51 protein-coding genes and 1 pseudogene (2 of these 52 running past the window's edge) are annotated in these 57,671 nt (G+C 62.3%); 33 read left to right on the forward strand and 19 right to left on the reverse strand.

Features of this window, described 5'->3' with window-relative positions; translation table 11 throughout:
- Together L0U82_RS19650 and L0U82_RS19655 are read left to right on the forward strand one after the other, a co-directional pair.
- Positions 1-460, forward strand: the 3' portion of a protein-coding gene (locus L0U82_RS19650; RefSeq protein ID WP_233833682.1) for a TauD/TfdA dioxygenase family protein. It extends 428 nt beyond the left edge of the window; only the last 460 of its 888 coding nucleotides appear in the window; its start codon lies off the left edge, out of view; its stop codon occupies positions 458-460.
- A 4-nt stretch (positions 461-464) separates the two neighbouring features.
- Positions 465-1,586, forward strand: a complete 1,122-nt coding sequence (locus L0U82_RS19655; RefSeq protein WP_233833684.1) for a mandelate racemase/muconate lactonizing enzyme family protein — start codon at positions 465-467, stop codon at positions 1,584-1,586.
- A 73-nt stretch (positions 1,587-1,659) separates the two neighbouring features.
- Here L0U82_RS19655 and arsC read toward each other — a convergent pair whose 3' ends face one another.
- A complete protein-coding gene (arsC, locus tag L0U82_RS19660) occupies positions 1,660-2,031 on the reverse strand; it encodes an arsenate reductase (glutaredoxin) (protein ID WP_233833686.1) in 372 nt (123 codons plus the stop codon).
- Positions 2,032-2,202: 171 nt separating this feature from the next.
- Between arsC and L0U82_RS19665 the strand changes: the two genes are divergently transcribed.
- The 3 genes from L0U82_RS19665 to L0U82_RS19675 all read left to right on the forward strand — a co-directional run bounded on the left by L0U82_RS19665 (position 2,203) and on the right by L0U82_RS19675 (position 5,410).
- The gene (locus tag L0U82_RS19665; RefSeq protein ID WP_233833688.1) at positions 2,203-3,111 is read left to right on the forward strand and encodes a TauD/TfdA dioxygenase family protein; all 909 of its coding nucleotides are present in this window, start codon (positions 2,203-2,205) and stop codon (positions 3,109-3,111) included.
- 50 nt (positions 3,112-3,161) lie between these two features.
- Positions 3,162-3,836 (forward strand): Crp/Fnr family transcriptional regulator, encoded by a 675-nt coding sequence (locus L0U82_RS19670; RefSeq protein ID WP_233833690.1) that lies wholly within the window; start codon positions 3,162-3,164, stop codon positions 3,834-3,836.
- Positions 3,837-4,012: 176 nt separating this feature from the next.
- Positions 4,013-5,410, forward strand: coding sequence for an MFS transporter (locus L0U82_RS19675; RefSeq protein WP_233833692.1), 1,398 nt, complete (start codon positions 4,013-4,015; stop codon positions 5,408-5,410).
- A gap of 120 nt (positions 5,411-5,530) precedes the next feature.
- Here L0U82_RS19675 and L0U82_RS19680 read toward each other — a convergent pair.
- Positions 5,531-5,737, reverse strand: a pseudogene (locus L0U82_RS19680) (DDE-type integrase/transposase/recombinase); the annotation flags it as partial.
- Between the two features lie 644 nt (positions 5,738-6,381).
- On the opposite strand from L0U82_RS19680, the gene L0U82_RS19685 reads away from it, so the two are divergent.
- The 10 genes from L0U82_RS19685 to L0U82_RS19725 all read left to right on the forward strand — a co-directional run bounded on the left by L0U82_RS19685 (position 6,382) and on the right by L0U82_RS19725 (position 17,618).
- On the forward strand, positions 6,382-7,185 hold the full coding sequence (locus L0U82_RS19685) for a gamma-glutamylcyclotransferase family protein (RefSeq protein WP_233833694.1): 804 nt from the start codon (positions 6,382-6,384) through the stop codon (positions 7,183-7,185).
- A gap of 856 nt (positions 7,186-8,041) precedes the next feature.
- Positions 8,042-9,442 (forward strand): MFS transporter, encoded by a 1,401-nt coding sequence (locus tag L0U82_RS19690; RefSeq protein WP_233833696.1) that lies wholly within the window; start codon positions 8,042-8,044, stop codon positions 9,440-9,442.
- 51 nt (positions 9,443-9,493) lie between these two features.
- Positions 9,494-10,573: a porin gene (locus L0U82_RS19695; protein ID WP_233833698.1), complete on the forward strand. Its 1,080-nt coding sequence runs from the start codon at positions 9,494-9,496 to the stop codon at positions 10,571-10,573.
- 331 nt (positions 10,574-10,904) lie between these two features.
- The gene (locus tag L0U82_RS39735) at positions 10,905-11,027 is read left to right on the forward strand and encodes a hypothetical protein (protein ID WP_267929661.1); all 123 of its coding nucleotides are present in this window, start codon (positions 10,905-10,907) and stop codon (positions 11,025-11,027) included.
- A 208-nt stretch (positions 11,028-11,235) separates the two neighbouring features.
- Entirely contained in the window at positions 11,236-12,327 is a 1,092-nt protein-coding gene (locus L0U82_RS19700; protein ID WP_233833700.1) for a porin, read from the forward strand.
- 318 nt (positions 12,328-12,645) lie between these two features.
- Positions 12,646-13,482, forward strand: a complete 837-nt coding sequence (locus L0U82_RS19705) for an alpha/beta fold hydrolase (RefSeq protein ID WP_233833702.1) — start codon at positions 12,646-12,648, stop codon at positions 13,480-13,482.
- A 14-nt stretch (positions 13,483-13,496) separates the two neighbouring features.
- Positions 13,497-14,393, forward strand: a complete 897-nt coding sequence (locus L0U82_RS19710) for an FAD binding domain-containing protein (RefSeq protein ID WP_233833704.1) — start codon at positions 13,497-13,499, stop codon at positions 14,391-14,393.
- Positions 14,393-16,708: a xanthine dehydrogenase family protein molybdopterin-binding subunit gene (locus L0U82_RS19715; RefSeq protein WP_233833706.1), complete on the forward strand. Its 2,316-nt coding sequence runs from the start codon at positions 14,393-14,395 to the stop codon at positions 16,706-16,708. The genes L0U82_RS19710 and L0U82_RS19715 overlap by 1 nt, the downstream gene beginning before the upstream one ends.
- Positions 16,709-16,711: 3 nt before the next feature.
- The gene (locus tag L0U82_RS19720; protein ID WP_233833708.1) at positions 16,712-17,209 is read left to right on the forward strand and encodes a (2Fe-2S)-binding protein; all 498 of its coding nucleotides are present in this window, start codon (positions 16,712-16,714) and stop codon (positions 17,207-17,209) included.
- Positions 17,210-17,240: 31 nt separating this feature from the next.
- A complete protein-coding gene (locus L0U82_RS19725) occupies positions 17,241-17,618 on the forward strand; it encodes a RidA family protein (protein WP_233833710.1) in 378 nt (125 codons plus the stop codon).
- 178 nt (positions 17,619-17,796) lie between these two features.
- On the opposite strand, the gene L0U82_RS19730 is transcribed toward L0U82_RS19725, so the two are convergent.
- Positions 17,797-19,422, reverse strand: coding sequence for a class I adenylate-forming enzyme family protein (locus L0U82_RS19730; protein ID WP_233833712.1), 1,626 nt, complete (start codon positions 19,420-19,422; stop codon positions 17,797-17,799).
- A gap of 4 nt (positions 19,423-19,426) precedes the next feature.
- Positions 19,427-20,392, reverse strand: a complete 966-nt coding sequence (locus L0U82_RS19735; protein ID WP_233833714.1) for a LysR substrate-binding domain-containing protein — start codon at positions 20,390-20,392, stop codon at positions 19,427-19,429.
- A gap of 307 nt (positions 20,393-20,699) precedes the next feature.
- On the opposite strand from L0U82_RS19735, the gene L0U82_RS19740 reads away from it, so the two are divergent.
- From L0U82_RS19740 to L0U82_RS19760, 5 genes are all read left to right on the forward strand, one after another.
- Positions 20,700-21,914: an NADP-dependent isocitrate dehydrogenase gene (locus tag L0U82_RS19740; RefSeq protein ID WP_233833716.1), complete on the forward strand. Its 1,215-nt coding sequence runs from the start codon at positions 20,700-20,702 to the stop codon at positions 21,912-21,914.
- Positions 21,915-21,941: 27 nt separating this feature from the next.
- Complete coding sequence (locus L0U82_RS19745; protein ID WP_233833717.1) at positions 21,942-22,379, forward strand: PaaI family thioesterase; 438 nt, start codon at positions 21,942-21,944, stop codon at positions 22,377-22,379.
- A gap of 195 nt (positions 22,380-22,574) precedes the next feature.
- On the forward strand, positions 22,575-24,032 hold the full coding sequence (locus L0U82_RS19750; protein ID WP_233833719.1) for a UbiD family decarboxylase: 1,458 nt from the start codon (positions 22,575-22,577) through the stop codon (positions 24,030-24,032).
- Positions 24,033-24,086: 54 nt separating this feature from the next.
- Entirely contained in the window at positions 24,087-24,800 is a 714-nt protein-coding gene (locus L0U82_RS19755; protein ID WP_233833720.1) for a CoxG family protein, read from the forward strand.
- 27 nt (positions 24,801-24,827) lie between these two features.
- Positions 24,828-26,255: an MFS transporter gene (locus tag L0U82_RS19760; protein WP_233833722.1), complete on the forward strand. Its 1,428-nt coding sequence runs from the start codon at positions 24,828-24,830 to the stop codon at positions 26,253-26,255.
- A gap of 267 nt (positions 26,256-26,522) precedes the next feature.
- Here L0U82_RS19760 and L0U82_RS19765 read toward each other — a convergent pair whose 3' ends face one another.
- From L0U82_RS19765 to L0U82_RS19780, 4 genes are read right to left on the reverse strand one after another with little or no spacing between them, the layout of a single operon-like run.
- Complete coding sequence (locus L0U82_RS19765; protein WP_233833724.1) at positions 26,523-28,082, reverse strand: UbiD family decarboxylase; 1,560 nt, start codon at positions 28,080-28,082, stop codon at positions 26,523-26,525.
- On the reverse strand, positions 28,079-28,837 hold the full coding sequence (locus L0U82_RS19770; RefSeq protein ID WP_233833726.1) for an enoyl-CoA hydratase/isomerase family protein: 759 nt from the start codon (positions 28,835-28,837) through the stop codon (positions 28,079-28,081). Before L0U82_RS19770 ends, L0U82_RS19765 begins: the two co-directional genes overlap by 4 nt.
- A complete protein-coding gene (locus L0U82_RS19775) occupies positions 28,837-31,227 on the reverse strand; it encodes a xanthine dehydrogenase family protein molybdopterin-binding subunit (protein WP_233833728.1) in 2,391 nt (796 codons plus the stop codon). Before L0U82_RS19775 ends, L0U82_RS19770 begins: the two co-directional genes overlap by 1 nt.
- Entirely contained in the window at positions 31,224-32,600 is a 1,377-nt protein-coding gene (locus L0U82_RS19780) for an MFS transporter (RefSeq protein WP_233833730.1), read from the reverse strand. The genes L0U82_RS19775 and L0U82_RS19780 overlap by 4 nt, the downstream gene beginning before the upstream one ends.
- 315 nt (positions 32,601-32,915) lie before the next feature.
- Here L0U82_RS19780 and L0U82_RS19785 point away from each other — a divergent pair, with 315 nt between their 5' ends.
- Both L0U82_RS19785 and L0U82_RS19790 read left to right on the forward strand, forming a co-directional pair.
- Complete coding sequence (locus L0U82_RS19785) at positions 32,916-33,689, forward strand: class II aldolase/adducin family protein (RefSeq protein WP_233833732.1); 774 nt, start codon at positions 32,916-32,918, stop codon at positions 33,687-33,689.
- A 3-nt stretch (positions 33,690-33,692) separates the two neighbouring features.
- Positions 33,693-34,412 carry a dienelactone hydrolase family protein gene (locus L0U82_RS19790; RefSeq protein WP_233833734.1) on the forward strand — a complete coding sequence of 240 codons (720 nt, stop codon included), beginning with the start codon at positions 33,693-33,695 and terminating at the stop codon, positions 34,410-34,412.
- Positions 34,413-34,506: 94 nt separating this feature from the next.
- Here L0U82_RS19790 and L0U82_RS19795 read toward each other — a convergent pair whose 3' ends face one another.
- Positions 34,507-35,304 carry an FAD binding domain-containing protein gene (locus L0U82_RS19795; protein ID WP_233833736.1) on the reverse strand — a complete coding sequence of 266 codons (798 nt, stop codon included), beginning with the start codon at positions 35,302-35,304 and terminating at the stop codon, positions 34,507-34,509.
- Positions 35,305-35,316: 12 nt separating this feature from the next.
- On the reverse strand, positions 35,317-35,811 hold the full coding sequence (locus tag L0U82_RS19800) for a (2Fe-2S)-binding protein (RefSeq protein ID WP_233833738.1): 495 nt from the start codon (positions 35,809-35,811) through the stop codon (positions 35,317-35,319).
- 387 nt (positions 35,812-36,198) lie between these two features.
- Between L0U82_RS19800 and L0U82_RS19805 the strand changes: the two genes are divergently transcribed.
- The 3 genes from L0U82_RS19805 to L0U82_RS19815 are packed head-to-tail and all read left to right on the forward strand — an operon-like array spanning position 36,199 to position 39,152.
- Complete coding sequence (locus tag L0U82_RS19805) at positions 36,199-37,845, forward strand: FAD-dependent oxidoreductase (protein WP_233833740.1); 1,647 nt, start codon at positions 36,199-36,201, stop codon at positions 37,843-37,845.
- A 2-nt stretch (positions 37,846-37,847) separates the two neighbouring features.
- Complete coding sequence (locus L0U82_RS19810; protein WP_233833741.1) at positions 37,848-38,669, forward strand: fumarylacetoacetate hydrolase family protein; 822 nt, start codon at positions 37,848-37,850, stop codon at positions 38,667-38,669.
- Between the two features lie 27 nt (positions 38,670-38,696).
- Positions 38,697-39,152, forward strand: coding sequence for a CoxG family protein (locus tag L0U82_RS19815; protein WP_233833743.1), 456 nt, complete (start codon positions 38,697-38,699; stop codon positions 39,150-39,152).
- 80 nt (positions 39,153-39,232) lie between these two features.
- On the opposite strand, the gene L0U82_RS19820 is transcribed toward L0U82_RS19815, so the two are convergent.
- On the reverse strand, positions 39,233-39,979 hold the full coding sequence (locus tag L0U82_RS19820; protein ID WP_233833745.1) for an IclR family transcriptional regulator: 747 nt from the start codon (positions 39,977-39,979) through the stop codon (positions 39,233-39,235).
- Between the two features lie 570 nt (positions 39,980-40,549).
- Between L0U82_RS19820 and L0U82_RS19825 the strand changes: the two genes are divergently transcribed.
- The 4 genes from L0U82_RS19825 to L0U82_RS39740 all read left to right on the forward strand — a co-directional run bounded on the left by L0U82_RS19825 (position 40,550) and on the right by L0U82_RS39740 (position 43,796).
- Entirely contained in the window at positions 40,550-41,524 is a 975-nt protein-coding gene (locus tag L0U82_RS19825) for a cupin domain-containing protein (RefSeq protein WP_233833747.1), read from the forward strand.
- 146 nt (positions 41,525-41,670) lie between these two features.
- Positions 41,671-42,762 carry a porin gene (locus L0U82_RS19830; protein ID WP_233833749.1) on the forward strand — a complete coding sequence of 364 codons (1,092 nt, stop codon included), beginning with the start codon at positions 41,671-41,673 and terminating at the stop codon, positions 42,760-42,762.
- A 12-nt stretch (positions 42,763-42,774) separates the two neighbouring features.
- A complete protein-coding gene (locus tag L0U82_RS19835) occupies positions 42,775-43,350 on the forward strand; it encodes a UbiX family flavin prenyltransferase (protein WP_233833751.1) in 576 nt (191 codons plus the stop codon).
- A gap of 323 nt (positions 43,351-43,673) precedes the next feature.
- On the forward strand, positions 43,674-43,796 hold the full coding sequence (locus L0U82_RS39740) for a hypothetical protein (RefSeq protein WP_267929662.1): 123 nt from the start codon (positions 43,674-43,676) through the stop codon (positions 43,794-43,796).
- A 199-nt stretch (positions 43,797-43,995) separates the two neighbouring features.
- Here L0U82_RS39740 and L0U82_RS19840 read toward each other — a convergent pair whose 3' ends face one another.
- The 3 genes from L0U82_RS19840 to L0U82_RS19850 all read right to left on the reverse strand — a co-directional run bounded on the left by L0U82_RS19840 (position 43,996) and on the right by L0U82_RS19850 (position 48,607).
- A complete protein-coding gene (locus L0U82_RS19840) occupies positions 43,996-46,086 on the reverse strand; it encodes a hypothetical protein (RefSeq protein WP_326489750.1) in 2,091 nt (696 codons plus the stop codon).
- Positions 46,087-47,158: 1,072 nt separating this feature from the next.
- Positions 47,159-47,452, reverse strand: coding sequence for a hypothetical protein (locus L0U82_RS19845; protein ID WP_233833753.1), 294 nt, complete (start codon positions 47,450-47,452; stop codon positions 47,159-47,161).
- Positions 47,453-47,641: 189 nt separating this feature from the next.
- On the reverse strand, positions 47,642-48,607 hold the full coding sequence (locus L0U82_RS19850; RefSeq protein WP_233833755.1) for a GlxA family transcriptional regulator: 966 nt from the start codon (positions 48,605-48,607) through the stop codon (positions 47,642-47,644).
- A 137-nt stretch (positions 48,608-48,744) separates the two neighbouring features.
- Here L0U82_RS19850 and L0U82_RS19855 point away from each other — a divergent pair, with 137 nt between their 5' ends.
- The gene (locus L0U82_RS19855; RefSeq protein WP_233833757.1) at positions 48,745-49,953 is read left to right on the forward strand and encodes an MFS transporter; all 1,209 of its coding nucleotides are present in this window, start codon (positions 48,745-48,747) and stop codon (positions 49,951-49,953) included.
- 198 nt (positions 49,954-50,151) lie between these two features.
- Here L0U82_RS19855 and L0U82_RS19860 read toward each other — a convergent pair whose 3' ends face one another.
- The 3 genes from L0U82_RS19860 to L0U82_RS19870 form a co-directional block, all read right to left on the reverse strand.
- Positions 50,152-50,556, reverse strand: a complete 405-nt coding sequence (locus L0U82_RS19860; RefSeq protein WP_233833759.1) for a muconolactone Delta-isomerase family protein — start codon at positions 50,554-50,556, stop codon at positions 50,152-50,154.
- A 12-nt stretch (positions 50,557-50,568) separates the two neighbouring features.
- On the reverse strand, positions 50,569-51,219 hold the full coding sequence (locus L0U82_RS19865) for a glutathione S-transferase family protein (protein WP_233833761.1): 651 nt from the start codon (positions 51,217-51,219) through the stop codon (positions 50,569-50,571).
- Positions 51,220-51,335: 116 nt separating this feature from the next.
- Positions 51,336-52,163: a class I SAM-dependent methyltransferase gene (locus L0U82_RS19870; RefSeq protein WP_233833764.1), complete on the reverse strand. Its 828-nt coding sequence runs from the start codon at positions 52,161-52,163 to the stop codon at positions 51,336-51,338.
- Positions 52,164-52,457: 294 nt separating this feature from the next.
- Between L0U82_RS19870 and L0U82_RS19875 the strand changes: the two genes are divergently transcribed.
- On the forward strand, positions 52,458-52,748 hold the full coding sequence (locus tag L0U82_RS19875; protein ID WP_233833766.1) for a hypothetical protein: 291 nt from the start codon (positions 52,458-52,460) through the stop codon (positions 52,746-52,748).
- Positions 52,749-52,786: 38 nt separating this feature from the next.
- On the opposite strand, the gene L0U82_RS19880 is transcribed toward L0U82_RS19875, so the two are convergent.
- Positions 52,787-53,785, reverse strand: a complete 999-nt coding sequence (locus L0U82_RS19880; RefSeq protein WP_233833767.1) for an AraC family transcriptional regulator — start codon at positions 53,783-53,785, stop codon at positions 52,787-52,789.
- Between the two features lie 92 nt (positions 53,786-53,877).
- Positions 53,878-54,618, reverse strand: coding sequence for a hypothetical protein (locus L0U82_RS19885; protein ID WP_233833769.1), 741 nt, complete (start codon positions 54,616-54,618; stop codon positions 53,878-53,880).
- Positions 54,619-54,914: 296 nt separating this feature from the next.
- On the opposite strand from L0U82_RS19885, the gene L0U82_RS19890 reads away from it, so the two are divergent.
- Positions 54,915-55,403, forward strand: a complete 489-nt coding sequence (locus L0U82_RS19890; protein WP_233833771.1) for an SgcJ/EcaC family oxidoreductase — start codon at positions 54,915-54,917, stop codon at positions 55,401-55,403.
- A gap of 163 nt (positions 55,404-55,566) precedes the next feature.
- Positions 55,567-57,671, forward strand: the 5' portion of a protein-coding gene (locus L0U82_RS19895; protein ID WP_233833773.1) for an HAD-IC family P-type ATPase. It continues 685 nt past the right edge of the window; 2,105 of the gene's 2,790 nt are visible here — the first part of the coding sequence; the start codon lies at positions 55,567-55,569; its stop codon lies beyond the right edge, outside the window.

Below are 57,671 nucleotides of genomic sequence, written 5' to 3' on the forward strand. Positions count from 1 at the left end.
CGCGTGGGACACGCTGTCGGACGCGCTGAAAGCGCAGATCGACGGCAAACGCGCGATTCACGACGCGACGTACAACAGCGCGGGGATGATGCGCAAGGGCATGCAGGAAGTGACCGATCCGCGCAAGGCGCCGGGCGCGCACCATCCTCTCGTGATCCGTCATCCCGATACGCACCGTCCGGCACTGTTTCTTGGCCGGCGGCGCAACAGCTATATCGTCGGCATGGATCTCGACGCGAGCAACGCACTGCTCGACACGCTCTGGGCCCACGCGACGCAACCGCAGTTCACGTTCCGCCAGGTCTGGCAGAAGGCCGACCTGATCATGTGGGACAACCGCTGTACGCTGCATCGACGCGATTCGTTCGATCCTTCCGCATCGCGATTGATGCACCGCACGCAGATCAAGGGCGGCAAAGTCGCGCCCTATGAGTCGGCCCATCTCACCGTCGCATCCTGATCCCATGGCCGAACTTTCTCTCCCCATCAAAAGCGTCGACGTGTTCGGCGTCGCCGTGCCGCTCGTCGGTGCCGGATTCAAGAACGCCTATACGACCAAGACGACGCAAAAAAGCGCAATCGTGCGCCTGACGGCAGAGGACGGATCGATGGGCCTCGGCAACATCGATCCGTCGCCGGGATATTCGGTGGAAACCGTCGAGGCGTCGCTTGACGTCATACGGCGAACGCTGGCGCCCTGCGTCAAAGGCATGAACGCCGGCAACCCGCATCGCCTGATCAACGCGATGGATCGCATGACCGACGCGTATCTGGACGCCAAAGCGGCCATCGAAATGGCTGCCGTCGATCTTTTGTCGCGGCATCTCGGCATTCCCGTGCATCAATACCTCGGCGGCGCCGTGAGGGACACGGTCGGCTTCAACGCGTGGATCGGTATCGTGCCCCCGGACCAGGCCGCCGCGGAGGCGCGGAAATGGTTCGACGCGGGTTTCCGCTCGGCCAAGATCAAGGTAGGCGGCAACATCCACGCCGACCGCGACCGCCTGATGGCCGTGCGTGCGGCAGTGGGTCCCGGGATGGCGCTGCGAGCGGATGCCAATGCGGGATATAGCGTGGAAGACGCAATCGCTCTCGGGCGGCTGCTCGAACCGGTGGGTTTGCAACTGCTCGAACAGCCGGTGGCCGCGGAAGATCTGGCCGGCATGGCGAAGGTGCGGCAGGCGGTCGGCATGCCGGTGATGGCCGACGAGTCGATCACCGACTATCGCAGCCTGATCGACGTGATCCGCGCCGACTGCGCCGACATCGTCAAGCTCAAGGTGATGAAGCAAGGCGGCTTGCTGCGCTGCCGCCGGATGCTGGAAAGCGCGACGGCCGCCGGTATGCCCGTGGTGATCGGTCATGGCTTCGGACTCGGAATCAATACGGTAGCCGAAATAATGCTCGCCTGCACCAGCGACAACGTGCTCGACGGGCTGGAATGCGTGGGGCCGCTCAAAACAGCGGACGACATCGTGACCGCCAAGCTCGATCTGACGGGCGGCCGCCTCGCGGTGCCGCAAGGGCCGGGGCTCGGCGTGACGATGGATGACGAGAAGGTGCGGCGCTATCTGTTCGACGCGTGACCTGCGTGCTACCTGTGATACAGGCGCGGGCGTGGCGAGCATCGAGCATGATACGCACCGCGCACCGGTCGAATCAGACGGGCTGAAGCAGTGGCGTCACCTCGTCGGCCGGGCGGCACAATTTGATGCCGCGCGGCGTACGGACGATGGGCCGGTTCATCAGCACCGGATTGGCCACCATCAGCTCGACGATGCGCGCGTCCGATAGCGACGCATCGTCGAGGCCAAGATCGGTGTAAGCCGGCTCCTGGGTACGCAACAACTCGCGCGGCGAAAGCTGCATGTCGCGCAGCATGGTGGTGAGTTCATCGCGGCTCGGCGGATGCCGCAGGTATTCGACGATGCGGGGTTCCTCGCCGCTTGCCCGAATCATGTCGAGCACCTTGCGCGACGTGCCGCAAGCCGGATTGTGAAAGATGGTGATGGTCATGGTGTCCTCGTTCAATGGAGCGTTGCACGATGACCCGAGCTTAGCGCGATTGATCGCGATCCGCTGTCAGCGCGCTGACCTGCGGCAGCGTCATGCCGGCCTGCCGGCGACAACGAATAGAACGGGTGAGCACACCCGCATGAGCCGCATTCCGGCGCGTCGTCATAACAGTTCAGGAGACACATCATGTCCGCACCAACGCCAGCAGGCACCGCGCTCAAGATCACGCCGCTTGGTGACGCCATCGGCGCGGAGATCGAAGGCGTCGATCTGGCGCGACTCGACGACGCGGCATTCGCGCAGATCGAACGCGCGTGGGCCGACCATCTCGTGCTGCGCTTTCGCCGCCAGCAACTGAGCGACCTCGATCTGATGCGATTCAGCCGCCGCTTCGGCGCACTGGACCGGGTGCCGATCCGCGCGAGCGACGTGATGGATCACACCGATCCGCGCCTCGCCATCGATCCGGAAGCACGCGAATATGTCACCATCATCTCGAACGTGAAAGTGGACGGGATGGCGATCGGCGGCCTCGGCAATTACGAGGCGCACTGGCATACCGATATGTCGTACAACGACACGCCGCCCAGCGCCAGCCTCCTGTATGGCATCGACGTGCCGCCCGCCGGCGGCGACACGTCGTTCTGCAACATGTACCTCGCGTATGAGACGCTCGACGAGGCTTCACGCGAACGCGTGCGCGGGCTCACCTGCGTGCACGACGCATCGCGCAACAGTTCGGGCGAGCTGCGCCGTGGCTTCGCCGACAACGACGACCCCACCCACACCGTCGGCGCGCGGCACCCGCTGGTGCGCGTGCATCCCGTCACCGAACGCCCGTGTCTTTTCCTCGGACGCCGCCGCAACGCGTATGTCCCGGAGTTGCCGCTCGACGAGAGCGAACGTCTTCTCGATCATCTATGGGCTCATGCGACGCAACAGCGCTTCAACTGGACGCAGCAGTGGCGGCAGCACGACCTCGTGATCTGGGACAACCGCTGCGCGATGCATCGGCGTGACGGTTTCGACGATCGTCACGACCGCGTGATGCACCGCACGCAAATCCGCGGCACCGCGCCCATGCGGTACGTCTGAGCCTGGGCGCCTGCGCCGATATCGTCACGCCGTCCGAACCGGAGCATGCGATGCGTGAATACAGTCTGAATGCAAGCCAGTCGCTGGACGCAGTGCTATCGCCGCGCCACGCCCAGACGCTATGTGCGGCAGGACAGATGCGCGAGTTCGACGCGGGGGAGTTCATCTGCCACCAGGGCGACGACGCGCGCGACGTGTATCTGCTCGCGCGCGGCGGCGTGAAGACCGTCATGCTGAATTCGGCGGGGCAGGAATCGCTATTGCGGATTCATCTGCCCGGCAGCCTGCTGGGGCTCATCGCGCTGACGACATACGGCATGCGCGACGTCAGCCTGATCGCCCTCCAGCGCTCGCATGTCGTCGTGATCGCGCGTGATGCAATGCTGCAACTGCTGCGCACCGACGGCGATTGCGCCGTTCACGTGATCCGGCTCGTGCTCGACCGGACCCGCGACCTTCATATGCGGGTGGCGGAGTTGTCGGCCAATCGCGTCGATCAGCGCCTGGCGCGCGCGCTGCTGTCGCTCAGCCGCCCCGATCCGGAAGGCGAGGCCGACGGCACGGTCGCGCTCACGCACGAAGAACTCGCGCAGTGGATCAATTGCCGCCGTCCCACGGTGACGAGTTGCATGAGCCGCTTCGCGCTCGCCGGACTCATCGACCGGTCGAAACATCGCATCGTGATCGCCGATCGCACGCGACTCATGCAACTCGTCGCCGTCTGACGCGGCCGCTCACATGCGCCGCCGATGAGGCAATAACAGGCAATACCGCGCAGAACCGGGCAGAACCCGGCAACGCCACGCAACATCGCAAAGGAGAGTCAGGTCCTTTACACGCAGGCCCTACGACATTATCCCCGACCGGTCGCCGACCAGGTCGCATACAGGGAGGAGACACCATGGATAACCAGCCGCCGTCACCCGCACTTTTGCTGGCGCGTTTGCAGCGCATTCCGACCACCTGGCATAGCTGGGTGATCGTGCTGCTCGCCGCCGGTGCACTCGTCATCGAAGCGCTCAACATCGGCAGTCTGTCGATCACGTTGCCGATCATCAGGAAGATCATGATGCTGACGCCGCGCGACACCGGCATGCTCGCCGCCTCGTCGGCGCTCGGCATCGTCGCCGGGATGATTCCCACCGGCTATATGGCGGACCGCTTCGGCCGCAAACGGCTACTGATCTTCGGCGTCGTGTGGTTCGCGGGCGGCACCGCGGTATCCGCATTCAGCCCGAACTTCGCAACGCTCGTGATTCTGCGCGGACTGACCGGCTTCGGCATGGCGCCGGCGTTCATCATGCCCTACACGCTCACTTCCGAAATCGTCTCGGCCACGACGCGCACAGCGTTCGCCGGACTGCTCGAGACAGCGCTAGGCATCGGCTATCTGCTACCGCCGATCGTCGGCATGGCGGTGATTCCGCATTTCGCGCCTGAAGTGGGCTGGCGCGTGTTCACGTTCCTGTGCGGCGTGCCCGTCGTCTACGTCGTGCTGATCTGGAAATTCCTGCCGGAGTCGCCGCGCTGGCTGCATCGCGTCGGGCGCTATCACGAGGCCGACGGCATCATCTGCCGGTTCGAGGCCACCGCGGAGCGCAAGCTCGGCGCGCGTCTGCCGTTGGCGGTGGTCGACGAGGTGACCGAGAGCGCCAGCGTGAGCGATCATGCGGCGCCGAAATTCTGGTGGTCGCTCGGCGTCGTGTGGACACCGCCGTATCTGTTCCGCACCATCGTGATGACGATCGGCGCAACGAGCCTTTTCTCGATGTTCTACATTTCGGTTAACTACCTGCCGTCGATTTTCATCGAGAAGCACGTCGTGCTCGAAAGCGCACTCTTCCTCACGCTGATCACCACGGCGACGCAGATTCCGTGGAAGATCATGAATGGCATCGCCGCCGAGCATTTCGGGCGCAAGAGAGTGTTCTTCGTCTACACGGTGCTCGCGGCGATATCGACGTATGAATTCACGTTGGCTGAAAGCACGCTGGCCATGGTGCTGTGGGGCATGGTGATGTTCTCGTCGTCGGGCGCGTCGCCGTCGTTCAAGATGTGGTACGCCGAGCAATACCCCACGCGAATCCGTGCAACCGGACAGAGCGTGGTCGAAGGGCTCGGCGGACGCTTCTTCGGCGGCGTCGTGTGGACGGCCGTATTCCCAGTGTTGCTGGCGAACGTCGGCCTGCACGTGTCGATGATGATCGGCGTCGCGATCATGATCGCCGGCATGCTGATCGTGACGATCTTCGCGCCGGAAACCGCCAAACGAACCGTGGAATCATTGGAGGCTGCGTGAACGGCGCCGATTCGATCGGCGACACCCTTCGCGGGTGACCGCCTTTGCGAGAAGCGGTTCGCGTGAGGACTCTGTGCAAACAGGCGTTACGGTCGATTTTTTCCTGCAGGTCAGGATGCGTTATTGAATCGACAGGACCGCATTCCAGGCAGTGGGCGCAGCGGAATTCTTGAGGCGGAGCTTCGCAAGGTTCAGCTGGCCTTTGCGAATGTGTTGCATCAACTCGATGCCGGCCAACGTGGCCGCCGCACTCCTGAAACGTTTGAAACCGAGCATGACATGTGTCCGGGACTTGATGTTGCGATGGCCCTGCTCGATCAAATTATGGGTATCCGTGTTCCGCGGTTGAATTGTCATCGTGCGATGCAGCAGTAGGTGCAGGGTGCGGCTCGCTGCGGATGTGTCGCGGAACGGCCCGACTGTTGCCTGACGATGCGCCGGGGGCGGTGCTCCCACTGCCGGTTTTTAGGCATCTCAAATGCAAGACGGACTTTATTCCGCGGCAGGATCGTCGAACCGTGATTTCCAGATGTCGTGACGGACTTTGCGCCTGAGCACATTCCTATGCCAAGTGCGTTTCGATTCAATGGGTTATGAGTTGCCCCTTAGACGGACTTTATTATCACGGATCAACTTACCCACATTCAGGCGCGTTTGTGTTGATATATGAACGAGCAGGCTGCGTTTGCTTAGCCGGCACATCGCGGACCATGGCTGATCGCATGGCAGAGGTCGGCTTCGCTGGGCCCTCTGTCAGTGCCGAAATCGCGGCGAGTGACCACTGCTCCGCGGAACCCGGTGCTCCTGCCACGTTCGGTTGAGCGTCCGCCTTACCCGATGCACTTGATGAGGTCTCACACCTGGCTAAGGCCAGTCAGGAGTCGGATGATCCTGAGGCCTGGTGCGCGAGCTTACCGGGCTGTCCCGCCGAAGCGATCGTTGGCGGTAACGCACTGGACGGAGAGATGACGATGTCGCAGATGGCAAAGATTCGGAGCTTCGTCGTGGTGCTTGCGCTCTTTAGCTCGGCCGCGTACGCGCAGACCACCGACTTCTGGGGAACACGTCTTCCCGATCAGCCGACGCAGTTCATTTTCGGCTATGGCTCGCTCATCAACACGTCATCGCGCGCCACCACCGCAGGCAAGCCGATTGCGGCGATTCCCGTGCGCGTCGCGGCGGCGTTCGGCTATGTGCGCAGCTGGAGCGACCGCGCATCCTCAGGGTTCACGGCGCTCGGCCTGCGGCGTCCGTTCGAGGGCGAGGCGTCGATGACGATCAATGGCGTCATCTATCCCGTTGTTGGCAACGACATGTCCGCGTTCGACGAGCGCGAGAAGGGATACGTGCGCGTCGAGGTGCCGTGGGCGCTGATCGAGGCCGTATCGTGGCAGCCGCTGCCGGCGCAGGGAACGGTTTGGGTCTACGTGCCGAAGGCCCAGAACAAAGCGCCGGGAGAAGGGCTTGCGATGCCGGACGCGAGATACCCGCTCGTCGAGTCGTATATCGATGTCGTTGTCGAAGGCGCGCTCGAGTACGGGCCGGAATTCGCGCGCGAGGTCATCGAGACGACTCGTGACTGGAGCCCCTACTGGCTCAATGACCGCACGCTCGCACGTCGGCCATGGGTGTTCAACAATCAATATGCGCAGGTCGATGCACTGCTCGCAACCTCGGCGCCTTGCTTCGCGCAGCGGGCGTTCTCCGAGGACTATGCCGCCGCGATTGCCAAACGCAAAAGCCATGCATGCAGTCTGGTGAATCACGATCGCTAGGCCACTCGCTGTCAGCTTCGGTGCCCATGTCGTGCCTGGGCCGTCGGACCGCGAAGCCGACCAGCTAGAACGAGAAGAAGAGCCAAACGGCAATGCATGGCTGCAGCACGAGGGCGTCGCCGCGCCTCGTCGGGCTCACGCGGACGACGCCATCGCTGCAGTCGACATGAGCCTGTCGGCCGACGAAATCGGGGCGCTGGAAGCACCGCACAAACAGCATCCCGTGACCGGCCACGGCTGAGCGTGCCTGAAGCGGGCAGACGCTTCAAACGAAATCTGTTCATGCGTTGCATGAAGTCTTTTCATCGTCGCAAGGCGTGGGGAGCGCATGCGACTGCACTGTGTATCGGATGAAATCCGTTCATGGCGCACATGAGAAATCACCGTTTGCGACAGGGGGCGTTCTGCCTCAGTGTGCACCCACCGCCGCACGAACCGCATCCAGTGGTCATCCCTGCCGGTCGCAACGCGAACGGTTTCTGGAAGTTCTGCCTGGTATCGACTCCGGACATATTCGCGCGCGCTCGGTCTCATCGATGCGATCGAGCGGGTACGGCGAAACGGCGGCGAGGAACTGCCTGGAGCGCGGCGAGAGCCGGGCAGGGCGGGCTCGAGACGCTCGTCGATTTTCAGACGACACGCTGATTCAGCGACGCATTTCGCGCGGCGCAGTCCGTTGTCGTGCAGTGAGTGTTGCGTCCATCCGTTCGTGCGTAACGACGTCGAGGCTTTCGCGTTGGCTTGCCGGATGTTGGGGGCGTTCGATGGCCGCGCGTTGTTGTCGAATGTGCTTGCGCCATGCGTGATGAGCGTCGGCGAAGACCGTGCGGCACCGAAAAAAACAAGGAGACAATCGATGCAACATCCCGCAGGCCGTTCCAGCCAACCGCGCCCGGACATCACCTCGCCCACCGGGCAACTGACGAAGGGCGGCGCGACATCGCAGGTCTGGTATCGCTCGCTCAATCGTCACCAGTGGAGTGCGCTGTTCGCCTCCAATCTCGGCTGGTTGTTCGACGGCTATGAAACCTACACGCTGATCCTGACGGTCGGCATCGCGCTGCGCCAGTTGCTCGACCCGGCGCTCCACACACAGATTCCGTTTTACGCGGGCCTCGTGATCGCGTTGACGCTGCTCGGCTGGGGCATCGGCGGCCTCGCGGGCGGTGTGCTGACGGACTACATCGGCCGCAAGCGCATGATGATGGTCGCGATCCTCGCCTATTCATTGACGACCGGCTTGAGCGCATTCGCGTGGGACTGGGAGTCGTTTGCGGTGCTGCGCTTTATCGTCGGCCTCGCGATGGGCTCCGAATGGGCGACAGGCACCGCCATGACCGCGGAACTGTGGCCGGATCGTCATCGCGGCAAGGGTGCGGGCCTCATGCAATGCGGGCTCGGGATGGGCTTTTTCGTTGCATCGCTGGTCTGGCTTTTCATGAGCCAGACCGGAGAACATGCGTGGCGTTACATGTACGTGCTCGGCGTACTGCCTGGTCTCGCGACGCTATGGATGCGCTCGGGTATTCCAGAGTCGGAACAATGGGAACGCGTCAATGACGACCGGCGCAGGATTCGCGCGCACAAGCGTAAGGGCGGCGCAGTGTCGGAGCGCGAAGCGGCGCTGAGCCGCTTCACGCTCGTCGATCTGTTTTCGGCGCCGACGTTGCGGCGCCGCACGTTGATTGCGGTATTCATGTCGCTGACGACGACGCTCGGCTGGTGGGGCATCTCGACCTGGGTGCCGCCGTACATCGGCGCGGTTGCCGCGCATGCGGGGCTCACACCTGCGCGTTGGGCCAGCTACGCCGGCATGACCTATAACGTCGGTGCGATTGCAGGCTATATCGGCCTGGGTTTTCTCGCCGATGCGTATGGCCGCAAACGCGTGACGTTCATGTTCTTCGGCATGGCGCTCCTGATGACGCCAGTACTTTTCCTGTGGACGCATGACATCGCGATGCTGCTGGTCGTCTCCGCCGTCACGGGCTTCTTCAGTCTCGGCCAGTACACCTGGATGCCGACGTGGTTGCCGGAGCTCTACCCGACACGGATGCGTGGCACCGCGATCGCCTTCTGTTTCAACATTCCGCGGCTATTGGCATGGTCGGGGCCGCTCGTCGCGGGCACGTTGATTACGCGCTTCGGCGGCTACGGCCACGCGGCCGTGACGGTCGGCTTTATTTATCTGATCGGTGTGGTGCTCACGCCGTTTCTGCCGGAAACCAACGGCAAGCCTCTGCCGGAGGACGTATAGCGCGACCAGGATGCGACAGGCAGAACAACAAAACGGAGACGAACGTTCGCAATGAAAAAACTGACCCTGACGATGCTCGTGGCCGGCATGCTGACAACGGGCGCGTACGCGCAAAGCAGTGTCACGCTATACGGCAGCATCGACGAAGGCATCACATACAACACCAATAACATGGGACACGGCACGGTTACGCTTGGCCCGGTTGCCGTGCCCGATTTCTACGGCCTACGCGGCGCCGAAGATCTGGGCGGTGGGCTGAGCGCGCTGTTCGCGCTGCAGAACGGCTTCAAGTCGAACACCGGGCAGGGGACGATTGCCGGTGAAATGTTCAGCCATTTCGCGTGGGTCGGCCTGTCGGACAAACGCTTCGGCACGCTGACGCTCGGTCGTCAGCTCGATCTTGCCGCCGACGCGCTGCGCGTCAATTCGAACGGTGCGCTGCAGTACTCGTTCTATCTGTTCCACCCGGCGAATCTCGACAATCTCGGTATTACCGGCGACTCGATCAACAACTCGGTCAAATACACGACCCCGACGTTCAACGGCTTCACGGCGAGCGGACTATACGGTTTCGCCGACACGAGCACGCAGCCGGGCCGAGTAGTCAGCACCGATATCGTGTATTCGCAGGGACCGTTGCGCGCGTCGTTTGTTTACAGCAGCTGGCGCAATCACGCGATCGCACTCGTGTCGGGGCTCGGCGAGAGTCCTTTTCTCGGTCAATCGCTGACGGGCGGTCAAACGTTTATTGCGCGCACTCAGGACATCTTCGGCCTGTCGGCGTTTTATAAAGCGACTTCGCATGTCGACGTGCACGGTGTGCTCACGCAAGTAAATCTGTCGACGCAGACGCACTCGACGAAAATGCGCACTGCGGAACTCGGCACGGACTATCACCTGAGCGCGGCCAATACCGTCGCGCTGGGCGGTTATCTTTCGTGGCTCGCAAGCACACGCTACGCGGAGCTTGGCATAGGGGATCTTTACGCGCTGTCGAAGCGGACCACCGTGTATGCGCAGATCACTTACCAGCACGCGAATGGCGCCGGCAATGCGGCGATGCCGTTGCTCGCGCCGTCGGACAGTCCGAATCAGACGGCGTTTCGCATCGGCTTGCATCACTTCTTCTGACTTATCACCGACCCGCGGTATTGCGTTGAAGCGAACGCCGAGGATCGAGCACGCCTCGGCGTGCTGCAACGAATGAAATCCGTTCATGGCAAACATGAGAAATCACCGTTTGCGACGGCGGATGTTGTGCCTCAGTCTGCGCTTAGGGTAGTGCTTCCGCCGCGATCCGACAGACGGGGTCCGTGTGGCGGGTCATCGAAGAAATAGTTCTCGTCGTCCACGTTCGAACGTCTGCCGATACCGATTTCGGCGGCCAGTCTACGTCCCGAATCACCGTGATACGGCGTCTCGATTGGCAACTGGATAAACAAACCGATCTGCGCGACTCGAGGTGGAAAGCGAGTACTTCAAAACGGGCGAGGAACAGACGCGTCAACGCGTCGGCCTCGAATGGATCAACCAGAACTCTGACTGGTTCTTCGCGGAGAAGAAGGGCAGTCGGGAGGACGGCTGAACAAGCGTTGACAGCGGCCGCATGGCCGCTCCAGCGCGGCAGTAAGGGAGCGTGTCGCGTGAGTGTAGACGGATTGCCGCCTGGAAACCGGCAGAAGTCGCACGGCGGTTCAGGCGAGACGCCTCTCGACATCGAAGGTGGACGGCACGGGAGGCATCGCGTCCCGCACGTTCCGCCATATCAATAGAAAGGCATGGGTGGAGGAGATATGGACGAAAAAGGAGGCGCGGCTTCGGCTCCGCGTCTGAACACGCTGGCGCGCTCGCTCGCGGCATTAACGCTGGCGGGTCTTGCCGCGAGTCCCGCATACGCGCAGAGCAACGTCACGTTGTACGGTTCTCTCGACGGCGGGTTGCGCAATCTCGTCAACGGCACCAAGTCCGGCGGCGCAGCGTTGACGATGGCGTCGAACGGCGTCTACAACTCGAACCGCTGGGGCTTTGAAGGCAAGGAAGATCTCGGCGGCGGATACTACGTGCGCTTCAATCTCGAAGCGGGCTACGTATTGTCGACAGGCGCGCTGAACAATACGAACAACCAGCTCTTCCAACGCACATCGGTGGTCGGTATCGGCGGCCCGTTCGGTCAGCTCGACATGGGGCGGCAGTTCACGGTGCAGCACTATGTGATCAAGGATTTCGAGCCGTTCGACTTCCACTACCTGGGCATTACCGAATCGACGGCGATCTCGGGCGGCGACACGGGGCGCGACAGCAATGCGATCAACTATCGCGGCATTTTCGGGCCGTGGGTGGTGCGCGGCACGTACGCGCTCGGCGGCGTGCCGGGAAGCGTCTCGGATGGCTCGACGCTGGCAGCCGGCTTGAACTATCGCACCAGCACGTTCAAGCTCGGCGCGGCCTACACGCATCGGTCCAATCCGCTGACGGCCACCTCGAGCCAGTACTTCGGCAACGATCAATATACGGCGGGCGGCGCGGTGACCGTGGGCCCTGTCGACGTGATGGGAGGCTATTCGCTTTCTCTGCAGGACGTGCCCTCCACCGTTCACAGCCAGACGCGCAACCAGTACCTGTGGGGCGGCGCGCGTTATCAGGTCACGCCGTACTTCAGCGCGACGGCTGCGTACTACGACAACAAGAACAAGACGAACGGCCTCGATGGAAGAAAGGGCGTGGCGATTCTCGGCGTCGTCTATCTGTTGTCCAAGCGCACGGAGCTATACGCGGACGTCGACTACACGCACTTTACCGGTGTGTACGTGACGAATGCGACGCTCAATCCGTCAGGGCATTCGAAGCAGACCGGCGTTTCGTTCGGTATCAATCACTGGTTCTAGCCACTGTCCTGGAAACAAGGCCGATTGGAGCGCATCGAGCATTCCAGTCGGCTTTGCTGTTTCTGACTGATGCGGACGTTCGCATGGGGCCGCGCATCGCGTTGCATCGCCACGCACGAGACGACGGGCAAACGCCAATCGTTCATCCCGCATATCAGAACAACTTATCCGCCGCCGTGCGCCGCGTGCTGCCAATGAATACTTTTCATGCACTGCATGAAAGATCGTCGTTTGCCGCCCTTTCGGCTTGCCAGCAATATCCGACAGCGGGCTCAAAAAACCCGAATTCGAACCCATCCGACAGCTGCGGAGCACGCAATGAATCAACCGGTCAATGCTGATGTCGTTTCGTCCCACGTCACCGTGCGGGACGGCACGCGTATCGGCTACAACCTCTATGGCAGAAAAGAAAACGCGGTGCGCGTCGTCCTCGTGCATTCGCTTGCGATGGACCGTCGCTTCTGGACGCCCGTCGTCGAGCGGCTGATGCCGCGCGCGTCGGTGCTCGCGATCGATGCGCGCGGTCACGGCGCGTCGGACAAACCCGCCGGTCCGTACACGGTGTCGCTATTTGCACGCGATGTGTACGACGTGATGCACGCACTGGACTTCCGCCATGCGCTGATCGCCGGTGCGTCGATGGGCGGCTGCGTCGCACTCGAATTCGCGGCAACCTACGCCGAGGCGATCGCCGCGGGCCTGATCGATACGACTGCCTGGTACGGCGAAACCGCGCCGCAGGATTGGGACCTACGTGCCACCAAGGCGGAAGCGGGCGGCCTGCCGCCGCTGGTCGAATTTCAGACGACCCGCTGGTTCAGCGACGCGTTTCGCGCCGCGCGCCCGGACGTCGTGCAGCAGTGCGTCGATACGTTCCTGCGCAACGATATCGCCGCGTTCGCCGCGACGGGCCGCATGCTCGGCGCGTTCGATGGCCGCGCGCTGATGCGCGACGTCACGGTGCCGGCGTGCGTGATCGTCGGCGAAGAGGACTATGCGGCGACGCCCGCGATGGCGCGCGCGCTGCATGCGGGCATCGCCGGTTCGACCTTCACTGAAATTCCGGCGGCACGGCATCTGACGCCGCTCGAAACGCCGGACATCGTCGCGCGTGAACTGCATACGCTGCTCGACCGCGCCGGCTGCGCAAAATAAAAGGAGTGCCCTAGATGATTCCATTTGAGCTCGCGAGGCCCCGCTCGCTCAGTGAAGCGATCGCGCTGCTGGATCCGGAAGATCCGGACATCCGCCCGATGGGCGGCGGTACGGCAGTGATGTTGATGATGAAGGCGGGCGTGCTGCGCCCGACGCGCCTTGTGAGCCTCGGCGATATCGAGCCGCGCTACGCGCAGGTGCGCATCGGCCAGAACGGCGAGTTGCGTATCGGCGGACTGACCCGGCTCGCGACGCTCGAACACTCGCCGCTCGTGAAGGAAGGCTGGCCGCTGCTGTCGCGCACGTTGCGCACGCTGTCGAACGTGCGCGTGCGCAACGTCGCGACGATCGGCGGCAATCTCGCTCACGCCGATCCGCACATGGACATGCCGCCCGTGCTGAGTTCGCTCGGCGCGAGCGCGACGATTTCGGGGCCGGCCGGCGAGCGCAGCGTGCCGGTCGAGGCGTTGTGCACGGGTTATTACGAAACCGTGCTGGCGCGCGACGAACTGATTTCCGAAGTGATCGTGCCGCCGCAGGCGGGACGACCCGGTGCCTACATGAAGGTGACAACGCGCGCGGCGCACGACTGGCCCGCGCTCGGCGTCGCCGTCATGCTCGACATGGACGGACCGCGGATCGGCAATGCGAGCGTGATCGTCGGCGCGGCAACCGATCGTCCGACGCGGCTCACGCAAGCCGAAGCGCTGCTGCGCGGCGCGTCGCCCGACGATGCGGCGGTGTTGCGCGACGCGGGCGAAGCGGGTGCGGCGCAGCTCGACATCGTCGGCGATCCCCATGGTTCGGCCAGCTACAAAAAACAACTGCTGAGGGTCTATCTGGGCCGCGCGGTACGCACGGCGCTCGCCACGGCGAACGGCAGCACGATGCCATTCGAGGGGCACGCATAATGAAAATCGAAACGAAGCTGGAAGAACAGCCAGCACCGAAGCAGGTGGGCCGTGCGTTGAACCGGCTCGAAGCGCGCTCGAAAGTGACGGGGCGCGCGGAGTACATCCACAATCTCGTGCTGCCGCGGATGCTGTACGGCAAGATTTTTCGCAGCACCGTCGCACACGGCAGGATCGTCAGCATCGATACCAGCGCCGCGCGCGAGCTCGAAGGCGTATTCGCGGTCTATACCGGCGAAGACATCAGGAAGGTGATTCCCGAGCCGTACTACGGCCCCGCGTTTCACGACCAGCCGATTCTCGCGCTGGATAAGGTCCGCTATATCGGCGAGCCGGTCGCCGTCGTACTCGCTTCCGATCCGCACGTCGCCGAAGAGGCGACACATCTGATCATGGCCGAGTACGATGAAATGCCGGCCGTGTTCAACGAGGTCGAGGCCGCGAAATCCGACGTGCTCGTGCACGACGTTCTGCGGCCCGCTGGCACGTTTCCCGATCTCAAGCATCTGGCCGGACGCAAGGGTACCAACGTGGCGCTCGATTTCCAGTTGCGCCGCGGCGACGTCGACGCGGCCTTCGCGAGTGCCGCGCACGTTTTCGAGGATACCTTCACGACGCAGCAGGTCATGCATACACCGCTCGAACCGATGGTGTCGCTGGCGGAGCCCGACCTCGGCACGGGCATGCTGACCGTGCACACGGCGTCGCAAAGTCCGTCGTTCGTGCGGATCGAAATCGCGCGCCTGCTCGGCTGGGACGAAAACCGCGTGCGCGTGAAATCGGCGCTGCTCGGCGGCGGCTTCGGCGCGAAGCTGTACATCAAGCTCGAAGCGCTGGTCGTTGCGCTTGCGCTGCTGTCGCGGCGTCCGGTCAAGGTGTCGCTGACGATGGAGGAGCAGTTCTTCACGATCACCAAGCACGCGACGACGTTCCGCATGAAAACCGCCGTCGACGCGGCCGGCCGCATCACCGCGCGCAAGTGCGACGTGTGGTGGAACGGCGGCGCGTATGCGGATATCGGTCCGCGCGTTACGCAGAAGTCAGGCTTCACCGCATCGGGCCCGTACGACATCGACAACGTGTCGATCGATTCGTATCAGGTGTACACGAATCTGCCGCCCGCGGGCGCGTTTCGCGGCTTCGGCATTCCGCAGATGGTGTGGGCGTACGAAAGCCATGCGGACATGGTCTCGCGCGCGCTCGGCATCGATCCGCTCGAATTCCGCCGCCGCAACATTTTGCGCGAGGGCCGTCCGCACCCGACCGGCACGACGATGCACGACGCCGCGGTCGACCTCGTGCTCGAACGCGTCGCACAGCGCATGAACTGGGACGCACCGTTCGAGCGCGGCGCGGGCACGCTGCGGCGCGGGCGTGGCATCGGTATCGGCTTCAAGGCGGTGGTTGCGCCCACCACGTCGGTCGCGATGGTCAGTCTCGCGGGCGACGGCAGTTGCACCGTGTATTCGAGCACGGTCGATATGGGGCAGGCCTCGGAGACCGCGATCGCGCTGATGGCCGGCGACGTGCTGGGGATTCCCGCCGAACGTATCAAGGTCATGCGTCCCGATACGGACGTCACGCCCTACGACATGGCGACGCTCGGCTCGCGCTCGACGTTCCATATGGGCCACGCGGTGCGCCTCGCCGCCGAGGATGCGAACCGCAAGATCGCCGAACTCGCGAACGAATTGGGCGTGCCGCCGGTGCCCGCGATGCGCGCGGGCGAGCTGCTGCGCCGCAAGTACGGGATGCAGGCCGGCAATATCGTCGGCATCGGCAGCTTTATTCCGAGCTACCAGTCGCCGGCATATGAGACGGGCCATTCGGAGAACATCACGCCGAACTGGATGGTGGGCGGCTGCGGCGTCGAAGTCGAAGTGGATACGGAGACGGGCCAGTTCCGCGTGCTGCGCTTCGAGAACGTCGTCGATTGCGGCACGCCGATCAATCCGAAGGTCGTCGATACGCAGATTTCAGGCGCGGCCATCATGCAGCTCGGCATCTCGCTGTTCGAGCGCATGGAGTTCGACGAAGTCGGGCAGCTGCGCAACGCATCGTTCGCCGAGTACAAGATTCCCGGCATCCATGACATTCCGTCGACGATCGGCCGCGAAACCGTCGAGTCCGTGCAGAGCAACGGCCCGTTCGGTGCGAAGGGCGTCGGAGAGAGCGCAACGTTCGGCGTGGCGTCCGCGATTGCCGAAGCGATCGAAGATGCCGTCGGCGTGCGGCTCAAGTCTTTGCCGTTGACGCCCGAGAGCGTCTACCGCGCGCTGTGCGCCGCGCGCAATGAACCGCTATCCGAGGAGTAACCGATGAGTGCCACTTCCATCACGATTCATTTCACGCTCAATGGCGAACGCGTGAGCGCGCCGATCGAGCCGCATCAAACGATTCTCGAAGTGCTGCGTCAGCACTTTGCGCTTTACGGCGCGCGCGAAAGCTGCGGACAGGGACTGTGCGGATGCTGCACGGTGATCGTCAACGGCCAGAGCGTGTCGGGGTGCCTGTTTCTCGCGGCGATGGCCGACGGCGGCGAGGTCAGCACCGTCGAAGGTCTCGACGCGAACGGCGAACTCGACGTCGTGCAGCAGGCGTTTATCGAATGCGGCGCGTTTCAGTGCGGTTTTTGCACATCCGGTTTCATTCTGATGAGCCGCCAGTTGCTCGATCGCAATCCGGACCCGACCGAAGCGGAGATCAAACATTTCCTCGCGGGCAATCTGTGCCGTTGCGGCGCCTATCCCGAGATCATCGAAGCGGTGAAGCTCGCCGCGCAAATGCGCAAGTCCGCCGCGGCCGTTGTTGCCTAACGCCGTCTAACGTTTTGACAGGTCACGATCGATGAACTTCATTTTCACCGCCAACGCGCCCGCCCCGGGCGGTCACTATTCGCAAGCCGTGCAGGCCGGCGGCTTTACGTTCGTGTCGGGCATGCTGCCCGGGCCGGGCGTCGCCACTGACGGTCCCGACAACTTCGAGCGCCAGGTGCGAGCGACGCTGGCGCACTGCGAAAACGTTCTGAAGGAAGCGGGCTGCGCATTGACCGACGTCGTGCAGTGCACGGCCTATATCGTCGATGTAAAGAACTGGCCGGAATTCAACCGGCTCTATGCGGACCATTTCGGCGCTCACCAACCCGCGCGCGCGGTCGTACCGGTGCCGGAGTTGCATCACGGCTTTCTCGTCGAGTTGCAAATGGTGGCCCATCGGGACGTGTAAAAGCGGGATAGGTAATGCCTGGATGCGAGAGCCTGAGAGAAACTGGCGTTACGGGAGTCGGGTTGAAATGCGGGTGGAAACACCCCCTTGAACAGCAGGCCGAAAAACACACTGAAAAAAACGGTCTGAAATCGCAACTGCCGCGAAACCGGGGTGAACCGCGGCAAGCTGCGCCCGACTACTCGCACTCCGGCTCGGACAGATCGGGCCGCGAGTTGACGATCTTCCACCACTGCTGACGCAGCGCATCGCGCAGCACCTTGCCGCGCGCACTACGCGGCAGCGCCGCGACCACATAGACTTCCTTCGGAGTTTTCTCGCGCGGCAGATGCTCGCTGCAATGCGCGCGCAATGCCTGTCCATCGGGGATCGTGCCCGGTTGCGCGACCACGAAGCACACGGTTTCCTGCCCGTACAACGGGTCCGGTACGCCGAGCGCCGCGACGTCCTGCACCTGCGGATGCATGCGCAGTACGTCTTCGATTTCCTGCGGCATGATCTTCACACCGCCGCGAATCACGAGGTCGTCCATGCGTGCCGCCATGCGTACGAAGCCGTCCGTGTCGCGCGCGGCAATGTCGCGTGTGAATAGCGGCTTGCCGCGGATCGGCAGCAGCGTGCCGTCGCGTTGCAACACGCCCAGCGCGAGCTTCGCGCCGTCGACGACTACCTGGCCTTCGGCGTCGGGGCCGCAAGGCACGCCTTCGGAATCGACGATATCGAAGACGATGTGCCCGGCTGGATAGCCCACGGTGCCGGTCCTGCGCCGCTGCAGACGGTTGCCGCACATCCACCCGGCTTCCGACGATCCATACAGATTCAGGATGCGGATGCCGTACAGCTTTTCGAAGCGCTGCCACTGAACCGGAGATAGAGGTGCCGTGCTGCAGGTCATTGCGCGCAACGACGCGAACGTGCCGGCGCGCACATCGAGCGGCGCCTCGATCAGCATGTTGAGCACGGTCGGTACGCCGGCGCACACGCTGATGCGCTGGCCCTGAATCCAGTCGCCGAAGCGGCTGCGCGAGAACCGCCTGGCGACGCACAGGGTCGAGCCGAGCTGAAGGAACGGGATGAAGCTCAGTATCTGCGCCGAGTACCAGTCGAACGAGCGGTATTCGAGCATGCGGTCCTCGCGCGTGAGACCGAGCAGGTCGATGCTGTCGAGCCCGTTGAGCCAGTAGCACGCGTGATCGTAGACGATGATCTTTGGAATGCCGGTCGTGCCCGACGTGCAGCACATCGACGCGATATCGCCGATGTCGGAGATCGTCGCGCTGTCCGGCAGCGGCCACGTGTCGCGCAAAGCATCGCCGGTGTGCGCGTCGACGCTGATCAGGTCGGCGGCCGCGTCGGCACTCGCGTGCTGCGCCGGCGATGTCCACGAAACGAAGCGCACCACGGGCACGTCCGCATGCGCGGCGGCGGCCGATGCTTCGGCGGGCACCACGATCAGCTTCGGCCGGATCGTGTCGAGCAGTTTGCGTGTCGTCTCGCGCCCTACGAAGGGAACGTCGAGCGGACACACGATGGCGCCGATACGCCACGCGCCGAGCCATAGCAGCAGTTTGTCAGGCGTATCGCAGTCGGCGAGCACGACGCGCTCGCCCTTCGCGAGACCGTGTCGCAGCAGCTGACGCGCGATCGTATCGACCGCTTGCGCGAGCTCTTCGAACGTCATGCCGATCTCGCGATCGACGTCGACGATTGCGGGCTTGTCGGGTGTCTCCCGCCGGTGCTGTTCGAGCAGAGCCGAGGCGGTGCGCCAGGCCGGGTCGGCTACCGGGTGATGGGCGCTCGACATGAATTCAGCAAAGCGCCGGCACCGCCGGCGCCGCCGCGTGGCGCGCGAGGCCGCCGGTCTCGTGAGCGCCGTTTTCGCGGAGACGCGCAAGCGCCCATTCGCGGAACAGCTCGACTTTCTTCGTACGCGCCTTGTCGTGCGGCGACGAAATGAAATACGCGGAACTGGACGGCACGCGCATCTCGAACGGCGCAACGAGCGCGCCGCTCGCGAGATCGCCGTTGACGAGCGGTGTGCGGCCGATCGCGATGCCCACACCATTGACGGCCGCGGCGAGCGACGTCAATTGCAGATGAAATACCGATTCACTGGCGAATTCAACGGGCTCGCGCACTGCTGCTTCGAGCCATGCGGGCCAATCATCCTGGTACATCGAATAGAAATAGGTGCGAATCTGGCGCATGCGCGCGAGGCCTTCCGCGACCGAGTCGAACTTACCTGCCTGTTCGAGCACGGCCGGCGCGCACACGGGAAAAAACTCCTCGCCATGCAGCCGGTCGGAGCGCGCCGATGCCCATCGTCCCGAACCGTAGCGGATCGCTACGTCGTAGCTGTTGCGGTCGAACTCGTTGAACGTCGAACTGGTTGCGACGTGCACCGTGATTTCAGGGTGAGCGTTCTGGAATTCCGGCAGCGCGGGGATCAGGCACTTGACCGCGTATGTGGGCAGGCACGTGACCGTAAGCACCGTGCTCGGTTTCTTCTTGCGCGCATGCGCGGTTGCGATGGACAGCAGATTGATTGCCTCGTGCACGGAATCGAGATACTCGCGCGCGGCCGGTGTCAGCGTCAGCACATTGCGACGCCGCACGAACAGTTTGACTTCGAGCCGTTCTTCGAGCGTTTTGATCTGATGACTGATGGCGGTTTGAGTCAGTTCGAGTTCCTGTGCCGCGCGGGTGAAGCTCAGGTGCCGCGAAGCGGCCTCGAACGCAAGCAAGCTCTGCAGAGAGGGTATGTAAGGTCTCATCTAGATGTCAGCGCGATGCAAGGTCACCGGGTAACGGATTGTAGCGGGTTTCATCGAGGTATTTTCGATGCTCGCACGTTCATGCGAAGTCCGCGGCGGCCGACGCGGATAGCAGCACGGATGCCCGGATGATCGGCTGCTTGTGGGCTGCGCGGAAATGAAACTTTCTCATGTCCAGCATGAGAAAAGTTAGTTTGCGTGGGGCGAAAGCGCTCATGCACTCTTGGTCCGGTCAAGCTCGGTCCAATGAAGCGAAGCGTCCCTTATCGACGCCGATGAATCAATTATTACAAACCCGGAACTTCGAATGTCCAACAAGATAAAGGTCGGTATGCCACTCGTCGAAATGCAGGGCGACGAGATGGCGCGGATCATGTGGGAATGGGTGCGCGATCGGCTGATCCTGCCGTTCGTCGATGTCGAACTCGTGCAGTTCGATCTCGGCATCGAGAACCGCGAGCGCACCGACGACAAGGTCACCCATGAGGCCGCGCAAGCCGCGAAAACATATGGCGTAGCGCTCAAATGTTCGACCATTACGCCGGATCGCGCGCGCCAGCAGGAATTCGGTCTGACGCGTCTTTATCCGTCGCCGAACGGCACCATTCGCAATGCGCTCGACGGTACGCTGTTCCGCGAGCCGCTGATCTGCGCGAACGTGCCGCGCGGCGTCGCGCATTGGGACCGGCCGGTCGTGATCGCGCGTCATGCTTTCGGCGAGCAGTATCGCGCGAAGGAAATCGTCGTTGACCGGCCGGGCACGGTCAAGCTCGTTTTCGAGCCCGAGGACGGTGGCGAGCCGATCGTGCAGAACGTTCACGCGTTCTCCGGCAATGGCGTCGCGCTCGGCATTTTCAACACTGACGAATCGATCCGCGGCTTCGCGCGCGCCTGCCTGAACTTCGGCCTGCAGCGTGGCTATCCGGTCTACTTTTCACACAAGGCGACCGTGCTGAAGCAGTACGACGGGCGCTTCATGGAGATTTTCGCCGAGGAGTTCGAAGCGTTCGAAGATGCGTATCGCGCGGCGGGGCTTGTCTACGAAGCACGGCTCATCGACGACATGGTGGCCTTCAGCCTGAAGTCGACGGGCGGCTATCTATGGGCCTGCAAAAATTACGACGGCGACGTGCAGTCGGACTATCTCGCCCAGGGCTACGGCTCGCCCGGGCTCATGACCTCGGTGCTGATGTCGCCCGACGGCCGTTATGTTCTGACGGAAACGGCGCATGGCACGGCGGTGCGGCACTACCGGCAGTTTCGCGACGGCGAGCCCACGTCGAGCAATCCTCTTGCGACGATCGTCGCGTGGACCCGTGCCCTTGCGCAACGCGGCCGCTTCGACGGCACGCCCGAGGTCGAGCGGTTCGCGGCGCTGCTCGAGCGCACCTGCATCGAACTCGTCGAAGCCGGCACGATGACGCGCGATCTCGCGCGTCTGATCGGCCCTCGGCAAACGTATGTGAGCGCGGAAGAATTCGTCGCACAGGCGGCGCAAGCGATGCGCGTTCGCGTCGCCTGAATGCGATCGCGTGGGGAGAAAAAAACGATGAACATCGATGTGCTGGAAAATCCGTTTCTCGCGGGCCTCGGCATGACGCGCACAGGTTGGCGCGAGGGCTATGCGGAATTCCGGCTGGATCTGCAACCCGGATTACTGAATCGTCAGCGCGTACTGCAAGGCGGCGTGGTGGCCACGCTGCTCGATGCCGCATGTGGATACGCCGGTCTGTATAGCGCCGATCCGCAACGGCCGATTCACGGCGTGACCTTGTCACTGACGTTGAGCTTTCTCGACAAGGGGGTCGGCGAGACCCTGATCGGCAAAGGCTTTCTCGAACGCAAAGGGCGCTCCATTTTTTTTGCGCGCGGCGAAGCATGGATCGATTCGAAGACGCTGATCGCAACCGCACAGGGCACGTTCAAATACGCGGGCGGCTACGGCCGGCGCGAGCCGACGGGTGCGGCCGGCGGCGAACTCGATTGATGAGGACCGACATCGTAACGAAGCCGACGGAGCATCGCATGAATCCTCTTCATCCCTGATATGAACGATGGTCGTTTGCGCGGACTCGTATGTTGCCTCAATGTTTCGATCAAGCAGCGGTTGAGCGTTAACCTGTAAGCCCCCTATGGGTCCGGAACCGTTCGCGAATAGCAAAAGCTACAGGAGACATACCAAGTGACAAAGAGTTCGACCACTCATTCGCTGGATCTGCGCGCATGGCTCGACGAAGCACGCGCTCTCGGCGAACTCACCGATGTAGCGGGGGCCGACTGGAACCTCGAATTGGGCGCGATCAGTGAGCTGAACGTGAAGAAGGAGCGGTCCGCCGCGCTACTGTTCGACGAGATTCCCGGATATCCGGCCGGGCATCGCGTGTTGACGTGCAGCACGGCGAGCCCCGCGCGACTGTCCTCGATTTTGCGCGTCGGTCACCAGGCCACCCATCGCGCGCTCGTGGAAACGCTGCGCGGGAAACCGAAGCAATGGCAGGCACGCGCGCCCGAATACGCGCCGGTGACAGTCGCGAGCGGCCCGGTGTTCGACAACATCCAGTCCGGCGCCGACGTGGATCTGTTCGCGTTTCCCGCGCCGCTATGGCACGAGAAGGACGGCGGCCGCTACATCGGCACGGGCTGCATGGTCGTCACGAAGGACCTCGACTCCGACTGGATCAACGTCGGCACTTATCGCGTGATGATCCACGACCGCAATCATGTCGGCCTCGACATGATTCCCGGCAAGCACGGCGCAATCCAGTACGACAAGCATATGAAGGCGGGCAAGCCGTTTCCGGTTTCGATCGTGATCGGCTGCGATCCGCTCGGCTATCTGATCTCGGGTATCGAAGTGCCGTTCGGCATGTGCGAGTACAACTACATCGGCGCGATTCTGAACCAGCCCGTCTCGGTGGTGAAGGGGCAACTGACGGATCTGCCGTTTCCGGCCGCCGCCGAGATCGTCATCGAAGGCTATGCGCATCCGGGCGACGTCAAAATCGAAGGACCGTTCGGCGAATTTCACGGCTACTACCCGGGCAAGGCGGAGACCGCGCCGGTCGTCACGGTCGAGCGCATCTACTATCGCAACAACCCGATCATCATGGGCAGCCCGCCGGCGAAGCCGCCTAACGACTATTCGTATTCGAAGGCGGTGATGCGCTCGGCGTTGCTCGTCGATGCGCTGCAGGCCGCGGGCGTGCCGGACGTTGCCGGCGTGTGGGCGCATGAAATCGGCGGCGCGCGCATGTTCAACGTCGTGTCGATCCGCCAGCGCTACGCGGGCCATGCGCGGCAGGCGGCGCACATTCTGAGCCAGTGTGGCGTGGGCGCGTACATGTCGCGCTATTCGATCGTCGTCGACGAAGACATCGACCCCGCGAACCTGCAGGAAGTGATGTGGGCGGTCGCGACGCGCACCGATCCCGACATCGACATCGATATCGTCAAACGCGGCATGGGGTCGAAGAACGACCCGATGTCGATCGCGAATCCGTACAAGGCGCCGTTCAATTCGAAAGCGATTATCGACGCATGCCGGCCGTTCGATTTTCTTCAGGAGTTTCCACAAGTCGCGGAAGCCAGCAAGGAATTGCAGCAGAAGACCCGCGCGAAGTGGGAACACATCCTCGGCTGACACGTTAGCGCGCGAAGCCGCGTGAGTGCGCGCGGCCGACAAGGAGAATGACAGATGGAACTCACAGGCGAACAGATTTTGCCGTTGCCGCGCGAACGCGTATGGGCCGCGTTGAACGACCCCGACATCCTGAAGGCCTCGGTGCCGGGCTGCGAGTCGTTCGAACGCATCGACGACAATCAGTTTCAGATGGTGATGGCCGCGAGCGTCGGCCCGATCAAGGCGCGCTTCAAGGGCAAGATGGTGCTGACTGATTTGCAGCCGCCGCAGTCGTATTCGATGACCTTCGAGGGGTCGGGCGGCGCGGCCGGCTTCGGCAAGGGCGGTGCGCATGTCGATCTGCTGACCGACATCGGCGGCGGCACGCGGCTCGTTTATCGCTCGCACGCGCAGGTGGGCGGCCGTCTCGCGCAGGTCGGCGCGCGCCTGATCGACGGTGTCGCGCGGAAAATGGCCGAGGACTTTTTCGGCCGCTTCACGGCGGCCGTGGTCGGACCGCAGGAGGCTGCCGCGGGCGGTGCTGAACAGGCGGCTGCGGACACTTCGGGCGCCCCCCATGCCACCTATGCCGCCCGGCCGGCGAATACCTCGCATGCCGCCACCGGTGCGACCGCCGCGCAACCGGCCGCCAGCCTCGGGCACGCTGCTTCCGCTCAAACGGCGGCTGCGGCAACGAACGCGGGCCTTGGTGCAATCCGGGGATGGGCCATGGGCGCGGTCGTCCTCGTTGCATTGATCGCCGCATACGCATTGCACGCATCGCACTAACAACAACGATGGGCAGAGGAGACGACAATGCAGGAAGGCAATGCATTGCATGGAGCGGTAACCCAGGAGTCCGCGCAAGCCGCGGCAGTGCAGGCCGGCATGAGTGCGGTCGATGAGGCGAGCACGGCATTGATCCGGCGTATCGAGAGCGTTCCGTTCTCGCGATGGCATACGAAGGCGCGCCTCATTGTCGGCAGCGCGACGTTCTTCGATGCGTTCGACGCGCTATCGATCGCTTTCGTGCTGCCGGTACTGATCGGACTGTGGCATATCCAGCCGCTCGAGATCGGCGTGCTGATCGGCGCAAGCTATGTCGGGCAGTTTATCGGCGCGCTGATATTCGGCTGGTACGCCGAGCGGCGCGGCCGCATTCGCAGTGTCACGATCGCGATCGCGATCATGTCGGTGATGAGCATGGGTTGCGCACTGAGCGGCAGTTTCGCGATGCTGCTCGCGTGCCGGTTCATTCAGGGCATCGGTGTCGGCGGCGAGATGCCTGTTGCCGCAACCTATATCAGCGAGCTGTCGAGCGCGCGCGGCCGCGGCAAATACTTTCTGCTGTACGAGCTGATTTTCCCGGTCGGTCTGATGGCGACGGGACAACTCGGCGCATGGCTCGTGCCCGTCGTCGGGTGGAAGATCATGTTCTGGATCGGCATGGGACCGGGCCTGCTGATCGCGCTGCTCGTGGCCCGTTTGCCGGAGTCGCCGCGCTGGCTCATTTCGAAAGGCCGCCTCGCCGAAGCCGAAGCCGTGGTGCGGGACCTCGAGGCGAGCACCGACCGCCGCATCGCGCCGGGCACGCAAACGAAGCCGCCAACCCGTGTCGCCACGAATGCACGCGCGGGCTGGCGCGAGCTGCTGTCGCCGTTCTACCGTGGCCGCACGTTCGTGGTGTGGGCGCTGTGGGCGAGCGCGTTTTTCATCGCGAACAGTCTCAACAACTGGCTGCCGACGTTGTATCGCTCGGTCTATCACCTGCCGTTGCAGACGGCGCTGCGTGCCGCGTCGATGACCAATGTCGCGCAGGTCGCGTTGCTGCTGATCTGTGCGTATGTGATCGATCGGGTCGGGCGCCGGAGCTGGACGTTGTGCGCGTTCTGTGTCGCCGCGGTGCTGTTCGCGTGCCTCGGCCTGTTCGCCGCGCACGACGTATGGAGTGCCATCGTGCTCGGCACGCTGAGCTACGGTGTGGTCGGCTCGATTGCGGCGGTGCTGTATCTGTACACGCCCGAGGTTTATCCGACGCGAATGCGCGCGACCAGTACCGGGCTCGCGACGTCATGGCTGCGTTTGGCGTCCGCGGTGGGGCCATCGCTCGCGGGATTGCTGCTGCACAGGCACGGCATCAGTTCCGTGTTCGTGATGTTCGCCGTGGTGGCCGTGTTCGGCGCACTGTGCTCGATGAAGATGACGCAGACGCACGAGCGAAGCCTCGAGGAGATCGCACCGTGACGGCCGTAATGGCCGTTGGGCCTGGTCCCGATTTCAGTCCTTCTGTTGGCAAGCGAAGCCGGTTCAACTGGCACGACGGGATTGGGAACTGTTTGTAAGCGATCTTGGATTCGTCGATTGGGCAAAGGCTAGCGGACGAATAAATCTCAGTCCGGGACCGTAAGAGTCCATTTTTCGGATTTGACTGCCCGAATTGTTCAAACAAGAATATTGTTGCGACACGCGCGGCGGCCGGTTGCCGCGCGCGATCAACGCGTGCCCTTGCGCTTACTTCTCTTCGGGCGTGCCGGCGAGCGCCCATTCTCCGTCACGCAGACGGCATACGACGCCTTCCTCGCTCAGCGCGTTCAGTTCAAACGCGATTTCGCGGCCGTCCTGACTGCCGAGCGCGACCATGAGCTCCATGAAGAACAGCGGGCCGGCCGCCAGCGCTTCACGAACGCTTCCAAAGCGCTTCTCGCCTGGCTGCGTGGCGAAGCGCGGCGCGAGTGCACGCCGGGTTTCGATCGTCGCGGGGCGACCGTACGGGGCGGTCAGATCGAAACCGACCTTCGCGATATTGCCGTGATCGCCGGCGGTCGGATCCATGTAGAACGGTGCAAATCCTTCAAGCACGACGATGTCCTGGTCGCTGCGAAAACGCGTCGACATCGCCCATTCGATCTGTTCGTTCGAGAAGACATCGACATCGTCGTCAACGACGTAGATGTATTTGAGCCGAGGGATCGACGCCAGCGCGGATATCACGAGCCGCGCCTGACCGGGGGTGCCGCGCCTGAGCGCCACGCGCGCGCTTTGGCGGCCATTGGTACCCGGCACCGCGCAAACCGCGGCGGGTTCGATATTCGCAGCGCGCAACAGACGCCAAATCTGCAATTCCGAATTGAGGCCGCCAAGATTCGCCGACTCGGTCCAGCTCAGGTGGCGGCCGCTGTGGCGCACGGTCTGGTGCAGCATGTCCTTGCGCATCGTGATCGCGGTGACGTGGAATACCGGATCCATGTGCACCGGGCCGTAGTAGCCGTAGAACTCGCCGTAGGGGCCTTCTTTCTCGCGATACCCGAGTTCGTCGAAATAGCCTTCGACGATCATTTCGGCGTCGGCCGGCGCGAGCACGCCGTTCGTCAGGCCGCGGACCATCGGTACGGACTCGCCGCGCAACGTGCCGACAAGACCGAACTCATCGACTGGAATTCTCAAACCCGCAGCCAGATAGTCGAGCGGATGGGAGCCGATCACGAAGCTTGCCGGCAGCTTTTCGCCGCGCTCCACGCAGGCGAGGTAAGTGCGCTTCAGATCGGATGGTTGGGACAGGTTCGCGCGCATCGTAGTCTTGCTGCGGAACATCAGCCGCCGGCACCCGACGTTGGTGCGCCCGGTCGCCGGGTCCACGCTGTAATCGATGCCCGACGAAATGTAGGGCGCGCCGTCATACTCGTGCTGAAGATGGAAAGGCAGCTTCAGCAGGTCGATCTCGTCGCCGGTCTTGACGACCTGGTGCACGGGTGCGCTCGCCGAGTCGACCTCGACGACCTTCTGAGGATTCGCCATACGCCGTGTGTATTCGTCGATGAGCTCGCTCTCGTCGACGCCGAAGGCCATTGCGAGCCGCTTGCGGCTGCCGGAAACGGCCGCGATCATTTCGAACTTCTCGTCGCCGACCTGCCTGAACAGCGAGGCCTTCGACGTTTCATCGACTCGTGCACTAAGATCGGCGAGCGAAACCGGCGCGTCATGAATGGCGACTTCGCCAGCCTCGATCAGCTTTTCGACGAAGCGGCGCAGACGGAATTTATCGAAGTCGAATTGAGGTGTGTGGTTGCTCATTGCTGGTCCTTGGTTGCGTGATCTTGCTGCTTGAGCATTTCGTTCGAGGAGTTGATGGTCGCGTGCAGGTTCTGCGCGAAGTCCACTGCGCCACGCATCGGCATGTCCGGCGCGGAGCGCAGATATTCCTTGACTCCCATGAGGGCAGCGCGCGGCGTCTTCAGCATGGCCGTCGTCAGCGTTTCGCAGGCCGCTTCGAGCCCGGCGTCGGGCACGACTTCGCTGACGACGCCATAGGTCCGGGCCGTCGCCGCATCGATCTCGCGGTTCGAATAGACGAGATAAGCGAGTTCCTTGGCCGACATGCGATCGATCAACGCCGACATCACCATCGTCGGCAGGATGTTGTGGGCCATCTCGGGGATCTGGAACGTCGCGCTGCTTGCCGCCAGCGTGATGTCGCACAGCCCCGCGATCGCATAGCCGAAACCATGCGCGCGGCCGCGCACCACGCCGATCACCGGTACCGGGCTCGCGCGGAAAGCGTCGTAGCAGCGGAAAATGACCTCGGTCTTGCGCCGCCGATCGAGCGCCTGCGGCTGGACGCCGCTACGTTTGCCCATCGACATCCGGCCGCTGCAGAAATCGCCGCCCGCCCCGGTCAGCACGACGAGGTCGGCTTCGTCCGCGGCCGCATCGAGCAGGTCCGCCAGTTCGCGGGCCATGTCGTCGGAGACAGCGTTGCCGTGCTCCTCGTTGTCGATGATCAATGTGAGGCAACGCCCCTGTAGGTTCCGAGTAATTCTGCCGCTCATCAATGTGCTCCTGCCGGTTCAATGTTCTTGCGGTGCTCGCGCGCATCGCGGATTGCTTTCCAGACCCGCTCGGGGGTCGCCGGCATCTCGACGTGCGTAACGCCAAACTCGGCGAGCGCGTCGACGATCGCGTTGATGACCACGCCGAGCGCCGGCGTCGTGCCGCCTTCTCCGCCGGCCCGTACACCGAGCGGATTGGTGGGTGACAGCGTTTCGCTGATCTCGGTGGTGAAGTCCGGCAGATCGGATGCGCGCGGGATTGCGTAGTCCATGAACGAGCCCGACAGCAACTGTCCGCTGCCGGCTTCGTAAAAGCATTGTTCGAGCAATGCCTGACCCACGCCCTGAGCGATGCCGCCATGCGCCTGGCCGTGCAGGATCAGCGGATTGATCGCCTGGCCCACGTCGTCGACGGCGACGTAGTCGACGAGTTCGACCGTTCCCGTATCGGGGTCGACTTCGACCTCGCAAACGTGGCTGCCGAACGGATAGCCGGCCACCTGAACCGTCTCGTCGGACACCGCGGCGAGCGGTCCACGCAGATCGTCGGGCAGTGAGCTGTCGGGTGCGTTCGCCGCCGCGGCAATCTCGAAGATGTCGAAACGCCGCGATCCTTCAGGACCGCCGAAGCGGCCATTCTCGAAGCTCACGGCCGCCGGGTCGGATAACCCGAGCAGATGGGTGGCGATGCGGGTGGCCCTCGCAAGCAGCGACTCGCTTGCCTTGCCGATCACGATACCGGCCAGACGCATCGAACGGCCGGACTGCGACCCGCCGCCGGCCTGCACGATGTCCGTGTCGCCGGTGATGATGCGCACCTGTTCGATGGGCACCTTGAACCATTCGGTGATCAGTTGCGCGAAGCTCGTCTCGTGGCCCTGACCGCTCGACAGCGTGCCGATTACGACATCGACGTGGCCGTCTGGCTGCACCGTGACTTCGGCGCGCTCGCGCGGCATGCCGGAAGTGATTTCGACATAGTTGGCCACGCCGATGCCACGGCATTTGCCGCGGCTGCGTGCTTCGGCCCGGCGCGCCGGGAAGCTGTTCCAGTTGCCGAGCTCGAGCGCGCGCTCCATGACCCGAGGGTACTCGCCGCTGTCGTAGGTCAAGCCAAGCGGATTTGCATATGGGAAGCGATCCGGCTGGATCAGATTGCGACGGCGCAGCGCAACGCGGTCGAAACCATGTTCGCGCGCAGCCATGTCGATCAGCCGTTCGATCACGAACATCGCTTCGGGACGGCCGGCGCTGCGGTACGAGTTCGTCGACGGCGTGTTGCTATTGACCGCGCGCCCGCGAAAGCTCGCGCACGGGATGTCGTACACGCTGCTCATCAGGCCGATGCCCTTCGTCAGCGGAACGAACGACACCGTGTGCGCGCCGACGTTGCTCAGATTCGAGCCGCGCAGAGCGAGGAAGCGTCCGTCTTCGTCGAGTGCGATCTCGGCCTCGACATACAGATCGCGCCCCTGATAGTCGCTCAGGAACGCTTCCTGGCGCTCGCAGTTCCAGTGCACCGGCCGCCCGACCCGGCGCGATGCCCACGCAATCACCGCAAACTCGGGATAAAAGGCATTGCGAGTGCCGAAATTGCCGCCGATGTCGCGTGCGACGACTCGCACCATCGGCTCGTCGATACCAAGGATATGAGCCAGCTCGCGCTTCTGGCGGACCACGTTGCCGCTGCCGGCGAATAGCGTATAGCGGCCGGTTTGCGCGTCGTAGCTACCGAGCGCCGCGCGTGGTTCCATCGGCACGCCGGTCAGCCGTTGAATCCACGTGCTGATCGACGTGACATGGACGGCCCGGGCGAACGCGGCATCCGTTGCCTGTGCGTCGCCGATGCGGGCGTCGAGCGAGACATTGGCATGCTCGTCCCACACACGCGGCGCGTCGGGCGCGGCGGCTGCCACCGTGCCGGTCACCGCCGGCAGCGCTTCGTAGTCGATGGCGACCAGCTCGGCGGCATCTTTCGCGATCGCCACCGTGTCCGCGATCACGACCGCCACCGCCTCGCCGACGAAGCGCGCGCGGTCCGCGGGCAGCGGCAGGTGTGGCGAGATGAACTTGTCCGTACCGTCGCTGTTGGTGAGTTTGACGTCGGCGTGATGGCCGAGCACGGGCCGGTGCGGCAACGACTTAAGCCCGTCTGCCTCGACGTCCTTGCCGGTGAGCACGGCGAGCACGCCTTCGAGCGCGAGCGCGGCCGACGGATCGATCGACACGATCTTCGCGTGCGCATGCGGCGAGCGGACGAAATACGCGTGGACCTGGTCAGGCAGGCTGATGTCGTTGCTGAAGCAACCCTGGCCCTGAATCAGGCGCAGGTCTTCGCGGCGCTGTACCGGCTGGCCGATACCGTCGCGGATGGATCGGGACTTGCTCAAGAGAGACCTCTGCTTGTCTGGATGCGCGCCTCTTGCCGCGTGCTCGGTGGCTGCCGGCTGCACATCATCAGCAGCACGGCGAACATAGCGAGCAACATCGGCGCGGCGGCGCAATAGAAGATGGTGCTGAGCGGCCAGTGACTGCCGATCATGCGGCCGCCGAGGAACGGCCCGACGACCGACAACAGACGCGCGACGCCGAATGCCCAGCTCGACCCGGTTGCACGGATACGGGTCGGATAGAGCGTCGCGGACAATGCGCCGAGTGTCATTTGCGAGCCGATCACCGCGAAACCGCCGATGAAGATCGTGACCATCAGGCCTGCTTGAGAGGCACCGGCCTGGCTGATCATCGCGATGCCGGCGCAGCCGAGCGCGAAGACCGCGGCGAGCACCTTGTAGTAGCCGAAGCGGTCCGCGAAGACCCCCATTAGCGCGATGCCGATGAAGCCGCCGAATTGCAGCATCGTCGCGGTGCGCAGTGCCTGTGGAACCGGCAGGCCGGTCTGGATCACGAGCGACGGCAGCCAGTTGTTCATAAAGTTCAGCACGACGAGATTCATGAACAGGCACGTCCACAGCAGCAGCGTGATGCGCGCGCGGTTCTCCGTGAATAGTTCACGCACATGCGAGAACGTGCCGTTCTTGCCGGTGTCACGGCCGGTTGTCAGCATCATGAAGCGCGGTTCCGCGGGCAACGGCACTGCTGGCGCTATCTTGCGGATGATCGCGGCGATGCGTGCGTGCTCGTTTCGCAGCGTGAGGAAGCGGATCGATTCGGGCATCCAGACCAGCAGCGCGAACCCTAGCAGCAGCGGCAATACCGCACCGACATAGAACACGGACGCCCAGCCGAAACGCGGCACGATATGAATCGACAGGAACCCGCCGGATGCCGCGCCCACCGCATAGCCGCAGGTCATGATCGTGACCATCTTGGCGCGATGCCTGAGCGGCGCGTATTCGTTGCAGAGTACGACGACCAGTGGAATGACGGAGCCGAGCATCAGGCCAATGCCGAAACGCAGCACCGCGAGTTCGGAAATGGTCGTGGCCTGCGCGAGCAGAAGGGAGAAGGCCGCAAAGCACAGCACGGTGAAAAGCAGCGTCTTGACGCGACCGAAGCGGTCGCCGAATGGGCCGATGACGATACTGCCGAGGCCGACGCCGAAAACCCCCGCGCTGAACACCGGACCGAGTGCGCCCGCACCCAGATGCCAGGCGGATTTGAGCGCGGGTGCCACGTATCCGATCATCTGGTTGTCGAAGCCGTCGAGCATCAGCGTAATCGCACCTAGCAGCGCAACGCGGATCTGCAACCAGCTGATTTTGTGATTGTCGATGATCTCGACGACGTTGATGGGTTCAGTCATGCCGTGTCTCCTTGCGGCGCATTGCCATGCTCGCGCTTTATCGGCTTTATCCGTACGTTCACTGCGGCTCACTGCTGGCGACAGGTTTCCACAGCTTACCTTGCGTCGATGTAATTCGCTTAGCGAATTACGATGCGCACTGCAAATTTTAAGGCGCTACTGAGGAGGCTGTCAACGCAAAACTGGCCGGTCGTCTGCATTGGCTGCGGAGGCCGTCGACGCGTCGTTGCGCATGTCGTTGACAACGAATTTGGCGACACTTTACTATTTGCAGTGCGTTATTATATTTGCAATGCAAATTACTGGAGGCAGTCAATGAAAGTAGCGGATGCAGTGATACGGGACCTCGTGATGGCCAATCACATCCTGGCCAACGAGAACATCGTCGATGCATATGGTCACGTCAGCGTTCGTCATCCGGATGATCCGCAGCGCTTCCTGCTCTCGTGCTCGCGCAGTCCCGAATTCGTGGAAGCCGACGACATTCTCGAATTCGGACTCGACGGAGAGCCGATCGTCGCCGGCGGCAAGAAGCCGTATCTCGAACGGTTCATTCACGCAGGCGTCTATGCCGCGCGGCCCGACGTGAATGCGGTCATTCACAGTCATGCCGCGGAAGTACTGCCTTTCACGATCAGTTCCCGGCCGCTGCAGCCGGTGCTCAACACCGCGTCCGGAATCGGCGAAAACGTGCCGGTGTGGGACATTCGCGATAACTTCGGCGATACCAACATCCTCGTCGAAAGCATCGAGCAGGCCGGCGACCTTGCGCAAACGCTGGCCGGCAATAGCGTCACGCTGATGCGCGGGCACGGATTCACGGCGGTCGGGCGCACGCTGGTCGAAGTGGTGAAGCTCGCCATCTATCTGCCGCTCAACGCCCGAGTGATGCAGGCAGCCCTCGCGCTCGGCGGCGACATCAAGCCGTTGTCGGCGGGAGAAATTGCGATTCGACACCAGACGCCGATCGACTCGCCGGCTTACACCCGCGCGTGGGAATACTGGACCAATCGCGTCAAATACGCCCGAGCGGGAGGCTGCGACTGCTGCGGTGACAATCGGGATGCACACGGCAAGCAGGGAAGCTAAGCGATGCACAAAGACTGGATCGAACTGCCGAAGTCCGGCGACTTCGGCATGGATGCTTACCGCGTCGCGCCGGCCGGTGATGCGGCGCGGCCGACGGTCATCGTTCTGCACGAAATTTTCGGCGTGAATGAGTCGATGCGCGACGTTGCGCAGATGCTCGCAGACGAAGGTTTCGAAGTACTGGTTCCCGATTTGTTCTGGCGTGACGCGCCGCGTATTTCGCTCGGTTACGTCGAGCCGGACCGGACCAGGGCCGGCGAGCTGCTGCGCAATTTCGACACCGATCTCGGGCTGGCCGATATCGGCCAGCTTGTCGAATGGCTGAAGCAACGGCACGGTGCCGCGCATCCTGTTGCAGCGATCGGCTTTTGCATCGGCGGGAAACTCGCGACCCTGCTGGGAGCGCGCGGAGTGATCGATGCGGGTGTGTCGTTTTACGGCATCCAGCTGAACGATTACGTCGACGAAATCGCCAACGCGAAGTCGCCTGTGCTGCTTCATTTCGGCGGCGAGGATGCGCAGATTCCGCTTGAACTCGTCAATCGGATCGAAGCGGCGTCAGAGCCGAATCGGCGGGTCGACGTTCGTGTGTATCCGGACGCCAAACACGGTTTCTTCAACCCGACTCGCGCCGAGCGCCATCACGCGCAAGCGGCGTCGCAGGCGGGCAGCAGCACACTAAAGCTGCTGCGCGAAGTGCTGGATCTGCCTGCGGCATCGTGATCGTCCGACGTTGTTGTGATGACGTAAAAAGGGCGGCTTACTAAATGAAGCCGCCCTTTAACGTCTAACGCGCGTTATCGAACGCAGAACAAGCTCAAGCGTTAGCGATATCGACCGCGCGTTTCGCCATCACGCCGACGAGGTGTGCGCGGTAGGCGGCGCCTGCATGCATGTCATCGTTCATGAGATCGGCCGGTGTGTCGACACCGTCGAGCGCCGACGCGCTGAACGAACCGGCGAGTGCTTCTTCGAACGCGAGATGGCGGAATACGCCGTCCTGGCCCGCGCCCGTCACGGCAACGCGTACGCCCGTCGCGCTCTTTGCGACGAAGACTCCGACCATTGCATAGCGTGACGCCGGGTTTGGAAACTTCACATACGCAGCGCGTTCGACGATGGGAAGCCGGATCTCGGTGATCAGCTCGCCTTGCTCGAGCGCGGTGGTGAACATCCCCTGAAAATAGTCGTCCGCGGCGATCTCGCGCCGATCCGTTCTGACGGTTGCGCCGAGCGCCAGCACGGCCGACGGATAACAGGCGGACGGGTCGTCATTCGCAAGCGAACCGCCGATGGTGCCGCGATAGCGGACCTGCCGGTCGCCGATGTGGCCGGCGAGCCAGGCGAGTGCCGGAATGGCCTCGCGGACGATCGGCGAGGCCGCCACCACGCCATGCGGCGTCATGCCGCCGATCACCAGCGTGTCGCCGTCGCGGCGAATATAGGACAGACCCAGACCGCTCAGGTCCACGACGACGGATGGCTGGCTGAACCGTTGCTTCAGCACCGGGATATAGGTCATGCCGCCAGCCAGCGCTTTGGCTGTGTCATCGTCCGAAAGCATCTTGACCGCCTCATCGAGTGCGGATGGCTTCACATATTCGAAATCGTACATATCCGCCTCGAGCTATTCGGCAGGGTGTGCCATGTCGGCATGCACGAGCGGCCAGGCCGCCTCGATCGCCTTGACGATGTTGTGATAGCCGGTACAGCGGCACAGGTTGCCCTCCATCGCATGGCGGATCTGCTCCGTCGTCAGGCCATCCGGATGAGTTTCGACCAGATTGATCGCGCTCATCATCATGCCGGGGGTGCAGAACCCGCACTGCAACGCGTGATGTTGGCGAAACATTTCCTGCATCGGGTGCAGCGTGCCGTCGCGCGAGGTCAGCCCCTCGACGGTCCTGATCGTGGCGCCGTCGGCCTGAACGGCCAGGAACGTGCAGGACTTCACCGACTTGCCGTCGACCTCGACGGTGCAGCAGCCGCATTGGCTGGTGTCGCAACCGACGTGCGTGCCGGTCAGCCCCAACTGGTCGCGCAGCAGTTCGACCAGCAGTGTCCGGCCCTCCACCTCAACCGATGACGGGCGTCCATTCACCGTGATGGAAATTTGACGCATGTGCTCCTCCTATGTGCGACATGGCGGGACGGAGATCGAATTGCCCCGGGTCGCTTGATTTGCGAATTAATTTGCAAAGCGGATAACAAAACGCATAGCAAATAGTATCGATTGAGGAATGCATCGCTGTCAATGACGAGAACCCGACCGTCGACGCGCGAGCTCGAACTGCGCACGACAAGTTGACAACACCGTTTGTCGTCCATAAACTTGTTGCGAATCACTATTCGCATAGTGAATAAACGCGATATCGCGCAGCGTGATCGTCCATTGGTTCCTGCTCGATTTTCCGCGTGGTGGGTAAGGATTTCGAAGCGCATACCGCTTCGACCGGGCTTGTCGTGCAAAGCGGGAAGCCGATGCAATGCAACTACGAATCGAACACACATGACAGTCAAATCGGACTTATTGGAATGCGAAGTTCTGGTCATCGGCGCCGGACCAGTCGGGCTCGCACTGGCAGGAGACCTCGGCTGGCGCGGTCGGAAATGCATCGTCGTCGATCGTGGCGATGGTTCGGTGTTTCAACCGAAGATGGATCTCGTCGGCATTCGCACGATGGAGTTTTGCCGCCGCTGGGGAATCGTCGGCGACGTGGAGAACAGCCCCTACGATCGCGACTATCCGCAAGACAACGTGTACCTGACGACGCTGAACGGCTACGAGCTGGGTCGTCAGCCGATGCCGTCGATGCGCGATGAGCTGCCGCCGCCCGAAAGTCCGCAGAAGCGCGAACGTTGTCCGCAGAACATGTTCGATCCGGTTCTGCGCAAGTTCGCGGAATCGCAGTCGGGCGTCGAACTGTTGTACGGGCACGAGTATCTGTCCTTCAACGAGAGCGGCGACGGCGTGACGGCGAAAGTCGTACGGCAGTCGGATAACCATGAGTTCGAAATCCGCGCGCGCTATCTGGTCGGCTGCGACGGAGGCCGAAGCGCGGTGCGCGCGCAACTAGGCATTGGCATGAAGGGGCGAGGCGTGCTGACTTACACGACCAATGTCATCTTCCGCTGCCCCGAATTCAACAGCCTGCACGACAAGGCGCCAGGCTACCGCTACATGTTCGTCGACGCCACCGGCGTGTGGGCGACCATCGTGGCGATCAACGGCAAGGATTGCTGGCGCATGTCGATCGTCGGCAATGCGGACGAGCGCAAGCGCTACACCAACGACGAACTCGCGGGCTTCGCGTGCCGCGCGCTCGGCCGCGAGTTCGAGCCGGAGATACTGAGCGTGCTGAACTGGACGCGCGAGGAACTGGTCGCGGAGCAGTACGGAAGTGGCTGCGTCTTCATCTGCGGCGATGCGTGTCATCTGACGTCGCCGACCGGCGGCCTCGGCATGAATACCGGTATTGGCGATGCGGTCGATCTGTCGTGGAAACTCGATGCTGCGTTGCAGGGGTGGGGCGGTCCGGCGCTATTCGACGCATATGGAATCGAGCGCAAGCCGATCGCCGAACGCATCACGCGCTTCTCGACGGGCAACCTGGAAACGATGAAGCGGGTCAGCAACAGCCACCGGCTCGAAGAAGACAGCGAGAGCGGCGCGGCCGAGCGCAGCGAGGTCGGACATGCGCTCAGCGAAGGCCTCAAACGCGAGTGGCACTCGCTGAACATGCACCTCGGCAACCGCTATGTCGATTCGCCGGTGTGCGTTTATTCCGAGCGTGAAGACCGCGAGCAGATCGCCGCCGAATATGAAGACGGCGTCAATTACCGGCCGACCGCGCGTCCCGGCTGTCGCGCGCCTCATGCGTGGCTGGCCGACGGCCGCTCGACGCTCGATCTGTTCGGCCGGAGCTATGTGCTGCTGAGCTTTGGTCCCGACGACGACGTGTCCCGCTTTGCCGCCGCGGCGCGCGATGTGGGCGTGCCGCTGGTGCTTCATGCGATCGACGAACCGGCAGTGGCCGCTCTCTATGAAAAGCGTCACGTGCTCGTGCGTCCGGACGGACACGTCGCATGGCGCGGCGATGAAATTCCCGTCGAGCCGATGGGGCTTCTGGCAACGATTTCTGGAAAAAAGGAATAACAATGAAACTGTTCCGTTTCGACGATGGCCGGATTGGCATGCAAGCCGGCGACGAGAGCTTCGATATCACCGATGCGCTGGGTATCGATACAACGATGTGGCCGCCGGTGCAGATGGTGCAGGTCATACGCCAATTGAGCGAAGCGGCGCCGGCCGTGCTCGACCATCCGAAGACGCGCCGCATCGATCTGGCCGCGGTGCGTTTGCTGGTGCCGATCGAATGGCCGAACAAGCTGCTCGCGATGCCGGTCAACTACATGGCGCATGGCGCCGAAATGAACTCGCCCAACCGCGCCGATCTGAATGGCTTTTTCCTGAAGGCGAACTCGTCGCTGTCGGGGCCGAACGATCCCGTCGTGCTGCCCGATCTGCCGGGTCGCGAAATCCATCACGAGTGCGAGCTCGGCATCGTGATCGGCAAGGGCGGCCGCAACATCAGCCGTGACGATGCGTACAAGCATGTTTTCGGCTACGCGTGTCTGATCGACATGGTGGTGCGCGGCAAGGAAGAGCGTGTGATGCGTAAGTCGTACGACACGTTCTGCCCATTCGGACCGTGGATCGTCAGCGCGGACGAAGTGCCCGATCCGGCCAACCTGCAAACCCGGCTGTGGATCAACGACGAACTGCGGCAGGACTCGAACACGAAGGATCTGATCGTCGATATCCCCGGCATGATCGAGCTGATCTCGCGCGTCGCTACGCTGCATCCGGGCGACATCATCGCGGCCGGCACGCCGGCGGGTGTCGGTCCTGTCAAGCGCGGCGATCGCATGCGCATTGCGATCGATCACGTCGGTGAAATGACGCTGGACGTGCGCTAAACAACCGTCGCAGAGCAGGAGCTCGACATGGATTTCAAAGGATCGGAGACGATCAAGGCGCCGCGCAGCCTCGTGTGGAAGTGTTTGAACGACCCGGAGGTGCTGAAGAATTGCGTGCCCGGCTGTCAATCGTTCACCGCGGATGGCGACGATGCGTTTCTCGCGACGGTTACGGTCTCGGTCGGGCCCGTCAAGGCCAACTTCAAGGGCACACTGACATTGTCCGATCGGGTCGAGCCGGAGGGATACCGGATCGTCGGCAAGGGCGAGGGAGGAATCGCCGGCTTCGGCAAGATGAACGCGGAGGTCGCGTTGGCGGACGCCGGCGAAGACACGGTGCTGTCGTATGTTGCGTACGCGGAGGTGGGCGGCAAGCTGGCGCAGATCGGCACGCGGCTTGTCTCTTCCGTCGCGAACAAACTGGCCGCCAGCTTTTTTCAGCGCTTCAACGATAACGTCAGCGCGCTTGCCGCACCACGGTAACGCAGCGTGACGCCGCGGCGCGGCACAGCCGTATGGAGGCCACGCTCGATCATATGGCTATCGAGCGTGGCACCCGGCGCTTACTTCATCGCATCCAGCGCGGATGCGAATCGCGCCGCGAGCCGCTTCAACTCGTTGCCCACCTTGACGAGGGTTTCGTCATCGAACACGAGGCTGATACCGCCCGCGCTGAGCGACAGCAGCACGTCGCCGTTCGACGACATCACCGGTACCGCGACGGCGTTGATCTGCGCGTGAAGCGATCCCTTGTTGACGATGTAGCCGGTGCGCTTGTACTGGGTGATCGATTGCTTGATCTTCGGCAGCAGCGTGGTCCACTGCTTCTTCTCGATTTCCTGAAGCTCCTTGAAGACTTTTTCGCGTTCGTCTTCGGGCAGTCCGGCAAGGTACGCCCAGCCGGTTGCCGACGACGACAGCGGCACGCGCGAGCCCACTTCCAGATCGCGCAGGATGATCTGCGAACCCTGCATGCGCTGCATGTAGACCATGTAGTACCCGTCACGCATGCCGAGAGACACCGCGCACTGGTAGCGGCTCGCGAGCGCCTGCATGTCGTCTCGTGCCAACTCGGCGATCGGCAGGCTCGCGATCGCGCCCTGCCCGAGACCCAGCACCGAAATCCCCGGGCGCAACCTGCCGCCGCGGTCGGTCTGCACCAGATAACCCTCCTGGATCAGCGTGTAGCAAAGCCGCCAGACGGTTGGCTGCGCAAGGCCGGTCATCCGCGCGATATCGGCGGTGCCGAGCGCCGGCGTCGCGCGAGTGAAGCATCGCAGCACGTCGAGGCCTCTGGCCAGTGCGGTCACGAACTGACGGTCTCTGTCCGGGGCGTCATCGCCAGGCGTGCTAGTGGTCTTTTTTTTCGGTGTTTTTCGTTCGGTCAATTTAGCGATCCTCTGGTGTGCGAAAACGTGTCGACCGGCGGGCGCCGTCAGAGCGCGGAGCACGGCTTCATTGCAGTTACTGGTAGGCCTTTTTATTAGCCATACCGAACTATGAACCGCGGGTGCGAAGCCATGCGCAATGACGGCGTCCTCCTGCGGTCAGTCTGTGTCGCCGGCGGAGTCGGGGCGTGTTTTCACGGCGAGGATAGCGTATTCGCAGAGTGAATTGAAGGGCATTCGATCTTTTAGTGCCGATAGCGAAGGCCTGCTTGCTTCGCGTGTCCGTGATCGACGCGTCAGTTGATGCATGGCGAATCCGCCAAAACAAATTGACACGTTAATTGAAAACTATATAATTTGCTGTACAGATTTCAATTTGCATAGCGAATTGACGGGGCAGAGCGATATGAAGTGATGCCGCCGGGAATCTCGCGCGGCACGATGGCCCCGCGCAACGTCCGTTTTTCGCTTTCCACCGAAAGGATGATGTCGATGCCGCAACCCGAGCATGCCGAAGTCGATTTCGATTCAGCGCAGGATCTGCCCGCATTGCATGCGCTGCTCGATCACGTGCAGATGAAGAACGGATGGGCCAAGCCCACGCCTTCGTTGTACCCGCAGCCGAAGCAGATATTCGTACCCGCGCATTGGCGTTATCGCGATGCGCGGGCCGCGCTGCACGCGGCGGGGCGCCTGGTCGGTACTGAGTGGGCCGAGCGCCGCAACCTGATCATGGCCAACCCGATTCCGGGCAACGACTATGCGACGGTGCGCACGCTGGTAGGCGCGTATCAGATGATCAAGGGACATGAATCGGCACGCAGCCACCGGCACACGCCGAACGCGATGCGTATCGTGCTGGAAGGTGCGCCGAACATGTACACAATCGTCGACGGCGTAAAGATTCCGATGCAGGCCGGCGACATTCTGCTGACACCGAACGGCAGTTACCACGGGCACTTCAGCGAATCGGACCAGGAGGGCTACTGGATCGACTTTCTGGACGCACCGCTGGTCCAGCATCTCGGCCCGATGTTTTTCGAGGTTCATCCCGACGCGCTGGAAAAAAGCGAGCGTGTCGACGCGCATTCGCCAATGCGCTTCGCGTACTCGGACTATCGGCCGCGGCTCATCGAATCAGCCGAGATCGCGCCGGGCGTACGCAGTCTGAAGCTCGGACCGCCGACACTCGTCACGTTCGACCGCGTCGTGTTGCATCTAGGCGCCGGTGCGCATTGGCGCTGCGCGCGAACCACGGCAAACCGGATCTTCACGGTGATCGAAGGCGAGGGCGTGACGCGCGTCGAAGGCCGCGAATTTCATTGGCGTACCGGCGACATGATTGCGTTGCCGTCCTGGTACGAATACAGCATCGATGCCAACACCGATGCGATGCTGCTGCGCGTGTCGGACGAACCGCTGATGAGCATGCTCGACTGGTATCGAGTGGACGGATCTGCCCGGTAATCGCATCGGGTTCGATGTCGTGCATCGCTATTGCGCCATAACAATTTCGACATACGGATCAATAGCGGATGTGAGGAAGAAGACGTGCGCTATCGCAACGCACGGCACCTGTCAGGGTGCGAAGAATTAGAAAAATGGAGACTAACTTGGAAAAGAAGTTGACTAGAGCCGCCTGCGCGGCGGCCCTCGCCATTGCGTCGATCCATGCCAATGCCCAAAGCAGTGTCACGATTTTCGGTTTGCTGGATGTCGGCGTGACCTACACCAGCAATATGGGCGGTCATTCGGCGTTGCAGTTCAAGGATGGGCAGAATTCCCCGAACATCTGGGGTTTAACGGGTACCGAGGATATCGGCGGCGGGTGGAAAACCATCTTCATGTTGCGCGACCAGATCGTCATCGGCACAGGCTCCATCCTGTCGGGCCAGGACCTTTGGTCGAAGACCGCCTATGTCGGCATGAAAAACGATCGCTACGGTACTGTGACGCTCGGTGAGCAGTACGACTTCATGCGCGACATGGTGAAGGATTCGCCAGCCGAAATATCCGGACACCTTTATATGTATCCTGGCGGCATGTTCACGGGGCTCGCCATCCCCGGTAACCCATCGGGCAGCTTCGACTGGAGCCGACTGACCGGCACGCCGATCGCCAATTCGGTCAGATATGAATCGCCGAAGTTCGGCGGCCTTCATTTCGGCGCAATGTATGGATTCGGTAACGTCGCGGGCTCGATCGGCGCGGGCAACGGTTCGAGTTTCTTTACCAGCTATCAGCACGGCACGTTCTCGGCCGACGCCGCCTACACGACCACCAAGCATATCGGTACGATGGGCGGCCCGGACGTCACGATCCGCAATGCGGCTGTCGGTTCGCGCTACACGTGGGGCCCGGTCTTCATGACGGCGCTGGTCACGACGGTGCGCAATGTCGCCAACGGTGCGGCCGCGGCATCATACTCGGCCGGCGCGATGTATCACTACACCCCGATGTGGTCGTTCGGCTTCAGCTACATGTATCAGAAGGGCAACGGTGAGCTCAAGAACCAGCATTCGAACGAGATAGCCAGCATCGCCGATTACGCGCTATCCAAACGCACGTCGGTCTATGCGATCGGCGCGTATCAGCGTGCAAACGACGGAGCCCATGCCAACATCAACGGACTGCTCGGTGCCACCGCGGCATCGAGCGGACCGAATCAGGCGGTATTTCGTATTGGCCTGCACACGCGTTTCTGACATGGAAAGCCAATGAACGGCACGGCAACGCGACGCATCGTCGTCGGCATTACCGGTGCGTCAGGTGTCGCATACGGGATTCGAGCGCTCGAGGTGCTCAGACAGGCCGGGATCGAGACGCATCTGATCCTAAGTAAGGCAGCCGAACTGACGATGACGTACGAGACGGATTTCAAGTCCGCCGACGTACGGGGGATGGCGTCCGTGTGCTACTCGTCCGGCGACATCGGCGCGGCGATTTCGTCGGGTTCTTTCCGGACGATGGGCATGCTGATCGTCCCCTGTTCGGTCAGAACCATGAGCGAAATAGCAACCGGCGTGACGGGGGCGCTGATGAGCCGCGCGGCCGACGTTGTATTGAAAGAGCGCCGCCGGCTCGTGCTCGGCGTGCGAGAAACACCGCTGCATAGCGGCCATCTGCGTACCTTGCTACAACTGTCCGACATGGGGGCGGTGATCGCACCGCTCGTGCCGGCGTTCTATTCGCGCCCGCGCTCACTGGAGGCGCTGGTAGACCATACAGTGGGACGCCTGCTTGATCTGTTCGATATCGATACCGACATCGTGAGGCGGTGGAAGCAGGAATAGCGTGGCAATTCCCGTCGCAATTTCTTCAGAAAACTATCGTAGTGAGCTTTTGCTTCCTGTAGAGGATGTTTAGTTGGTTTGCTCCGCACCCTCGTCGACTCGAAATCTTCACTCGAACCATCATGCCGGGCGACCGCAATACGTAGTCGGTTATGCCTGGCATTCGTGCTGACGTCTCGAGTCCTCCGAAAGGGGCTGGTTGCCGCGGCATATTCCGTGGCACGTTGCCGAGCATCAGATCGCAGCGCTCAACGCACCCGACGGCATTGCTCCAGATCGAGACGAGCAGGGCGTGCCTCGTCGTCGACCGGAAAACGTGGCGCATGGAAGCGCCAATCACCAGCGTGCGGCTGTGGTTCCCCGATGATCTGCAGCGCCTGTTCGCGCGTTTCACGCCGGCCGGTGCCGCACCGCGTGCGCCCGCCTTCGACGTGAAAGCGGGCTAGCGCAGTTGCGTTTTCGGCGACAAGCGCTGCAATCCGGGGAATGCCACCGTGACGGCGCAGCGTTAAAGCGGGCGGCAATCGTCAAGTCACATACAGGCCAACCGATGCGATCTGATGAATTTCCCGGATACGCGCTTTGGGGCCATGCAATCGTGCAGCAGTAAGGCACCCTTCAACCGACTCCGATGCCGGCACCAGCTCAAGTATCAGGATTCGCCGCGACGAAACTCTGGAACGCACCGTAAGTCGGCTGGATTGGTACCAGACTGTCCGTGACGATACCGTACGTGGTGTCACCGCTATCCAACTCGTAGTACATCACCGACTGAATCGCATTGGTCTTACGTGCCGCATAGAATTCGCCGAGTTGCTGCGTGACGTAGCTCGCGCGGAACGCTTCGGTATTCTCAGGGCTCGCGTTCCACTCGGAGATGATGAACGGCACGCCATAACGCGCCTTGCAGTAGATCGGCAGGTTGAAGCCTGGACTCGCGCCGTCCGTACCCAGATCGAAGATATCGCCATACGGCTGATAGTTGTGCCACGTCGTGATGTCCCAGCGCACCTTTGGATAACCGCTCGTTCCATCCGGTTGCAGGCCATCCCAGAGCATGTCGGAAGCGCCGACATCGTTCACGCAGAAGTTGATGCCGCATTTGGCATTCGGCTGCACGGACTTCACACCATCGATCATGCCGCGCATCGCGCCGCGCATGATCGGCCAGTTCGCGTTATTGAAGTCGCCGCGGCCCGTGCCGGCCGTTGCCGAATTCAGGATGATCGCGCTGTCGCGGGTCAGTTCATTGCCGCACTCGTACATCGTGACGCCATACGGTGCCAGTGCCGTGGCAATCGCCGCGGCTCCCGCGAATGAAGCCTGATAGGCCGCCGATTCACTCGTGTACAGGTTGTTGTTTGCGTCACGCAGCCCATACTCGACGAGCGGGAAAAGCGTCATTCCAGCGGATTTGAAAGCGCTTGCGAGCGCCACCAACGAGTTCAACTGAACCGGCGTGTTGACGCAGCCGACGCGATACGTTGTGCACCCGAGCGCGCGCAACGCGCCGACAACCTGAGCGGGCGTAAACGGATAGTTGTAGTGTCCGTTGATGCCGTAGAACCCACCCGGCGTCGCCGCCGAGGCGATACGCGGGTCCGTACACGGTAACCAGTTGCCGTTGCAACTCAGCACAGAGAACTGTCCACTCGTGCTCGACTGAAAGATCATGCCGCCATACCACAACAGCAGGCTCACGTTGGAGGAGGACGGATCCTTGACCTTGTTCTTGTAGATAGAGCCGTTCGACAGCGTCCAGATGTTGCTGGATTTGTCGATGATGTACGCGGCAGGCGGAATCATCGTGCCATCTGCCGAAGTGCCGCCGAGGCGCGGATCGATACACGACGTCCACCCCGACCCAAGCCACTGATAGAAATCGCCGCCGGTGTTTTCCTGGTACACGCTGCCGTTGTACCAGAGCAGCATCGCGACGTTATACGAGCCGGCGTCTTTGACGCCGTTCCTGTAGATATATCCGTTGGACGTCGTCCACACAGTGCCCGCGGCGTCGACGATGGACGTCGCCGGCGGGGTTGTCGTGCCGTTGGCCGAAACGGTGCTGTTGGGCGAAGCGAGGCGAGGATCGACAGCGGCTGTCCATCCCGTCCCGAGCCACTTATAGAAATCCCCGCTCGTGTTCTGCTGATAGACGCTGTTGTTGTACCAGAGCAGCAGCGCAACGTTGTACGAGCCGGCGTCTTTGACGCCGTTCCTGTAGATATACCCGCTGGTGGTCATCCACACATTGCCGCTGGCGTCGACAATGGAGGCCGCAGGCGGAGTTGTCGTGCCGTTGGCCGACGTGGCCCCGAGGCAGGGATTGGAAGCCCCTGTCCACCCCGAGCCGATCCACTGATAGAAATCCCCGCTAGTGTTCCGCTGATAGACGCTGCCGTTGTACCAGAGCAGCATCGCGACGTTGTACGAGCCGGGATCTTTTGTGCCGTTCTTGTAGATATACCCGTTGGCGGTCGTCCACACACCTCCGGAGTTATCGACTATCGCGGACGCCGGCGGGGTTGTCGTGCCGTTGGCCGAAACCGAGCCGCTGGCCGAAGCGAGGCGCGGATCGACAGACTGGTTCCACCCCGACCCGAACCACTGAAAGAACTGCCCGCTCGTGTTCTTCTGGTAGACGCTGCCGTTGTACCAGAGCAGCATCGTGACGTTATACGAGCCGGAATCCTTTGTCCCGTTCCGGTAGATAAATCCGTTGGCGGTCGTCCACACCGTGCCACCGGCATCGACAATAGATGCCGCCGGTGGAGTTGTCGTGCCGTTAGGTGAGGGGGACAGGCTGGTCTTTGCCGTGGCTGCGGCGCTATTGCTGCCAGGGACTGTTGCGTCGCTGTTACTACCGCCACCGCATGCCACTAGTACATAACTGCTTGCCGCTGCCGTCAGGCAGCCGAGAAATCTTCGTCGATTGATCACAGAAATAATCCGCGCCGGAAGACCCGGCTAAATTCAATTGGAAAGCACTAGAGCTGAATAAGGCTCTTGTGCATTAAAAGCGCATATTTAGTTAGGGGTATTTATCAACAAATTAGAAACTCGATTGCATAGCGGCTCCCATACGTTTATCAACGCGCCGCGTTTCTATCGAACTGCCTGTCGGAGGAGTCTGATTACGAGGGCGACACTCGCTTGACATGCCATTCCGCAATAAGCGAATAAATTCACAAAATAAGGGTTCGGTAACGCTTACCTTTAATCGTCTGAGGTAGGTAAGAGATACTACTTGGATGTCGGCAGGGAGAGGGTTTGAGCTTAGAGCTCCGATGAAAATAGGCTCATTCTTCCGATTAAATCGTGGCCGCAGGTTACTTTTTTCCGCGCTCGACCGCTCTGGAGAGATGAACGCCCGAAGGCGTTGTTGTCCGTCTACATAGAGACGAGCACCTGCTGTTGGACTACGACGATGCGACCCGACCTGTCGCGCAGTGGGGTCAGGTCGAGATATTCACAATGCTTCGACTCACGCAAATTTTTCCGACACTTTTTCTATTCTTGCTGTGAGTCGCTGAAGAACAATCGTTCTGACACTTTCATGCTGATTTCAAAGCTGCGTTCTCACCGGGTGCGTTTCTGACAGTTTTTATTTTCGCCATCAGTGAGGAATTCACAGAATAAAATTGGCCGGCGGCGGCCGGTCTCGACTCTGACAGAGCATTGCGAACGTTAAGCCAAAACGGTTGCCGCGATTGAAAAAAGAAGCAGAGAGAAAAGCGGCCCGTCACCGCAAGAAGGCGACGGGCCGCATTAGCGGATGATCAGCGCGTGCTCGCCAGGTCGATGGCGTTTACATGGCCTGGATCAGCAGACCCAGCGGCGCGAGCGGACCAACGGGAATGATCTCGTATTGAGCGAAGCCTTCGGTGACGAGGGGCAGTGTGTCCAGTTCGGCCTTGGCTTGCTCGACCGAGTCGACGTTCATCAGAAAGATGACGCCGGGCTTGTCCTGCCGATACCAGAACTGCTCGATCTTGCCGTCGAGATAGTGCCTGAGCGTAGCCGGCACTTCTTTCGGCATGATGTTCTTTCGTTGTTCATCGGAAACCGGCTTGACGATCGAACCAATAGCGAGGACTTTCATTGGGGCGTTCCTTTGGAAGCGTGGGTTAGGGCAGTTGACTTTAGCCAACGCACCTGCAAACCACCATCCTCTACCGCGCCAACTTTGGGGTCGTTTACGCCATCGAATCAGGAGCCGTTACGAGCCTCGAAATGGAAGATGCAAACAGAAGATCGCAGTCCATCAACATGCATTGCACGCGTCACATTGTCAGAGCAGGTCTGCCCGAAGTTCACGCACCCCACGTCCCAGCCGTTGCCGCAATAGCGCACGCAACGTTGCGCCATCGCCATAACCGACCTCGGTCGCGATCGATTCCAGATCGAGACGGCCGCTGCGAAGCAGCGATTGTGCGTGCTCGACGCGCAGGTCCTGAAAGTACGCGAGCGGCGATTTGCCCAGCACCTCCTGACAGCGCCGCTGCAACGAACGCGAGCTGGTTGCGAGCGCGCTCGCGGCGTCCTGCAGCGAGAAGCCCGACTTGAGGTTTTTCCTCGACCACTGCTCGAAGCGTTGAATCAGCGGGTCGGCCTGAGCGAGGTGATTCGGAATGATGTAAGGCGCCTGCGATGAACGTATATCGGCGAGCAGGTAGCGCGAAACGAGCGACGCCAGTTCGGGGCTGACCGAGCGGATCAACCACAGCGCGAGATCGAGATGTCCCATTGCCGCGCCGGCTGTCACACCGATGTCAGTGGGGACCAGCATGCGCGATTCGTCGAGCTGAACGTTCGGATAGCGCTGCCGAAAGAACGGCGCGAGCGACCAGTTGGTTGTCGATTCGCGGAAATCGAGCAGCCCCGCTTCCGCAAGAATGAAAGTCCCGACACACGAAGCGGCGACACGCGTGCCTTCCGATTGCCATTGCACCAGCTGCGTCATCGCGCGAACCGTGTCCGGCCGTTCGAGCGCGGCGATCAACTCGTCCGGCGCTTTGGGCGGCAACGCAGGAACGATGACCCACTCGGGCTTCAGATCGGGGACGATCGGCTGCACGGGTATCACCATGCCCTGGTGCGACAGCACACGCTTCCGTACGCCGACGATCGTGACGTCGAAGTGAGGCGTTCCGCCCATCAATTTGGCCGACAGTTTGTTGGCCGCGCCGAAGGCGTCGAGCGTGACGGAGAGCCCTGTATCGAAGAGTCCGTTGAGGGCGAGGACGACAATGTGCATGGCGTGAATACCTACAAAGTTGGCGTTTGTGACTGTAGCAGCTACAGGGACCGGTGACTACACTCAAGCCCGTTACACATCGCAACAGACGTTCATCGCAGCGTCTGTGATGAAGCTTGACGCCAACAGGATTTCAAATGGATCGACGATTACTGGTTTTAGCTCTCGGTATGTTCGCACTCGGCACGGACAGTTTTGTGATGGCCGGCGTATTGCCTGAGATTGCACGCAGTTTCGATGTGAGCATCGGCGCCGCGGGACAAATGACGACCGTCTATTCCGTCGCGTACGCGATACTTTCGCCGGTGCTTGCCACGCTGGCCGCGAGCGTTCCGCGCAAGCGTCTGTTGCTGATTGCGCTGACGCTGTTCGTCATCGCCAATCTCGGCACCGCGTTCGCGCCGAGCTTTGGCTTTGCGCTGGCGACACGGGCTCTCGCTGGCCTCGGCGCAGCGATGTTCTCGCCGACCGCAATGGGCGCGGCACCGATGATCGTGCCGCCGGAGCGCAGAGGAATCGCGCTCGCAGTCGTGTTGACCGGATTGACCGTTGCAACTGCAACGGGCGCGCCTATCGGCACGATCATCGGCGGTCTGGGCAACTGGCACTGGACGATGATTTACGTCGCGGCGCTCGCCGCGATGTCGGGCCTTGGTGTCGCGACTCTGCTGTCCGAGATACCCAAGCTGCCGCCGATCTCGATGGCAAAGCGGCTCGCGCCTCTCGCGGATGCGCGCGTCGGCCTGACGCTCATCTCGACGTTGCTGTTCTTCACCGGTGTCTTCACGGTTTACACCTATTTTGCAGTGGTATTCGATCGGGCCATCGGCGGCAATCCGGCGATACTGAGCGCCGCACTGGTCGCGTGGGGGCTCTCGGGTGTCGTGTCCAACATCATCGTCGGCCGGCTGATCGATCGGGTCGGCACGCGCCGCGTATTGATCGCGTTGCTGGCCATCGTGTTCGTGGACTTCCTGATGGTGCGCTGGGCCGGTGCCAGTCCGTGGACGGCGCTGCCCATCATCATCCTGTGGGGCGGTTGCGGCTGGGCTATCCTCGTGCCTCAACAACATCGCATCATCCATATCGCGCCGACGGTGGCGCCGATTCTGCTGGGCCTGAACAATTCCGCGACGTTCCTCGGCGCGACGGCCGCGGGTGTCATCGGCGCGGCCGGCATTCAACTGGTCGGCGCGCATAAGCTGGGGTACGTGGGCGCGATTTTCGTCGCCGCGGCATTGGTTACGTCGGAACTCGCGGCACGGAAGATCGCGGCGGTTCATCGCGCGGATACCGCTGCCCAGCGTTCGATAGCTGCTGTCGCTACGCCATCGGAGCCTGCATAGGCAGGCGCTCGTTTGTGGGCTGACGGCATCCGCGAAATAGATGTGGTTCATGACTGGTTAGCCGTCACGAAGCTTTGATGAGGCAAAAGTCCACCGATGCAAATCCGGAATGCGCGCCAGTGGACTGTGAAGCGTGTCTACATGCAATCGGAAGAATCGGGCGTACCGGCTACGTGCTTAGATACGCCCATCCCCGCTTCACTGCGATGGACTCTCAGCCATCCCTGGCAATGCCCGCAACGGCGTCAGCGGAGCGAGCGGCGACAGTGTGAAGCTCATCAGGTGAGCTTGGCCCAACGGCAGCCGTTCGAGCATGTCGCGAGCGGCGGCTTCGTCGGTCACGTTCAGGATGAACACCACACCCATGCGTCCCTGAAGCGCGTACCACTGATCGATTTTCCCTTCCAGATAGAGATCGACCGTCTTGCGAACTTCAGTGGGCAGGATCGCGCGCACCTGGGCCGGATCGACGCCCGGGTTGATCGTACCGATGGCGAGAATCCGCGTAGTGGGTGAGGTCGCAAGGGACTGCGCGAACCCGGAAGTGGAGGCCAGAAAAAACAGACCCAGTGCGGCGATGCCGCGAGCAAAAGCAACTTTCATCGAAATAGCTCCTCAGGTTTTATCGAATGCCCGCGTTCCATCGCGAACAGCGGGCCGCTCGGCGATCCGGTCGCGCCAGGCCGACAGACGTGGCAGCCGTGTCCACGCTACATGCGTGTTGACGGCCTGAATGATCGTGAAGGCGGCGATGTCCGCAATCGAGAAATCATCGCTGCCCATGAACCCAGCGTCGCTCAGCAGGCATTCCGACGCGTCGATCGCCGCGAGGTATCGATCGGTCAGCTCGGCCGCCGCATCGGCGTGACCTTGCTTCTGCAGGCCGAAGGCGGCGCCGTTCAGCGCGATGACGTCGGTCGTGAAGTGGAAAAACGCTTCCAACGCCGTGGTGCGCTGCCAGTTGCCTTCGGCCGGCAGCAGCCGGCCGCCCGAATGTTCAGCGGCGTAAAAAAGGATCGCATTCGATTGAGTGATCACCCGCATCGGAGTCGCGAGCGTGGCGGGGATGACCAGCACCGGCACCTTGCCGCGCGGATTGAGCGCAAGATGCGGCTCGCTGCGTTGTTCTCCACCGCGAAGGTCGACGTGATGGATGCGGTACGACAGACCCGCTTCGTTCAGCGCGATAGCTGCGCGCAGACAGTTGCCGGTCCTTGCGCCGTGAAGTTCAAGGACGGAGGTCGAGCCTTGTTGATGGACGCTCATACCCGCTCCTTCAATAGATATTCGAATCGTTCGACTGTCTGCATGCTCCGCTCTCTGGATGGGAAATTCACTTGCGTGTCTGATGTACCGAATGCATTCGGCAAGGCCTCAACGCTTCAAGGCTTGAGCAGAATAGCCTGAATCAGCGCCGCTCGTCCTTCGCGCAGATTGCGGGCAAGGTTGCCGGTCATCTCGCGAAATCCCGGGCCCATCACGACGTGAAGGCCGAGTGCGGGCATGGCCTGCTGTTGTTCGCGTTCGCGTCGCTGCGCGAACCACGCGAGGCCGGCGGCAGTGGAGTCGGTCCAGGACGCGATGCTGAAGCCGGCTTCAAGCAGTACGTCACGCATCCGCTCCACCGTCACGACGAAACTCGTTTCGGGCCCGGGCGCCCACGGCACCGGATAGTGCAACGGCTCATCCGATGCGGCGACCACGTCGAAGATCGCAAATCGGCCGCCGGGGCGCAGCACGCGGAATGCTTCGCTGTAGAGCGTCGCGCGATCGGCGATATTCATCGCGACGTGCTGCGTCCATGCGACATCGAAGGCTTCCGCTTCGAACGGAAGCGACAGCGCATTCGCGCATTGATAGCTGACCCGATCGCCGAGGCCGGTTTTGGCGGCGAGAAAAGTCGCGGCATCGACGAAGGACTGGCTGAGGTCGATACCGTGCACGTTGCAGCCGTAAGTGGCCGCGAGATAGCGCGACGGTCCACCGAGACCCGAGCCGATATCGAGCACGCGAGTCGTGCTGTCGAGATCGAGCGCTTGCGCGAGTTCCACGGTCGCGTCGAGGCCGCGCGAGTGAAACTGATCCAGTGCTGCAAGGTCTTCGGGGCGTGGCGGCCTGGTGTCGAACCCGTCTGCCGCGAGGGCGGCTTCGAGGCGCTCGACCAGACTGCCGCGCTCGTAGTGTGGGTTCACGTTTGCTTCTTTACTCATGCTTTTCTCCGCTTTCCGGTTCAACAACGACGACCCTATGTTCGCGCTCGTGCGCGCTGACAGGGCGATATCCGTGATCGAGTCTACGGCGCGCGATTCGCAAGCGAAACAGGCGATAACGACAATTTTGAGGGCATTTGCGCCGAGCCGATTGCGGTGTCCGAACGGAAGAAATACGCCTGGCGTAAACAATGACAAAGTTGTCGTTTATGACGGTACAGCTTTTACGGCCCGAAGACTAAAGTGATCTCGTTGTCCATCGCAACGAACGTTGCTCAATCACGGAGATCATTGATGAAAGTTTTTGCCATCGCATCGGCCACGCCGGCCCTTACCCCGGAAAAGATTCAGCAGCATATGCCGCATGAAGTTCCGGCCACGCTCAAGCTGTACCTCGACGGTAAGGTCGAGCAGTTCTGGTTTCGCGAGAAAGCCGGCCCGATCTTTTTGATGAACGTCGAATCGGTCGAGCAGGCCAAGGCAACGCTGAATGCGCTGCCGCTGGTCGCCGACGGCCTGATGACCTACGAATTTTTGCCGGTTGGCCCGCTTGCGCCGCTTGGCATGCTGATCGCGAACAAATAAACGCGTAGCACGATGAGCGCCGGAGATTTTGCCGGCGCTCACGCGGATGCGACTTCCTGCCGGATCATCGTCCGACGTGAAGCGGGATGTTCGTCGGCGTAAGTCTGTCGCCACTGCGCGGGCGTGACACCGGCATAGCGCTTGAACGCCCGATGAAATGCCGCCTTCGACCAGTAACCCACTTCCATGCCGATCGTTCCAATCGTGAGTTCGGTCTGAGCGAGGCAACGCGCGGCGATCGCCATGCGGATTTCCATCAGCAGGTCGCTCGCGGATCTGCCGCTCGCCTCGTTGAAATTCCGCATGAACGTCGCGCGCGACTGGCGGCATAGCGCGGCCAGATCGGGCAGGGTCCACGGTTTGCTGGGCTCATCGAACATCGCGTCGATGGCCGGCCGCAGATGCGGCTGGTTCGTCAGCGCGAGCAGACTCCGTGGGGCGTCGAGATCGTTGCTCGCGAAACGAAGTGCCAATACGAACAATGCGCCGCACAGGTGATTGATGACGGCTTTGCAGCCCGGCCTGCGTCGCGCGACTTCTTCGTGCATCAGTTGAATCACGCGGGCGAGCTGATCGTCCACCGGCAGTACCGAAGTGAGTGACCTGCCACGGACGAGCACTCGCTCCGGCAAGTATTCCCTCAGCAACTGCCGCGGCGCGGATGGCAGCAGAAAGCGTCCGCACAATAGCTCCGCCGCCGCGCCGCTGGCGCTATCGCTGCCGTTACGGGCGACGCCAAAGCCGGCTTCCTGAATAAATATCGGCGCGCTCGCGGCCTTTCCGCTGCCGTCGTGCAGCACATGCGCTCGGCCCGCCGGAAACAACACGACATCGCCCGCTTCCATTCGCACCAGCGGTCCGTCATCGTCTTCGAGTATTGCGGTGCCTGAAAGCAGCACATGCCATGCGATCTCGCGCCCGACGGTGGCGCGGCCATCGATACGCCACGCCGCGCCGAACTGACAATGTGTATCGAGCGTGCCGGTGACGGGCATCAACGTAAGCAGCCGGCTCACCAGGTCCATGAGCAGATCCATGAGCGTTCCTTGCTGGCTTCGCATCCAGTGCAATGGACGAGGGACATCAGCATGCGGTCTCTTTTACGCATGGAAATGGAAAATCGACGCGTTCAGGAAGCCGCGCGAATCAGCTCGAAGTCGTCGAAGTCGGCGGAAATAAGGAGCTTGTCCTTCCGCGGGCCACCATCGGGACCACGCGCATAAATGCGGCGCCGCGTGGGAAACACGAGTCCGTCGATGTTCCGATGACCGTCGATGTAATGCGCGGCCCCCAGGTTCTGGCGAACATCGACCGTGTAGTCTTGCCGGCGCATCAGCCCGTTGTCGTCGAAATAGTGGATCTGTTGCGTCGAATGCGATGGATACGAAGCGGGGTAGGTCACCTGCAATGCGCGCCACGTTTCGTCGCCCTGCGCGAGCGGTTCGATTTCCTCGCATTGCATGCCGTCGTGCAGGAACGAGTACGGCAAGGTCAAGTACATCCACAGCGAGTAACCGAGAAAGTACAGCACCTGAGGCGTACTCCACGCGCTTCCCGACGCCAACTGTTTCAACGATTCGCGAGGATCGTCGAGTGCTTCGACGAGCTTGCCGTCGAATGACTCGATCGCGGTGCGACGCGGACGATAAACGCCTCGTTGATCAACCGCCGCGAACGGCTCGAAGATCGTCTTCTGCTCGCGAGCATCGACGATAACCCGCATGGGCAGCGCCGCGACGGCTTCCCCATTCGGTCCCCTTTGTTTGAAGCCGAGTCCCGAAGCGGTGAAAGCCGCGGATATCTGCCGTATCTGAGCCCATCGTTCGAGCCCGCCATGAGCTTCGATGGCCAACTTCACGAGTTCTTGCATCTATGCGTCCTCATTCGTGCCTGATTCAAGGCGTGTTGTGTCGCTTCGCCACGGGAGGTGGTTCATCTATCCAGCGCCTTGCGAACATACGATGAGGCTCAGTGTAGCGAGGGGTCGCGACGGCCGGTACGGTCATAAACGCCAATTTTGTCGGCGTTTACGTCAGCCGTGTTGTCGCTTGCAGCGCGGCCTCGTGTTCGCTTCCGACCAGAAGCCGGCAATTCGACATAGCGAACCCATGCGGTGCAAACCATACTTCATGCGTTCTGCTTTTCTCCCCTGCTGGAGAAGCCGCCATGAAGGCATCTATCGCTGTCGTTGCAGTCCTCGTGATCGCGCTGTGCGGATGTGCCGCGAATCAGGGCACGTCGAACGGTGCGTCGGCAGCGCGTACGGAAACCTGCAAGGCCACCTCGGAGCAGGAGATCGCGGCGTTGTTCGATCGCTGGAATGCGTCGCTGCAAACCGGCGATCCGCACAAGGTGGTCGCCAACTATGCGCAGCAGTCGATTCTTCTGGCGACGGTGTCGAACCAGCCGCGCGTGACCGTCGCCGAGAAGGAAGACTATTTCCGCCATTTCCTGCAGGACCGCCCGTCCGGGAAGATCGATTTCCGCTACATCGAACTGGGGTGCAATTCAGCCGTGGACGCTGGGCTCTACACGTTCACGTTCGCCAGAACCGGTACGGTGGTGAAGGCTCGTTACACGTACACGTATCATTGGGATGGCGCGCAATGGCTGATTACGAGCCATCACTCGTCGGCAATGCCAGAAAAGCCATGACGCAGTGCGTCAGCGATTGCACACAGCCACTTTTTTCCCGCAAACGCCCGCTATGAGCGACGAACCCACGCCGTGAAATATTCGCGGTACCTGATCTCGTCTGACCTATTATCAAAAAATTGCGACCAGTACGGCGCGTCACGCCGAACCGGGAGAGACGAGGATGAGTTCAGTCGCAGTCGATGCCGCCGCTTCTGGCGCGAGCGATAGTCCGTGGCATGCGTTACCGGCCGCCGAAATCGAGCGGCATTTCAACGTGGATCCGTCGCAGGGTCTCGATGCCGCGGATGCCTCCACGCGGCTCGGCACTTACGGGCCGAACCGTCTGCCGCAAGGTAAAAAGAAGGGGCCGGTCGCACGCTTTTTCGCGCAGCTCAACAACATCCTCATTTATGTGCTGCTCGCGGCCGGCTTCGTTAAATTCATGCTGGGCCTGTGGCTCGACGGCTCGGTGATCCTCGCCGTCGTGATCCTCAATTCGCTATTGGGCTTTCTGCAGGAAGGCCGCGCGGAGAAAGCGCTCGATTCGATTCGCAACATGCTGTCGGCAGACGCGCGCGTGCTGCGTGGCGGCGCAGTGCGTCTGATTCCCGCCGAAGATCTGGTTCCGGGCGACATCGTGCTGCTTGAATCGGGCGACCGGATTCCGGCGGACATGCGGCTGGTCGAAACGAGAAACCTGCGCACCGAGGAAGCGGCGCTCACCGGCGAATCCGTGCCGGCCGAGAAGGGCACCGCGCCGGTCGCCGCGAAGGCGACGGTCGGCGACCGCGAGAACATCGCGTTCTGCGGCACGATGGTGCTGTCCGGCCGCGCAACCGGTATCGTCGTCGCGACCGGCAGTCAGACGGAGCTGGGCCGGATCAACCAGATGCTCGCCGAAGTCAGCGTGCTCGAAACGCCGCTGCTGAGGCAGATCAAGAAGTTCGGCTATGTGATCACGGCGGTCATCGGCGTCGTCAGCGTGCTGTTGTTCTCGTGGGGACACTGGCTCGGGCACATGAGCTTCGTCGAGCTGTTCCAGGCGATCGTCGGGATCGCGGTGTCGGTCATTCCCGAGGGTCTGCCGGCGCTGATCACGATTACGCTGGCCATCGGCGTGCAGCGCATGGCGCAGCGCAACGCGATTATTCGCCGCCTGCCGGCGGTCGAAACGCTCGGCGCCGTGTCGCGCATCTGCTCGGACAAGACCGGCACGCTGACCCTGATGGAGATGATGGTGACCTCCGTCGTGACGGCGGAAGCGGGCTATGCGGTGACCGGCAACGGCTACGCGCCGGAGGGCGAAGTCAGCGTCGACGGCAAGCCGCTCGCCGCGGCGCCGGAGGTGCTTCTGCGGATGGGCCACGTGTCGTTGTTGTGCAACGACGCCGAACTGTTCGAAGCGGACGGCAAATGGAAAGTGGAGGGCGACCCGACCGAAGGCGCGCTCTATCCGTTCGCCACGAAGCTGGGCATGGACCGTGCAGCGGAGACCACAGCCGCGCCGAGAGTCGACGCGATCCCGTTCGAGTCCGAGCACAAGTTCATGGCGACGCTGAACCGTACGGCGGACGGCGACATGCTGCTGGTCAAGGGCGCGCCGGAAGTGATCCTCGACCATTGCGACCGGCAGCAGACCGCGCACGGCGCGGTGCCGCTCGACCGCGACCATTTCGCACGAGCGGGCGACCGGCTCGCCGCGCAAGGCGAGCGCGTGCTGGGGCTCGCGTGGCAGGCGCAGCCCGCAGTCGCGACGGACGGCCTCGGGCCCAGCGACCTGCCGCGCAACCTCGTGCTGCTCGGCCTCGTGGGCCTGATGGACCCGCCGCGCAAGGAAGCCATCGACGCCGTGCGCGAATGCCATGGCGGCGGCATCCGCGTGACGATGATCACCGGCGACCACAAGATCACCGCGGCGGCCATCGCGAGAATGCTGGGTATCGGCGATGGCAGGACGGCAGTCGCCGGCACCGAGATCGAGGCGATGAACGACGCGGCGTTGCAGGAATGCGTGCGCGACGTCGACGTGTTCGCGCGCGCGAGCCCCGAGCACAAACTGCGGCTCGTGAAGGCGATCCAGGCCAATCGCCAGATCGTCGCGATGACGGGCGACGGCGTCAACGACGCGCCCGCGCTGAAGAAGGCGGACATCGGCGTCGCGATGGGTATCAAGGGCACCGAGGTGACGAAGGAGGCAGCGGGGATGATCCTCGCCGACGACAATTTCGCGTCGATCTCGGCGGCCGTGAAGGAAGGGCGCACGGTCTACAACAACATCGAGAAAGC

The sequence above is a fragment of the Paraburkholderia sp. ZP32-5 genome (assembly GCF_021390495.1).
Taxonomy (GTDB): domain Bacteria; phylum Pseudomonadota; class Gammaproteobacteria; order Burkholderiales; family Burkholderiaceae; genus Paraburkholderia.

What these genes read in the sequence shown, in the direction of transcription:
- L0U82_RS19690 (WP_233833696.1), top strand. Translation starts at nt 8,042, where the DNA reads ATGCAACATCCCGCAGGCCGTTCCAGCCAACCGCGCCCGGACATCACC.
- L0U82_RS19785 (WP_233833732.1), top strand. Translation starts at nt 32,916, where the DNA reads ATGAAAGTAGCGGATGCAGTGATACGGGACCTCGTGATGGCCAATCAC.
- L0U82_RS19665 (WP_233833688.1), top strand. Translation starts at nt 2,203, where the DNA reads ATGTCCGCACCAACGCCAGCAGGCACCGCGCTCAAGATCACGCCGCTT.
- L0U82_RS19845 (WP_233833753.1), bottom strand. Translation starts at nt 47,452, where the DNA reads ATGAAAGTCCTCGCTATTGGTTCGATCGTCAAGCCGGTTTCCGATGAA.
- L0U82_RS19805 (WP_233833740.1), top strand. Translation starts at nt 36,199, where the DNA reads ATGACAGTCAAATCGGACTTATTGGAATGCGAAGTTCTGGTCATCGGC.
- L0U82_RS19715 (WP_233833706.1), top strand. Translation starts at nt 14,393, where the DNA reads ATGAAAATCGAAACGAAGCTGGAAGAACAGCCAGCACCGAAGCAGGTG.
- L0U82_RS19745 (WP_233833717.1), top strand. Translation starts at nt 21,942, where the DNA reads ATGAACATCGATGTGCTGGAAAATCCGTTTCTCGCGGGCCTCGGCATG.
- L0U82_RS19765 (WP_233833724.1), bottom strand. Translation starts at nt 28,082, where the DNA reads ATGAGCAACCACACACCTCAATTCGACTTCGATAAATTCCGTCTGCGC.
- L0U82_RS19675 (WP_233833692.1), top strand. Translation starts at nt 4,013, where the DNA reads ATGGATAACCAGCCGCCGTCACCCGCACTTTTGCTGGCGCGTTTGCAG.
- L0U82_RS19800 (WP_233833738.1), bottom strand. Translation starts at nt 35,811, where the DNA reads ATGCGTCAAATTTCCATCACGGTGAATGGACGCCCGTCATCGGTTGAG.
- L0U82_RS19870 (WP_233833764.1), bottom strand. Translation starts at nt 52,163, where the DNA reads ATGAGTAAAGAAGCAAACGTGAACCCACACTACGAGCGCGGCAGTCTG.
- L0U82_RS19790 (WP_233833734.1), top strand. Translation starts at nt 33,693, where the DNA reads ATGCACAAAGACTGGATCGAACTGCCGAAGTCCGGCGACTTCGGCATG.
- L0U82_RS19700 (WP_233833700.1), top strand. Translation starts at nt 11,236, where the DNA reads ATGGACGAAAAAGGAGGCGCGGCTTCGGCTCCGCGTCTGAACACGCTG.
- L0U82_RS19835 (WP_233833751.1), top strand. Translation starts at nt 42,775, where the DNA reads ATGAACGGCACGGCAACGCGACGCATCGTCGTCGGCATTACCGGTGCG.
- L0U82_RS19705 (WP_233833702.1), top strand. Translation starts at nt 12,646, where the DNA reads ATGAATCAACCGGTCAATGCTGATGTCGTTTCGTCCCACGTCACCGTG.
- L0U82_RS19770 (WP_233833726.1), bottom strand. Translation starts at nt 28,837, where the DNA reads ATGAGCGGCAGAATTACTCGGAACCTACAGGGGCGTTGCCTCACATTG.
- L0U82_RS19760 (WP_233833722.1), top strand. Translation starts at nt 24,828, where the DNA reads ATGCAGGAAGGCAATGCATTGCATGGAGCGGTAACCCAGGAGTCCGCG.
- L0U82_RS19810 (WP_233833741.1), top strand. Translation starts at nt 37,848, where the DNA reads ATGAAACTGTTCCGTTTCGACGATGGCCGGATTGGCATGCAAGCCGGC.
- L0U82_RS19885 (WP_233833769.1), bottom strand. Translation starts at nt 54,618, where the DNA reads ATGCAAGAACTCGTGAAGTTGGCCATCGAAGCTCATGGCGGGCTCGAA.
- L0U82_RS19725 (WP_233833710.1), top strand. Translation starts at nt 17,241, where the DNA reads ATGAACTTCATTTTCACCGCCAACGCGCCCGCCCCGGGCGGTCACTAT.
- L0U82_RS19720 (WP_233833708.1), top strand. Translation starts at nt 16,712, where the DNA reads ATGAGTGCCACTTCCATCACGATTCATTTCACGCTCAATGGCGAACGC.
- L0U82_RS19795 (WP_233833736.1), bottom strand. Translation starts at nt 35,304, where the DNA reads ATGTACGATTTCGAATATGTGAAGCCATCCGCACTCGATGAGGCGGTC.
- L0U82_RS19655 (WP_233833684.1), top strand. Translation starts at nt 465, where the DNA reads ATGGCCGAACTTTCTCTCCCCATCAAAAGCGTCGACGTGTTCGGCGTC.
- L0U82_RS19670 (WP_233833690.1), top strand. Translation starts at nt 3,162, where the DNA reads ATGCGTGAATACAGTCTGAATGCAAGCCAGTCGCTGGACGCAGTGCTA.
- L0U82_RS19740 (WP_233833716.1), top strand. Translation starts at nt 20,700, where the DNA reads ATGTCCAACAAGATAAAGGTCGGTATGCCACTCGTCGAAATGCAGGGC.
- L0U82_RS39740 (WP_267929662.1), top strand. Translation starts at nt 43,674, where the DNA reads ATGGAAGCGCCAATCACCAGCGTGCGGCTGTGGTTCCCCGATGATCTG.
- L0U82_RS19695 (WP_233833698.1), top strand. Translation starts at nt 9,494, where the DNA reads ATGAAAAAACTGACCCTGACGATGCTCGTGGCCGGCATGCTGACAACG.
- L0U82_RS19850 (WP_233833755.1), bottom strand. Translation starts at nt 48,607, where the DNA reads ATGCACATTGTCGTCCTCGCCCTCAACGGACTCTTCGATACAGGGCTC.
- L0U82_RS19730 (WP_233833712.1), bottom strand. Translation starts at nt 19,422, where the DNA reads ATGTCGAGCGCCCATCACCCGGTAGCCGACCCGGCCTGGCGCACCGCC.
- L0U82_RS19825 (WP_233833747.1), top strand. Translation starts at nt 40,550, where the DNA reads ATGCCGCAACCCGAGCATGCCGAAGTCGATTTCGATTCAGCGCAGGAT.
- L0U82_RS19735 (WP_233833714.1), bottom strand. Translation starts at nt 20,392, where the DNA reads ATGAGACCTTACATACCCTCTCTGCAGAGCTTGCTTGCGTTCGAGGCC.
- L0U82_RS19815 (WP_233833743.1), top strand. Translation starts at nt 38,697, where the DNA reads ATGGATTTCAAAGGATCGGAGACGATCAAGGCGCCGCGCAGCCTCGTG.
- L0U82_RS19710 (WP_233833704.1), top strand. Translation starts at nt 13,497, where the DNA reads ATGATTCCATTTGAGCTCGCGAGGCCCCGCTCGCTCAGTGAAGCGATC.
- L0U82_RS19875 (WP_233833766.1), top strand. Translation starts at nt 52,458, where the DNA reads ATGAAAGTTTTTGCCATCGCATCGGCCACGCCGGCCCTTACCCCGGAA.
- L0U82_RS19880 (WP_233833767.1), bottom strand. Translation starts at nt 53,785, where the DNA reads ATGGATCTGCTCATGGACCTGGTGAGCCGGCTGCTTACGTTGATGCCC.
- L0U82_RS19780 (WP_233833730.1), bottom strand. Translation starts at nt 32,600, where the DNA reads ATGACTGAACCCATCAACGTCGTCGAGATCATCGACAATCACAAAATC.
- L0U82_RS19860 (WP_233833759.1), bottom strand. Translation starts at nt 50,556, where the DNA reads ATGAAAGTTGCTTTTGCTCGCGGCATCGCCGCACTGGGTCTGTTTTTT.
- L0U82_RS19890 (WP_233833771.1), top strand. Translation starts at nt 54,915, where the DNA reads ATGAAGGCATCTATCGCTGTCGTTGCAGTCCTCGTGATCGCGCTGTGC.
- L0U82_RS19755 (WP_233833720.1), top strand. Translation starts at nt 24,087, where the DNA reads ATGGAACTCACAGGCGAACAGATTTTGCCGTTGCCGCGCGAACGCGTA.
- L0U82_RS19865 (WP_233833761.1), bottom strand. Translation starts at nt 51,219, where the DNA reads ATGAGCGTCCATCAACAAGGCTCGACCTCCGTCCTTGAACTTCACGGC.
- L0U82_RS19855 (WP_233833757.1), top strand. Translation starts at nt 48,745, where the DNA reads ATGGATCGACGATTACTGGTTTTAGCTCTCGGTATGTTCGCACTCGGC.
- L0U82_RS19685 (WP_233833694.1), top strand. Translation starts at nt 6,382, where the DNA reads ATGTCGCAGATGGCAAAGATTCGGAGCTTCGTCGTGGTGCTTGCGCTC.